At 35.9% G+C, this 45157-nt stretch carries 37 protein-coding genes, 2 pseudogenes and 1 riboswitch; of the genes and pseudogenes, 2 read left to right on the top strand and 37 right to left on the bottom strand.

Annotation, left to right across the window (positions count from 1 at the left end; translation table 11 throughout):
- Positions 1 to 68: 68 nt before the first annotated feature.
- The 4 genes and pseudogenes from licT to CQ058_RS26845 all read right to left on the bottom strand — a co-directional run bounded on the left by licT (position 69) and on the right by CQ058_RS26845 (position 3286).
- Complete coding sequence (licT, locus tag CQ058_RS26860; RefSeq protein WP_105590066.1) at positions 69 to 911, bottom strand: BglG family transcription antiterminator LicT; 843 nt, start codon at positions 909 to 911, stop codon at positions 69 to 71.
- A 420-nt stretch (positions 912 to 1331) separates the two neighbouring features.
- A pseudogene (locus tag CQ058_RS26855) lies at positions 1332 to 1834 on the bottom strand (DUF3902 family protein).
- Positions 1835 to 1871: 37 nt separating this feature from the next.
- Positions 1872 to 2192, bottom strand: a complete 321-nt coding sequence (locus CQ058_RS26850; RefSeq protein ID WP_002190479.1) for an ArsR/SmtB family transcription factor — start codon at positions 2190 to 2192, stop codon at positions 1872 to 1874.
- Positions 2193 to 2377: 185 nt separating this feature from the next.
- Positions 2378 to 3286, bottom strand: coding sequence for a DMT family transporter (locus CQ058_RS26845; RefSeq protein WP_002192704.1), 909 nt, complete (start codon positions 3284 to 3286; stop codon positions 2378 to 2380).
- A 394-nt stretch (positions 3287 to 3680) separates the two neighbouring features.
- Here CQ058_RS26845 and CQ058_RS26840 point away from each other — a divergent pair, with 394 nt between their 5' ends.
- A complete protein-coding gene (locus CQ058_RS26840) occupies positions 3681 to 5069 on the top strand; it encodes an aminotransferase-like domain-containing protein (protein WP_002190481.1) in 1389 nt (462 codons plus the stop codon).
- Positions 5070 to 5110: 41 nt separating this feature from the next.
- Here the strand turns inward: CQ058_RS26840 and mutL are convergent, their stop codons facing one another.
- The 33 genes and pseudogenes from mutL to spoVFB all read right to left on the bottom strand — a co-directional run.
- Positions 5111 to 7054 (bottom strand): DNA mismatch repair endonuclease MutL, encoded by a 1944-nt coding sequence (mutL, locus tag CQ058_RS26835; RefSeq protein WP_002033700.1) that lies wholly within the window; start codon positions 7052 to 7054, stop codon positions 5111 to 5113.
- 8 nt (positions 7055 to 7062) lie between these two features.
- On the bottom strand, positions 7063 to 9735 hold the full coding sequence (gene mutS, locus CQ058_RS26830) for a DNA mismatch repair protein MutS (RefSeq protein ID WP_105590065.1): 2673 nt from the start codon (positions 9733 to 9735) through the stop codon (positions 7063 to 7065).
- Between the two features lie 180 nt (positions 9736 to 9915).
- Complete coding sequence (gene cotE, locus CQ058_RS26825; protein WP_002014610.1) at positions 9916 to 10458, bottom strand: outer spore coat protein CotE; 543 nt, start codon at positions 10456 to 10458, stop codon at positions 9916 to 9918.
- 128 nt (positions 10459 to 10586) lie between these two features.
- Entirely contained in the window at positions 10587 to 11018 is a 432-nt protein-coding gene (locus tag CQ058_RS26820) for a YlbF/YmcA family competence regulator (RefSeq protein ID WP_002033698.1), read from the bottom strand.
- 3 nt (positions 11019 to 11021) lie between these two features.
- The gene (gene miaB / locus CQ058_RS26815; protein ID WP_002190483.1) at positions 11022 to 12551 is read right to left on the bottom strand and encodes a tRNA (N6-isopentenyl adenosine(37)-C2)-methylthiotransferase MiaB; all 1530 of its coding nucleotides are present in this window, start codon (positions 12549 to 12551) and stop codon (positions 11022 to 11024) included.
- Positions 12552 to 12984: 433 nt separating this feature from the next.
- Positions 12985 to 13851, bottom strand: coding sequence for a 2-oxoacid:ferredoxin oxidoreductase subunit beta (locus tag CQ058_RS26810; protein ID WP_002088040.1), 867 nt, complete (start codon positions 13849 to 13851; stop codon positions 12985 to 12987).
- Complete coding sequence (locus tag CQ058_RS26805) at positions 13838 to 15595, bottom strand: 2-oxoacid:acceptor oxidoreductase subunit alpha (RefSeq protein ID WP_002014603.1); 1758 nt, start codon at positions 15593 to 15595, stop codon at positions 13838 to 13840. The genes CQ058_RS26810 and CQ058_RS26805 overlap by 14 nt, the downstream gene beginning before the upstream one ends.
- 227 nt (positions 15596 to 15822) lie before the next feature.
- Positions 15823 to 16746: a dipeptidase gene (locus tag CQ058_RS26800; protein WP_002190484.1), complete on the bottom strand. Its 924-nt coding sequence runs from the start codon at positions 16744 to 16746 to the stop codon at positions 15823 to 15825.
- 59 nt (positions 16747 to 16805) lie between these two features.
- Positions 16806 to 17066, bottom strand: a complete 261-nt coding sequence (gene spoVS / locus CQ058_RS26795; protein ID WP_000404341.1) for a stage V sporulation protein SpoVS — start codon at positions 17064 to 17066, stop codon at positions 16806 to 16808.
- A 149-nt stretch (positions 17067 to 17215) separates the two neighbouring features.
- Entirely contained in the window at positions 17216 to 18010 is a 795-nt protein-coding gene (locus CQ058_RS26790) for a TIGR00282 family metallophosphoesterase (protein WP_002014601.1), read from the bottom strand.
- A 179-nt stretch (positions 18011 to 18189) separates the two neighbouring features.
- The gene (gene rny / locus CQ058_RS26785; RefSeq protein WP_002111330.1) at positions 18190 to 19752 is read right to left on the bottom strand and encodes a ribonuclease Y; all 1563 of its coding nucleotides are present in this window, start codon (positions 19750 to 19752) and stop codon (positions 18190 to 18192) included.
- Positions 19753 to 20235: 483 nt separating this feature from the next.
- Positions 20236 to 21267 carry a recombinase RecA gene (gene recA / locus CQ058_RS26780; protein ID WP_002014599.1) on the bottom strand — a complete coding sequence of 344 codons (1032 nt, stop codon included), beginning with the start codon at positions 21265 to 21267 and terminating at the stop codon, positions 20236 to 20238.
- A gap of 142 nt (positions 21268 to 21409) precedes the next feature.
- Positions 21410 to 22648, bottom strand: a complete 1239-nt coding sequence (locus CQ058_RS26775) for a competence/damage-inducible protein A (RefSeq protein WP_002190485.1) — start codon at positions 22646 to 22648, stop codon at positions 21410 to 21412.
- A gap of 20 nt (positions 22649 to 22668) precedes the next feature.
- Positions 22669 to 23247, bottom strand: a complete 579-nt coding sequence (gene pgsA, locus CQ058_RS26770; RefSeq protein ID WP_002014596.1) for a CDP-diacylglycerol--glycerol-3-phosphate 3-phosphatidyltransferase — start codon at positions 23245 to 23247, stop codon at positions 22669 to 22671.
- 63 nt (positions 23248 to 23310) lie between these two features.
- A complete protein-coding gene (locus tag CQ058_RS26765) occupies positions 23311 to 24234 on the bottom strand; it encodes a helix-turn-helix domain-containing protein (protein WP_105590064.1) in 924 nt (307 codons plus the stop codon).
- 21 nt (positions 24235 to 24255) lie between these two features.
- Positions 24256 to 25041, bottom strand: a complete 786-nt coding sequence (locus CQ058_RS26760; RefSeq protein WP_000574107.1) for a DUF3388 domain-containing protein — start codon at positions 25039 to 25041, stop codon at positions 24256 to 24258.
- A 139-nt stretch (positions 25042 to 25180) separates the two neighbouring features.
- Positions 25181 to 25429: a DUF3243 domain-containing protein gene (locus tag CQ058_RS26755; RefSeq protein ID WP_000114449.1), complete on the bottom strand. Its 249-nt coding sequence runs from the start codon at positions 25427 to 25429 to the stop codon at positions 25181 to 25183.
- Between the two features lie 76 nt (positions 25430 to 25505).
- Positions 25506 to 26219, bottom strand: coding sequence for an elongation factor P 5-aminopentanone reductase (gene ymfI / locus CQ058_RS26750; protein WP_002190487.1), 714 nt, complete (start codon positions 26217 to 26219; stop codon positions 25506 to 25508).
- A gap of 117 nt (positions 26220 to 26336) precedes the next feature.
- The gene (gene yfmH / locus CQ058_RS26745; RefSeq protein ID WP_002190488.1) at positions 26337 to 27623 is read right to left on the bottom strand and encodes an EF-P 5-aminopentanol modification-associated protein YfmH; all 1287 of its coding nucleotides are present in this window, start codon (positions 27621 to 27623) and stop codon (positions 26337 to 26339) included.
- On the bottom strand, positions 27624 to 28898 hold the full coding sequence (gene yfmF, locus CQ058_RS26740; RefSeq protein WP_002190489.1) for an EF-P 5-aminopentanol modification-associated protein YfmF: 1275 nt from the start codon (positions 28896 to 28898) through the stop codon (positions 27624 to 27626).
- Between the two features lie 210 nt (positions 28899 to 29108).
- Positions 29109 to 30068 (bottom strand): ABC transporter permease, encoded by a 960-nt coding sequence (locus tag CQ058_RS26735; RefSeq protein WP_002190490.1) that lies wholly within the window; start codon positions 30066 to 30068, stop codon positions 29109 to 29111.
- On the bottom strand, positions 30069 to 31127 hold the full coding sequence (locus CQ058_RS26730) for an ABC transporter permease (RefSeq protein WP_002190491.1): 1059 nt from the start codon (positions 31125 to 31127) through the stop codon (positions 30069 to 30071). It abuts the gene before it with no gap.
- Positions 31120 to 32652 carry an ABC transporter ATP-binding protein gene (locus CQ058_RS26725; protein ID WP_002142848.1) on the bottom strand — a complete coding sequence of 511 codons (1533 nt, stop codon included), beginning with the start codon at positions 32650 to 32652 and terminating at the stop codon, positions 31120 to 31122. Before CQ058_RS26725 ends, CQ058_RS26730 begins: the two co-directional genes overlap by 8 nt.
- 120 nt (positions 32653 to 32772) lie before the next feature.
- Positions 32773 to 33849, bottom strand: a complete 1077-nt coding sequence (locus CQ058_RS26720; protein WP_002190493.1) for a BMP family lipoprotein — start codon at positions 33847 to 33849, stop codon at positions 32773 to 32775.
- 90 nt (positions 33850 to 33939) lie between these two features.
- A complete protein-coding gene (locus CQ058_RS26715) occupies positions 33940 to 34665 on the bottom strand; it encodes a GntR family transcriptional regulator (RefSeq protein WP_002088063.1) in 726 nt (241 codons plus the stop codon).
- A gap of 233 nt (positions 34666 to 34898) precedes the next feature.
- Positions 34899 to 35000: riboswitch (purine riboswitch) on the bottom strand.
- A 203-nt stretch (positions 35001 to 35203) separates the two neighbouring features.
- A complete protein-coding gene (locus CQ058_RS26710) occupies positions 35204 to 37588 on the bottom strand; it encodes a DNA translocase FtsK (RefSeq protein ID WP_002014584.1) in 2385 nt (794 codons plus the stop codon).
- Between the two features lie 214 nt (positions 37589 to 37802).
- A complete protein-coding gene (locus CQ058_RS26705) occupies positions 37803 to 38006 on the bottom strand; it encodes a YlzJ-like family protein (RefSeq protein WP_002088064.1) in 204 nt (67 codons plus the stop codon).
- Entirely contained in the window at positions 38003 to 38752 is a 750-nt protein-coding gene (tepA, locus tag CQ058_RS26700; protein ID WP_002014582.1) for a translocation-enhancing protein TepA, read from the bottom strand. The genes CQ058_RS26705 and tepA overlap by 4 nt, the downstream gene beginning before the upstream one ends.
- 102 nt (positions 38753 to 38854) lie before the next feature.
- Positions 38855 to 40525 carry a ribonuclease J gene (locus CQ058_RS26695; RefSeq protein WP_002190494.1) on the bottom strand — a complete coding sequence of 557 codons (1671 nt, stop codon included), beginning with the start codon at positions 40523 to 40525 and terminating at the stop codon, positions 38855 to 38857.
- A 608-nt stretch (positions 40526 to 41133) separates the two neighbouring features.
- Entirely contained in the window at positions 41134 to 42012 is an 879-nt protein-coding gene (gene dapA, locus CQ058_RS26690) for a 4-hydroxy-tetrahydrodipicolinate synthase (protein ID WP_002014579.1), read from the bottom strand.
- Positions 42013 to 42023: 11 nt separating this feature from the next.
- On the bottom strand, positions 42024 to 43256 hold the full coding sequence (gene dapG / locus CQ058_RS26685) for an aspartate kinase (protein ID WP_105590063.1): 1233 nt from the start codon (positions 43254 to 43256) through the stop codon (positions 42024 to 42026).
- A 23-nt stretch (positions 43257 to 43279) separates the two neighbouring features.
- Complete coding sequence (gene asd, locus CQ058_RS26680; protein WP_002014577.1) at positions 43280 to 44326, bottom strand: aspartate-semialdehyde dehydrogenase; 1047 nt, start codon at positions 44324 to 44326, stop codon at positions 43280 to 43282.
- A 149-nt stretch (positions 44327 to 44475) separates the two neighbouring features.
- Positions 44476 to 44664: pseudogene (spoVFB, locus tag CQ058_RS26675) on the bottom strand (dipicolinate synthase subunit B); the annotation flags it as partial.
- A 363-nt stretch (positions 44665 to 45027) separates the two neighbouring features.
- Between spoVFB and CQ058_RS26670 the strand changes: the two are divergent.
- Positions 45028 to 45157: TIGR04197 family type VII secretion effector (locus CQ058_RS26670; protein WP_142396413.1), on the top strand; the 130-nt coding region annotated here is incomplete at its 3' end.

The raw sequence follows: 45157 nt of genomic DNA, 5'->3' as shown, positions 1-45157 counted from the left end.
TAAACACTCTTCATTTATATTGTATTTCACGCTTGACATTTCATAGTTGGTCTTTAATGTTCTTTTACCTATCTACTCGACTCCCGAACTACCTTTGCTACATGAATAGTCAAATAAATCATTTCATTTGAAGTTAAATAATGTCCGTATTTCTTTTGGATAAATAGTTGAATCTTTGAAACACATTCAAACTCCTTCACATACTTATTTTTAATAATCTCAAATAACTCTTCATCAGATTCATCACTGTATGTGCTATTCTTAATTAGCCGGGAAGCGAAAAACTTTAAATAGCTAATAAAACGATAAAAGGAAACCGATTCTTCTATAATCTCAATACCAAAATGAACCCTTACAATTGTCAGCACTTCTTGAATCAACTGTGTGATCTCATGTACGATTGGCTGTTCTTTATGCAACTGAGCGTTTACAATATGAAAAGCAATAAAACCCGCCTCATCATCAGGTAAACGAATGTGCGTCTCTTTTTCAATAATATCCAGTGCTTTCATTCCAATATTAAATTCATCTTTATAAAATCGTTTTATTTCCCATAGCAGTGCATTTTTAATCTGAATTCCTTCTTTAATCCTTTGAATTGCATTATGCGTGTGATCACTCAATGAAATATAAATACCTTCATTGAGTTTTTTACCTAATTTTCTTTGAGCATATCCAATAATTTCATCTGAGAGTTTCATATGCTCAATGGGTATGTTATTTAGCAGTTCTTGTAATTTATTAGATATATCTTGATTGGCTATGCGAAAAATTTTGTTTACCTTACTTTCATCAATCACATCACCTTTTGATTTTTGATAGCCTATTCCTTTTCCCATAACAATTATCTCTTTTCCATTTTTATCCTCCGTAATAACGACATTGTTATTTAGATTCCTTTTAACTTCCATATATTTCACTCCAATCAAGGATATTTTAGTATGGATTCATCATATATTATTCCGATATAACATAAAAAAGCCCATCCATTAAAATGCATAGAAGTACCTAAAAACTTCTCTGCACACTAATGAATAGGCTTAGCTTGTATTAAAACAATTACTACCCAATTCCATTGATATACGTACATAATAGCCTAAATTTAAAATTTCGTCAACGCCGTTAATAGCACAAATCTACAAAAGGAATACTACCGACAAATCGTCTTAATCTGTACGCCTAAGTTTCTGAAAACCTAAATAACCCCGAAATTTTGATGTTGTTGTTTGAAGTGTTGTATTTTCTCCCTATAATGATTTAAAACCTTTGATACTTGTTATATCGAATTTTAGAATTGAGTCTGAATAAGTATGGAAAGGTTTAGGCGAAGATTAATTCCCTGTACTACTGTTTATGCAATTTCCAATAATAGTTAAAACTACTGGATATAATACTGGTCCTAAAGTAAGACAAATGTTTAAAAGCATAATAATTTTATATAATGGTTTATAATTTTGATTACTACGATTCACAAATATTAAAGTCGCTAATGTTACTATTGTAATTACATGTAATAACAAAATTATTAACCAATAAATATCATTATAGTAAGATTCCATTTTCCTAGTAGTTGGTATGCTATACCCACTATTATTCCTAATACAGCAGCATTAAAGGAAATAAACAAAGTTCTTTTTAGTATTTTAGGAAATATTGTGTAATATACTTTTTTATTATATAAATCTATTAAAATTGCCAAAGATAGATATGCCAGTAATACTCCTATCCAACTTAAGACCCAATCTTGATTTCCTTTTAAATTAAATAGAAGAAAAATTATCCCTCCTACCGCAAAAATTAAGGAGATGATTATGTTATTTAATGCTGATTTCATGATGCTTTCACTTCCTTAAACAATTTTTTATCTTGTATTACAGGATTTTACGAATAAAGCAGTCTAACTGTTTAATTACTTTTTCATTTCTGCGATAATAAGACCACTTGCCCACACTTTTATTCTCTAGAAGGCCACACCTTTGCAGCAATGACAAATTACGAGAGGTCGTTGATTGAACTAAACCTATTTTATTTTGTATATCCCCTGCACAAACTCCTCCTGGAAAGTCTTCTCCTCTTTGATTAGGAAATTGAGGAGGAAAGTTTTTTTCTGGATCTTTCAGTAATTGTACTATCCTCAATCGAGTTGTATTTGATAATGCCTTAAATAAATCTGTAAGTTGTTCATCACTCATTACTTGTTAATCCTCCGTAAATTTCAATTTTCTTTTCATTTATAACTAAATACGTTTAAAAACTCATGTATTAATGGCATAGTAAATATTCAATATTTGATTTGTTTAAATTTCATTTTCAACAATTGAATTTTTGATTCTGCTTCTCACTGAAATTATTAATTAGCTTTCAAAAAATTGTTATCTTATTTATGAAGTATATGCTTTTCGTATTGTACTTCTTTCTTAACTAAAGGATCACTTTTACCAATAATTACACAGATGACAACAATAAAAGCTAAGAAAATTGTTAACCATGTAATAGATTCACCTAAGAATAAAACAGAAAAACCAATCATTAAAAATGGCTGTAAATATTGCAACTGACCAACTTTTGCAATACCACCTAAAGACATGCCGCCATACCAAGCAATATAAGCTAAAAATTGACTTACGATGGCTAAGTAGAATAAACTAATCCAGGCTTCTATAGGTGCTTGGAGCATATCACTGGATATACTTAGTTCAACAGGAATTATAAAGAATGGGGCACCAATTAAATTCGCCCATGCGATTACTTTCCAACTTCCAAACTCCTTTGAAAGTTTTCCACCTTCTGCATAGCTTAATCCGAGAATTAATACAGCTGCTATTAGTGCTATATCAGCCATTTGTAATTGGCCTAAGCCTAAGTAAAAGGCATAAAGAATAACTGTTATCGTACTAATACTACTCGAAATCCAATAACGCTTAGAAAGTCTCTCACCTCCACGCCACATTGCAAATCCAGCTGTCGCAAGTGGTAGTAATGCCACTTCAATCGCTCCATGTGATACAGGTAACGATTTCATAGCGAAGGTTGATAATAACGGAAAGGCTAGTACAGTACCGATAGCTACAATCCATAGGCTTTTTAGTTGGTTTTTAGTTGGTAATTTTTCTTGTTTTTTAATAAAAATAATACCAACAATTATTGCTGCTATAACCGCTCTGCTTAACCCAACAATTGTCGCACCAAAGTAAGGTACGGCGGTTCTTGTTGCAGGTAGTGTTAGACTAAAACAAATGACACCAATAAATCCTAGAAGCATTCCTTTTCTTATATTATTTTTCATTCGATCCTCCCTTTAAAGGTACATAAATACAACCTTCTAGTCATAGTTAAAATAAGTAAACTAATTTAATATGATTGTAATTGAAATCGAATATTTTCTATATAATAGAATTTAACATCTGTCATGGTACAGATTCCAAGGAAAATGTATGACGATACAATATAGAATAATTGAAGCAATAAATAATATGACACTTAAATATATCGATGTTTAAAAAATAGAAACATATAATTTTAGTTTCTGTTCAATTCCCCCTTCACAAGTACATAAATGTACTTCATAATCATTATTAAACTGTTTAAGCTGATTAAATTATGATTGTAATTGTTATCAGATTTTTTCTGTACAGTAGAATTTCTTATCTATCATGGTACAGATTGCAAGGAGAATTTATATGATTTCAAAATATAGAGGTATTTTAGTATGGTTGAAACAACAAATAGAAGGTAAGCAATTTAAAGCAGGAGATAAATTACCTTCTATCCGAACACTGGCTGACCAATTTCAATGTAGTAAAAATACGGTGGTAAAAGCATTATTTGAATTAGAAAAACAACATATTGTTTATCCCAAACCTAAAAGTGGTTATTACGTAGTAGATACACACTTAATACCTGATGAAAATGAAAATATTGATTTTTTATCTGTAGGTCCAGATGAACGAACCATGCCGTATGAAGATTTCCAGCATTGTATCAATAAAGCAATTGAGCATTATAAAACACAAATCTTTGCTTATAGTGAGCCGCAAGGGTTATTATCGTTAAGAAAAGAGTTAGTAAATTACTTACAAGATTCACAAGTATTTACGAAGCCTGAGCGACTTGTTATTACTTCCGGATCACAACAAGCGTTAAATATACTATCAATAATGCCATTCTTAAACGGAAAGAAAAAAGTATTAATTGAGCAACCTACCTATTATGGTATGATAAATACCTTACTGCTAAATCAAAATGAGATACTTGGAATTGATTTAACAATGGAGGGTATTGATTTCGGTAAACTAGAGTCTTTATTCCGTGACGAAGATATTAAATTCTTTTATACTATGCCAAGATTCCATAATCCACTTGGCCATCATTATACAAATGAAGACAAGAAAAAAATCGTTGCTCTTGCCGAAAAATATGATGTTTACATTGTAGAAGATGATTATTTGGCAGAATTTGATGTGGATTCCAAGGCAGATCCATTATTTGCATACGAACCTAACGGAAGAGTTATTTATGTTAAAAGTTTTTCAAAAGTATTTGTACCAGGATTACGCATCGCAACAGTTATACTCCCTGAAGCGATGGTTGATCAATTTGTACAATATAAATTTATTGCTGATTTCAATACGTCGACACTATCACAAGGCGCTTTAGAAATATATATAAAAGGTGGAATGTTACATTATCATATTGATAATGTAAAAAAATTGTACATTAATAAAATGACTATCTTATTAAATGCTTGTTCATCTTATTTACCAAGCTATATAAAATTTACTAAGCCAAAAGGTGGTTTGTATCTTACTATTTTCTTACCTTCACATATAAACATTGACAAGCTGATTCATTCGTTAAAAGAAAAACATATTTATGTAGATAATGCATCTAGAATGTATTTAGAAGGAAACAAACACAAGGTAATCCGGATAAGTATCTCTCAAGTAAATAAAGATAAAATAGAATATGGTATTCGGGAATTGGCAGCTTGTATAGTAGACATGGTGGAAAAGAAAAAGACAATAGAATATGGTATTAATCTTAATGTGAAACTCAAAAAGACACCTTAAAATAAGGTGTCTTTTAATGTTTCACATTAAAGAGTTTAACCCTACATAACCCTCTTAAACATCTTCTCCAACTCATAAGTAGAATGATGCACCAGAATCGGTCTTCCATGCGGACATGTATATGGATTTGTTGTTGTACGAAGTTCTTCAAGTAAAGCGAATATTTGATCGTTCGTTAAATATTGATTTGCTTTAATCGATGCTTTACAGCTCATCATAATAGCTGCTTCTTCACGTAATTTTTTAATATCAACTTTTTTTAGTTTGACGACTTGCTCCATCATCTCATCAATGATTTCTGTTTCTTGTCCTTTCGGGAACCACGTTGGATGCGAACGAACGATAAAGGATTGATGGCCAAACTGCTCTAAAAATAGTCCGACTTTTTTTAGTTCTTCTAACTGCTCTTCGACACGTAAAAATTCGGTAAGAGATAAATCTATGCGGTACGGTACAAGTAATTCTTGTACTTCTTGCGTAACTCGTCCCACTTTATCACGGAAATATTCATAATTGATGCGCTCCTGCGCAGCATGCTGATCAATCATATATAGCCCGTTATCATTTTGAGCGAAAATATATGTTCCGTGCATCTGTCCAATTGGATAAAGCGGCGGTAAGTCATTACCGTTCATTTCAATCTCTTCTATCTCCCCGACTTCTTCTTCCAATTCCTCTAATTCAAAATCGTCATCGTTGCTAGTCCATTCCTTTTCCTCTCGAACCGTTTCTTCTATTACCGGCTTAGAGGATGGCTGCCAGCTTTGCTCTTCTCTTACGAGTGACTGTGGTGGTTGCCATTCTTGCTTCGGCGGTTGCCACAGTTGTGCTGGTTGTTTTACAGTCGTTGTTTCTTCTTGTTTCTCATCCATTCCTGTTGGTAAAACGATGTTAGGCATAGATGATTCTCTCGGTTTTGTATGCTCAAACTTGAACTGTTCTTGCACACTTTCATCTTTTTCTTTTTTCTTCGTTGTTACACCAGCATCTGGAATGAGTTGTATTTTTTTGAATGCAGCTTGCAATGTTTCTTCGATAAGCTTTAGCAATTCTTGTTCTTTACTAAAGCGTACTTCTAATTTTGCTGGATGTACGTTGACATCAACAAGCATTGGATCCATTTCAATTGATAAGAAGCCGATTGGGTATCTTCCGATTGGCAATAACGTATGATATCCTTGCTGAATTGCTTTCATTAATACGAAATTTCGAACGTAACGACCATTTACAATCGTTGACATATAGTTACGCGATGCTCTCGTTACTTCTGGTAATGTTACATATCCTTTAATTGTAAAGTCTAGAGACTCAGCTTCAATCGGAATAAGCTTCTTCGCAACTTGAATGCTGTAAATCGATGCAAGTACTTGTCTTACATCACCGTTTCCTGATGTATGAAGCAATTTCTTTTCATTATGAAACAGTTTTAACGATACTTCTGGATGTGACATTGCAATACGATACACGATATCTGTAATGTTCCCAAGCTCTGTATGAATCGTTTTCATATATTTAAGGCGCGCTGGTGTATTAAAAAATAAGTTTTGTACAGTAATATCTGTTCCTTTTCGGCTTGCCGTTTTCTCTTGTTTTATAATGTCTCCACCTTTAATACTAAGGTGTGTACCAGGCGCATCACCTGTGCTCGTAATTAACTCTAATTCACTCACTGAGGCAATACTCGGCAGGGCCTCTCCGCGGAAACCGAGCGTTCTTATACGAAATAAATCATTTTCATCTTTAATTTTACTCGTTGCGTGTCGTTCAAATGCAACGATACAATCTTCTTCAGCAATACCATCTCCATTATCGATGATGCGAATCTTCGATAATCCAGCTTCTTCTAAGTGGATTTCAATAGATGTACTATTCGCATCGATGGAATTTTCCACGAGTTCTTTTACAACTGAGGCAGGGCGCTCTACTACTTCCCCTGCCGCAATTAAGTTAGAGAGTTGATCATCGAGTTTGCGAATTTTCCCCATCTACTTACTCATCCTTTCTTTAACTTTTTCTGTAAACGATACAGTTCATTCATCGCTTCTAAAGGCGTCATATCGAGTAAATCAATCTTTTTAATTTGTGCAAGTACTGCCGTTTCTTTTGCATCTAGAACTGACTTGTCTTGTTTTTTCGAAGACTGTTCTCCACCAAAGAATGATAATTGCGATTCTTCCTCAGTCTCTACTTTCGTCTCTTGTATTTCTGCTGGTTCTTCTTTTACAACAACTGGTTCTGGAGCGACTTCTGGCACTTTCACTTCTACTCGTTTCGGAATAACAATTTCTTCCTGTCCTTCTAGTTGTGCTAACACTTCTTTCGCGCGAGCGATTAAGCTCTCTGGAAGCTCGGCAAGTTGAGCAACGTGAATTCCGTAACTTTTATCAGCCGCTCCATCTTGAATTTTATGAAGGAAAACTACTTTTCCATTCTCTTCAATTGCTGAAACATGTACATTCTTTAGTTGGTCTAAACTTTCTTCTAACACTGTTAATTCATGATAATGTGTAGAGAATAATGTTTTCGCACCAATTTGGTCATGAATATGTTCAATGATTGCTTGCGCAAGTGCCATACCATCATACGTAGATGTACCGCGTCCAATTTCATCGAATAAAATTAAACTTCTCTCTGATGCATTTGCAATTGCATTTTTCGCTTCTAACATTTCAACCATAAATGTACTTTGACCTGAGATTAAATCATCCGCTGCACCAATTCTCGTAAAGATTTGATCGAAGACAGGTAATACTGCTTCTGTCGCTGGTACAAAACAACCAATTTGTGACATAACAGTAACAAGTGCTAATTGTCTCATATACGTACTTTTACCAGACATGTTCGGTCCTGTAATTAAAAAGACATCCATCTTCTCCGGCATAATACAATCATTCGGTACATACAATTTCCCGTTCAATACTTTTTCAACGACAGGATGACGACCATCTTTAATAAAGATTTCGCGCTTATTTGTTAAAACAGGTTTTACAAACTGCTCTTCTTCACTAACTGTCGCAAAGCTTTGCAGTACGTCTAGTTCACTAATTACTTTCGCTAAATGCTGTAATTTCGGAATGAATACTTTGACTTCTTCGCGAAGCGCTGTAAATAAATCGTATTCTAATTGTACAATTTTCTCTTCTGCTTCTAAGATTAATGTTTCTTTTTCTTTTAATTCATCTGTTATGAAACGTTCAGCATTTGCAAGCGTTTGTTTACGCTCATAGCGCCCTTCTGGAAGTGCTGCAAGATTAGCCTTCGTCACTTCAATATAGTAGCCGAAAATACGGTTGTACCCAATTTTTAATGATTTAACCCCTGTAATATCACGCTCTCGTTTTTCAAGCTCAGCAATCCACGTTTTTCCGTTTTTACTAACGTAACGATATTGATCAAGCTTATCATTATAACCATCTTTAATAATATCTCCATCTTTAATAGAAAGCGGTGGGTTTTCTTGAATACTTCTTCCCAGTAATTCAGTTAAGCTCTCACATGGATCTGCACCTTGAATTAACCTTGCTGCATAAGCATTATCTAACAGACTAATCGCTTCTAAAATAGCTGGTACTTGCAGTAAAGAACGTCTTAATTGTAATAAGTCCCGTGCATTTACATTACCAAATGCAACTTTCCCTGCTAAACGCTCTAAATCATATACTTCTTTTAACTTTTCTTTTAAATCTTCACGTAAGAAGTAATCATTTACAAACGTTTCAACCATTTCTAAACGCTCTTCAACTTTTTCTTTCTGGATAAGTGGACGTTCCATCCACTGTTTTAACATACGCCCACCCATAGCCGTTTTTGTTTTGTCTAATAGCCATAATAATGAGCCTGTCTTTTCCTTCGTGCGAAGAGTCTCTGTTAACTCTAAATTGCGTTTTGAATGCACATCAATTTTCATAAATTGATTCGTGTAATAAATTTCTACTGGTTGCAAGTGATCTAACGAACGTTTTTGTGTTCTTATCACATAGTTAAATAAGCGTCCAATTGCTTTAATTAATTTTGCTTGGGAAACACTTTTCACAAGATGTTCTAATCCTTCTGGAATAGTTGTTGTATCTTCATACGAAATCGTCATTTTTAATGTTTCAGTTAACTTATTTAATTCATCTTTTGAAAATGTAGAATCTACAACAATTTCTTTTGAACCAGTCGCATACACTTCTAATAAAATATCTTCTACTGAACCAGTTAATAATGTCACTGTATTTTGTCCAGTCGTTAAGTCATTACAAGCTAGCGCATAAGATCCATCTTCGAAATGTGTTAATGCTGCTAAGAAGTTATTCTCCTTCTCGTCTATTGTACGCCCTTCCATCATCGTTCCTGGCGTAATTAGTTGTACTACTTCACGACGTACTACACCTTTAGCTGTTTTTGGGTCTTCCACTTGCTCACAAACAGCTACTTTATATCCTTTTTCAACAAGTTGTTCAATATAATTTTTAGCTGCATGATGCGGTACACCACACATCGGTATACGTTCACTACTACCACCATCTCGGCTCGTTAATGTAATTTCAAGTTCATGAGCTGCTTTAACCGCATCTTCAAAGAACATTTCATAAAAATCACCTAATCGGAAAAATAAAAAGGCATCTTGATAGTCTCCCTTAACCTTTAAGTATTGCTGTATCATAGGCGTATATTGCGTCATGTCTTTCCTCCATAATTCTTACATAATAATCTATATTCATATATGTCACACTTCACGGACATCCATATCTCCTATTCCAGGAGTCTTTCCTCATTATAGCACATTTCATAAGGAATCATGTTGATGCAGAACCACTTATGTACTGTAAAAAGCTAGGAAGAACTTCTCCCTAGCTTTCTCTTACTCTTCTTCTGCATCGACGATAAAGTTCGGATCTAATTCTTCAAACTCATCATCATCGACTTGGAAATCCTCGTCTGATTCTACGCAACCTTCAGGATTTACACTTACACAAATTTTCGTTTCCCCAACTACTTCTGTTACAAATTCACGTTCTACCGTCACAACAATTTTATTACCATTTGGCGATACAAGAGCTTCTAAACAATTTGGCGGCTGAATTACACGAGCGATAATTTCTAAATCGTCACCAGAGAAGTTTTTATCACGATACCCAATACTTACTTCATCATTGTAGTTAACACGTTCTGTTACAACTTCAGTCTTTGTGTTTCCATCAAATGAATACCAAGTGTTTACATCATAGAAACCTTCAATTTCCACATGTTTTCCATTCTTTCTCGCTTCGTACGAATGGTTAATTACCCAGCACCCTAAAATACTTGTTGGCTCATTATTCGATTCACATGTATGCGTTGACTTTGTATACTTACGTCCTTTTCCAACCACTGCTTTTGTAATAATCTCTCTAAATTCGGACATTCGTAACCCTCCTCAATCACTATTCACTTAATCATATGCGTGACAATAGCGGAATGTGTCATTCTTTTTTTTGAGAAGAATTTCCGATATAACCCACTAAAAAAAAGAGATGTCAATAAGACATCTCTTTAACAACCACAATTTCCTTTTTTACTTTCTACTGCTGCACCAGTTTCACCCTTCAACACATCGCCGCCAGTTGAAACTAATATTTCATCTGTTACATTGTTAGAAATGGTACTAGCAACTAGCTGTAGTAAGTCATTTACATACGTTTGTGAAGATTTAAACTCCTGTACAACTGGGATATTATCTAACTTATCTTGAAGTGCATCAATTTCAGCTTCTACTTTTTTCAAAGCTTCCCATTTCCCATAATGTTGCAAGTTTACTGCTTGTTTTTGCAAAGCTTTTATTTCATCAATTGCTCGCTTTACATTTTCATTTTTATGAATTTGTGCTTCTGCTCGCTTAAAGAAATCGACTTCTTCTGTTTCAGAGATCATTTTCGCTAATTCTTTCGCTTGCTCAACAATTTCATCTTTCGTATATACTTTCATCTATTATTTCACCTCAATCGGCTCCTTAACCAATTCCCCGTTAAGAGACCAAGTTTTTGCTTCCGTTATTTTTACTTTCACAAGCTGACCAATTAAAGATTTTGAAGCAACAAAGTTTACAAGTTTATTCGTACGTGTATATCCCGCAAGTACTTCAGGATTATTCTTACTTTCTCCCTCAACTAATACTTCTACAATTTGACCTATATAACGCTTATTCTTATTAACTCCATATTCATTCACTAGTGTATTTAAGCGTTGCAATCGCTCTTTCTTCACTTCCATCGGAACATTATCTTGCATTTTTGCAGCTGGTGTACCTTCACGCGGAGAATAAATAAATGTAAATGCCGTATCAAATCCTACTTCACGATATAACGACATCGTCTCTTCAAACTGCTCATCCGTTTCATTTGGGAAACCAACGATAATATCAGTCGTTAGCACTGCATTCGGAATGGTTTCTTTAATTTTTCGTACAAGCTCTAAATAGTGTTCTCGCGAATATTTACGCGCCATAATTTTAAGCATATCTGTACTACCAGATTGAACCGGTAAGTGGATATGTTCTACTAGGTTACCACCTTTTCCAAGAACATCAATTAAATGATCATCAAAATCACGTGGATGACTCGTTGTAAAACGAATACGCGCGATATCGATTTTACGAAGTTCATCCATTAAATCGCCAAGACCATATTGTATATCTTCAAAGTCTTTACCGTATGCGTTTACGTTTTGTCCAAGTAACGTAATTTCTCTATAACCGTTCGCAGCTAAATGGCGAATTTCTTTAATAATATCTTCTGGACGTCTGCTACGCTCTTTTCCGCGTGTATACGGTACAATACAATATGTACAAAACTTATCACAGCCATACATAATATTTACCCAAGCTTTAATATCACCACGACGTACTTTCGGAAGGTTTTCAATTACATCCCCTTCTTTTGACCAAACTTCAACTACCGTCTCTTTTGAGAACATTGCGTCCTTTAAGATATACGGTAATCTATGAATATTGTGTGTACCAAACACCATATCTACATGCTGATTTTTTTGCATAATTTTATTTACAACAGATTCCTCTTGAGACATACAACCACATACACCAATTATAAGATCCGGATTTCTTCGCTTTAATGATTTTAAATGACCAAGTTCACCGAACACTTTATTTTCAGCATTTTCACGAATTGCACAAGTATTTAATAAAATTACATCTGCCTCTTCAGTTGAAAAGGTTGGCTCATATCCAAGTGTTGTAAAAATCCCAGCCATTACTTCTGTATCATGCTCATTCATTTGACAGCCATATGTACGGATGTAAAACTTTCTTCCTGCGCCAAAATCGCGAAACTCTTCAGGTAGGCCAAAATCTCTTTCAATTTTAACTTCTTCTTTCCCACGCTTTTTCGCCAATTTCAAGGAAGGTGGTTGGTATACACTTTCAAAGTATTTACTATAATCTTTCTCTTCTTTTTTCGTAGAGGAATTTGCTTGTCGACTTGCTAATCGTTGTTGCTCGTTCATCGGTAATCTCCTTTCACCCTTAACTATACACACACTCTGTAGTCCATTTTAATGCGCTTAGACCCATCTCAATGATGTTAGATAGTATGAGAGATAACTTGCCCTTTGAAACTTGAGTAATCGATCTAATCATCCGTAAGAATGAAGTCTTCCCCACACAAATAGACATTCCCTTTTTATTATTTCATCTTGTCCTACCCAAAAGTATATTGCTTTATCCCTATACACATTATCATAGTATAGAGCCTTTAGCCAACTTTAACGAAGAAGGCTTCTTATCCTATATTTCATTTCACAGTTATTGAACATGCTATTTTTATACAACGATTTATATATTATTTTATCATTCTGAATTTTCTAAGTAAACAAATCTATTAATTATTTTTATTCACTCAAAAAGAAGGTTACCAAGCGGCAACCTTCTCTCCGATCATTACATAAATTCAGCAACAAGCTCATCAAACATTTTCTGATCCATATTCAAATCAGCTTGCACTAAAGGTTTTTCACTATAGTCTTTTACAAGCTCTTGGTAAGAAGGCTGCTTTGTGTTTTGATAAATTAAACCTGTTACTAACCCGTTCTTTTCCATTAATGTTTGCATAGCCATCATGCGGTTAGATGGATCATATCCTTCTACTGTACTTAGTTTCGTTAAATTCTCTTTAAACCAATCATAAGTATTTACTTTATTGTAAGTAACACATGGACTAAATACATTAATTAATGAAAAGCCTTTATGGTTAATACCAGCTTCAATAATTTGCGTTAATTCTTTTAAATCACTTGAAAAGCTTTGCGCCACAAATGTCGCACCAGCTGTTAAAGCCATTTCCATAACATTTAGTGATGGTTCAATTGAACCTTGTGGTGTACTTTTCGTTTTAAATCCAGCTTCACTACGTGGTGAAGTTTGACCTTTTGTTAATCCGTAAATTTGGTTATCCATTACGATGTACGTAATATCAATGTTACGACGAATAGAATGGATTGTATGTCCCATACCAATCGCAAAACCATCACCGTCACCACCGGATGCAATAACTGTTAAATCACGATTTGCCATTTTCACACCTTGTGCAATTGGAAGAGCACGTCCGTGAATACTATGCAAACCATATGAATTAATATACCCTGAAATACGACCGGAACAGCCGATACCAGAAATAACAGCTAGCTCATCTGGATTTAAACCAACGTTAGCTGCCGCACGCTGAATCGCAGCCTGCACCGAGAAGTCTCCGCAACCTGGGCACCAGTTTGGTTTTACACTGTTACGAAAGTCCTTAAATGTTGCCATTTAATACAACCCCTTTTTTACATTCGTTGTAAATCTCTTTCGGCAAGAATGGATTTCCATCGTATTTTAAAAGACTAGAAATTTTCTCACCATTGCCAAGATTCATTTTCATAATGTTAGCAAGCTGACCAGTTGCATTGTTTTCTACTACTACAACACGCTTCGCTTTTTTCACAAGTGGATCGATTTCAGCTGTTGGGAACGGATGAATTAAACGTACATGGGCATGGTTTACTTTCATTCCTTCTTGTTCTAAACGCTGCATTGCCTCTTCGATCGCACCACGAGTTGAGTTAAAGCCTACTAACAATACGTCTGCGTCATCATGCTTAGCATTTTTGTAAATAGGGGTATTAAACTGTAAATTCGCCATTTTACGGAAACGTTTGTCCATTTGATCTTTACGATTTAACGCTGATTCAGATGGTTTACCCGTTTCATCATGTTCTACACCTGTAACATGGTGAATACCATTTTTCATACCAGGTAAAACACGTGGTGAAATTCCATCTTCTGTTACTTCATAACGCTTGAAGTATGCTTTATTTTCACGTTCTGGTAATTCTACTTCTAAATCAAGCTTACCACGACGAATTTCCACTTTATCTAACTTAAGTGGTTCTACTGTTTGCTTTCCTAAAGAAAGCTGTAAATCTGTTAAGAAAATAACAGGCACTTGATATTCTTCTGCTAAGTTAAACGCTTCTACAATATCATAGAAAGCTTCTTCAACTGTACTTGGCGCCATTACGATCTTCGGAATTTCACCATGTGTTCCGTAAATCATAGCCATTAAGTCAGACTGCTCTTGTTTTGTTGGTAAGCCCGTACTTGGACCACCGCGTTGTGTATCAATGATAACTAGCGGTGTTTCAGTAATACCTGCTAAACCAATTGCTTCCATCATTAAAGAAAGACCAGGGCCAGCAGATGCTGTTAATGTACGAACACCAGCGTAGTTTGCACCGATCGCCATTGTACAAGCTGCGATTTCATCCTCAGTTTGGATTACTGTTCCGCCGACTTTCGGTAACTTTTTAATTAAATATTCCATAATTTCAGATGCAGGTGTGATTGGATATGCAGACATAAAGCGAGCGCCACCAGTTACCGCACCAAATGCGATTGCGTCGTTTCCAATCATAAACATGCGTTTCTTACCGTCAGCTTTTTCAAGTTGCATCATGTTTACTTTCTCACCAAGCAATTCTTTCATGTATTGAGAGCCGCGTTTAATTGCTTCCATATTCTTTTGAACGACTTGCTCTCCTTTACGACCAAAGATTTCTTCAACAACCTCTAAATAAGCTGTTTCGTCTAATCCTAATACCGCACTAGATGCCCCAACAGCAACCATATTTTTCATTAAAGATGTGCCTAATTCTGAAGCGATATCTGTAAACGGTATCACATATAGATTTACATCTGTATTATCAGGTATTGTCGGATTAAATTTCGCATCCGCAACTACAATTCCGCCCGGACGTAGTTCGTGGAAGTTAAAATCAATTGTTTCTTGATCAAAAGCAATTAAAATATCTAAATCATCTGAGATCGCGCGTACTTCTGTTGTACTTACACGAATTTTATTATTTGTATGGCCGCCTTTAATACGTGATGAGAAGTGGCGGTAACCGTATAGGTAATATCCTAATCGGTTTAATGCAATACAGAAGATTTCCCCTGTACTTTCAATTCCTTCACCTTGTTGGCCTCCAACTTTCCATGAAAGTTGACTAATCATCTCCTACACCCCTTTTGGCTGCATTCATTGTAGTGTATTTTTTTACAGTATTAGTTTAGCATTTTTTATGCAAATAAACTACAATGGACGCAAATTATGCCTCTTCTGTTTTCCCTGAATCTTTAGTATAATGCTATTTCGTTTACCATTCTAGTATTAGGTCTTAAAAAAATCAATAAATTCAAGTGAATTTATTTTAATTTTTCTGAATCTTTAAAACATATTCTTTAGAACGTTATACAGTCAACAAAATTTTTATACAAAAATCGCTCTACAGTTGATTCATTATACTTTTTATACAGTTGATTCATTATATTTTCATAATCCCTATATACTTCTACACCTACAACAGTTTCTAAAATCCCATCAAAATCAGAACCGAATCCTATATTTTTTTCTCCACCTAATGAACAAATATATTCCACATGCCTTAATATATCTGCTATATTCGCTTGTCTTTCATTCGTTAAAAACTGCGGTACGAAAGTAATACCAATAATGCTATTTTTCTTTATAAGGGCTCTTATTTGTTCATCGGTTAAATTGCGTGGATGCCCACAAAGTTGATAACAGTTTGAATGAGATGCAATTGGGTTTTTAGCAATTTCAATAACATCCCAAAAGCTTCTTTCATTTAAGTGAGACACATCGGTCCATAAATGTAACGTATTAAGTTCTTGTACAACTTGTCTACCAAATGTAGTTAAACCTGCTCCACGTGCCTCTAGCGCTCCATCAGCTAACAGATTGGCATAGTTCCATGTCAATCCAAAGGAACGTACACCTAAGCGATAAAACAAACGTAATTTCATCGCTTCTTTTCCAATTGCTTCGCATCCTTCTAATGTTAATAATGCTCCAATCTCGTCCTGTTTTAGCATGTTAATATCGTTTTTTGTCTGAATAAACTTCATTCCTGGTAGCGATAGAATTTCATTATGAAAAATATCTATCATTTGCAGCGCAACTTCAAAACGCTTTTCATACGCTACTGTTTCTGGTATATATATAGCAAAGCATTGTATACTTCCTTTTCTTTTCATTAATTGTTCAAATGTAATATGTAATTGTGAATCGTTTTGAAAGTCTTTTTTTCCCTTTGCACTCCATAACTGAAAGAGTACATCGCAATGTGCATCAAAAATTTTCATTTTCATTCCTCCATTACAAAAACAACCTGTTTGCATACATGCAAACAGGTTGTTTCAACTTAACGAGGTTCTACAATTAATTTTATCGCTGTACGCTCTTCACCATCAATCATAATATCTGTAAACGCTGGGATACAAATCAAGTCCAAACCGCTAGGCGCTACAAATCCTCTTGCAATTGCTACTGCCTTTACCGCTTGGTTCAATGCACCTGCACCAATAGCTTGAATTTCCGCTGTTCCGCGTTCGCGAATAACACCTGCAAGTGCACCAGCTACAGAATTAGGGACCGAAGTTGCTTTAACTTTTAATATTTCCATTCCGCGTTTCCTCCTCGTTTCTATAAAAAGTAATAGCAATTATTTCACTTTAACTTATATTCACGAGGAATGGCACGTATTCCTGCTAAATTTCTGTAATTTTTCTAAAAAATTAAAATATAACGAATTCTCTAACTTTCTGTTAAAAATCAGTCAAAAAATGGCTGGTCATCATTAATTAAAATGCGCTCAATTTTCTTTGCTTTCCCTGTATTAGGATCCACATCAATTAACACTGCACTTAATTGTGTTCTACCATTCGTCACTTCAAAACGCACTGGTAAGTTCGTTAAAAACTTCTTCAATACCGCTTCGCGATCCATACCTAAAATCCCATCATATGGGCCTGTCATACCAACATCTGTAATATAAGCTGTTCCGCTTGGTAAAATACGATTATCAGCTGTAGGAACGTGTGTATGTGTACCTACTACCGCTGTAGCACGACCGTCTACATACCAACCTAACGCCTGCTTCTCACTTGTTGTTTCAGCATGAAAATCAACAAAGATAATGTTTGTACGTTTTTTTGCAATACTGATTAACTCATCCACTTTACGGAATGGACAATCAATTGGAGGAAGGAAAGTACGTCCTTGTAAGTTAATAACTGCAACTTCTGTTCCATTACAATTTACAAAGATAAGCCCTTTTCCCGGCGTTCCTTCTGGGAAGTTAGCTGGTCTTGCAAGATATTTTGCATCATCGATAAATTCAAATACTTCACGGTTATCCCAAGCGTGGTTTCCAAGCGTAACCGCTTGTGCCCCGCACTCTAAAAAGTTTCGATATATTTTTTCCGTAATTCCACGTCCACCCGCAGCATTTTCTCCATTAATAATTGTTACTGTCGGTGTATATTTCTTCTTTAATGCCGGTACGTACTGTTGAATCATGTCTCTACCAGGAGATCCTACTACATCCCCAACAAATAATATTCTCATATGTCTTACCCTTTCTATGTACTACATTTTTTATTACCATACTATAACCTTAAAGCTATTTCCTTACAACAGTTACAATTTATCTATTATAAGTTTCTTTCACTTGCATACTGCTCATAAATAATTTTCTTTATTTTACCCAATTCCAACACAAAAAAATAAAGTGGTGTTTCACCACTTTATTTTGCGTATTCCACTGCACGTGTTTCACGAATAACAGTTACTTTAATATGTCCTGGATAATCCAGTTCATTTTCAATACGTTTTCGAATATCACGAGCTAAACGATGAGCTTCTAAATCATCAATTGTATCTGGTTTTACCAGAATACGAACTTCACGTCCTGCTTGAATTGCGAAAGATTTTTCTACGCCTTCATAAGACTCTGAAATTTCTTCTAACTTTTCAAGACGACGAATGTAATTCTCAAGCGTTTCACTACGAGCTCCCGGTCTTGCAGCTGATAATGCATCTGCTGCAGCAACTAGAACTGCAATGATAGAAGTTGGTTCTGTGTCACCATGGTGAGATGCGATACTGTTTATTACAACAGGATGCTCTTTATATTTCGTTGCGAGTTCAACACCAATTTCAACGTGGCTACCTTCTACTTCATGATCGATTGCTTTTCCGATATCATGTAATAGACCAGCACGTCTTGCTAGTTTTTCATCCTCACCAAGCTCCGCTGCCATAAGTCCAGTTAAGTATGCAACTTCCATAGAGTGTTTTAAGACGTTTTGTCCGTAACTTGTACGGTATTTTAAACGACCTAAAATTTTAATTAAATCTGGATGTAAGCCATGAACACCCACTTCAAACGTTGTTTGCTCTCCGACTTCACGAATATACTCGTCCACTTCACGTCTTGATTTTTCGACCATCTCTTCAATACGCGCTGGGTGAATACGTCCGTCCTGTACTAGTTTATCAAGAGCGATACGAGCTGTTTCACGACGAATCGGGTCAAATCCAGATAGAATTACAGCTTCTGGTGTATCATCGATAATAAGGTCAATACCTGTTAACGTTTCTAACGTACGAATGTTACGACCTTCACGTCCGATAATACGTCCCTTCATTTCGTCATTTGGAAGATTTACAACCGAAACGGTTGTTTCAGCAACATGATCAGCTGCACATCTTTGCATTGCAAGAGATAAAATCTCTTTTGCCTTCTTATCCGCTTCTTCTTTCGCGCGAACTTCACTTTCTTTTACCATAACGGCAATTTCATGAGAAACTTCACTTTCCACTTTACCAAGAATAATTGCTTTCGCTTGTTCGCGGGTCAGATTGGAAATGCGCTCTAATTCTGTTTGTTGCTTTTGAACTAACTCTCCCACTTTGCTTTCCAACTCTTCAATCTGTTGTTGTTTCGCTACAAGAGATTCCTCTTTCTTTTCTAACTGTTGCTCGCGCTTATCGAGCGTTTCGTCTTTACGATCAAGGTTCTCTTCTTTTTGCATTAAACGATTTTCTTGTTTTTGTAATTCGCTTCTACGGTCACGAATTTCTAATTCAGCTTCTGTACGAAGTGTATGAATTTCATCCTTTGCTTCTAAAAGCGCTTCTTTCTTAAGTGCTTCAGCATCACGATTCGCTTCGTCTAGAATACGTTTTGCTTCATTAGCTGCACCATTAATCTTCGCTTCAGCAATAGACTTTCGAACAAAAAAGCCAACAACTGCACCGACTGTTGCAAGCAAAATGGAGATGAGTATCCAAACTGTACTACTCATGATTTCACCTCCCCTTGCTATGAATGAAAAAAGACTGTCGGCATGTACATTGAATTACAACGTACAGCAAAGACCGTCGTCCCGCTTTTTTAAGGGACTTTCTTCATTTCACAATTAAAATGTCATATTATTATTTCGGCAAGATTTAAGTCTTACTCCGAATATTACTTCTCTTCTTGAGAAGAGTATATCGTATATAAGAAAAAATATACATTCTCATTGTATCTATCGCAATTTTCATTGTCAAGCGTTGTCTACTTTTACTTTCTTTACCTTCAGCCCTGAATCTTATATGGATTTAAAAAACAGACGGCATATTATCCTGGAAAACCTTAGAAAATCCCAATTCATTCACTTAAAATATATGAATATTCCCCTTTACACATAGCCTTTTGGATAGAATAAATATTTTATCTCCAGCTATATATAACGCTTTCATAGTGGATTAAAAAATAAAAGACACGGGACCGTGTCTTTTATTTTTTAATCTTGACGAGTTGAGTCTTCCGTGTCTTCAACACCAGAGTTTTCACCAATTCCGTGATGTTCACGAACAAAGAAGGCAATTTCCTCTCTTAAATCCGTATTCTCTTTTAAGAATTGCTTCGAATTTTCACGACCTTGTCCTAAGCGTTCTTCATTATAAGAGTACCAAGCACCGCTCTTTTGAACGATATCAAGTTCAGAAGCCATATCTAAGATTTCACCTTCTCTTGAAATACCTTCTCCGTACATAATATCAACTTCAGCAACACGGAATGGCGGTGCTACTTTATTTTTAACTACTTTTACTTTCGTTTTATTACCAACAATATCGTTACCTTGCTTTAACTGCTCAGCACGACGTACTTCAAGACGGACAGTTGAATAGAATTTCAACGCACGACCACCTGGAGTTGTTTCTGGGTTCCCGAACATAACCCCAACTTTTTCACGAATTTGGTTGATAAAGATTGCGATTGTTTTTGATTTGTTGATTGCACCTGAAAGTTTACGAAGTGCTTGTGACATTAAACGTGCTTGTAAACCAACGTGAGAGTCACCCATGTCCCCTTCGATCTCAGCTTTCGGTACAAGAGCTGCCACAGAGTCAATTACGATAATATCAACCGCTCCACTTCGTACAAGTGCTTCTGCGATTTCTAGTCCTTGCTCCCCTGTATCAGGCTGTGATAATAGTAATTCATCTATGTTAACACCTAATTTTTGTGCATATACAGGATCCATTGCATGCTCCGCATCAATGAACGCTGCTTGTCCACCCTGACGCTGTACTTCCGCGATTGCGTGTAATGAAACTGTTGTTTTACCTGAACTTTCAGGTCCATAAATTTCAATAACACGGCCACGTGGGTATCCGCCTACCCCTAGTGCCACATCAAGTGCTAAAGAACCACTTGAAATTGTAGAAATTCTACGCTCCGCTTGTTCTCCTAATTTCATAATTGAACCTTTACCGAATTGCTTCTCTATTTGTTTTAACGCCATATCTAATGCCGCTTGACGATCGCTCATTCAAAATTCCTCCTTAACTAAATTGCTAATCTTATTATACCTATTTTCAATTCAATTTGCCAACAAAAATCGAACATTTATTCGTTTTTTTATTTTATATCGAATAAAACTAGGTTTTCCAACAAAAAAAACTAGAAGAAATTTATATCTCTTCTAGCTTTTTAAATAAATGATAAAATCCATATTTTGTAGAGCGTTCTCTAATTTGTTGACGACTTCCACTTAAATTAAGCGAGAAGACTACAGCTGGTTCATCTTTAATCACCAATCCAATAAATACTGTTCCTGGTTCTTTATGCTCTGAAGCATCCGGTCCTGCCACCCCAGTGAAACTAATTCCGATATCTGCTTTTAACAGTTCCTTTACATTTTCAGCAAGATAGCGAGCACACTGTTTACTAACCGCGCCATCAGTACGTAACACTTCTTCAGGTACATGTAAAATTTGTTGCTTCACATCATTTTGATAACAAATGACACCGCCTTTAAATACAGACGAAACACCAGCATTTTCTGTTACTTGATTTCCAAAAAGACCACCTGTTAAACTTTCTGCACACGCTAAAGTTAACCCTTTTTCCTTCAATAGCCTTATTGCCTTGTAATGAAGGAAATCTTGGTCATATCCGTAGAAAAATTCTCCTACTCTTTCTAAAATCAAATCTTCCACATGCTGAATCAGTTTCTCCGCCTCATCAGCATCATGATGTTTGGCAGTTAAACGTAATGTCACTTCTCCATCATTTGCAAGTGGTGCAATGGTTGGGTTCGTTTGTCCATCAATTAAATCTTGAACTTTCACCTCTAATTGAGATTCCCCAATACCAAAAAAACGAAGAACACGAGAATAAATATTTTCCCCCGTTGTAAACTTACATAAAAAAGGCTCTACGTAACTTATATACATCGGCTTCATTTCTTTTGGTGGTCCTGGTAATAAAATATAAACTTTTCCGTTCTTATTTAACCCCATACCAGGCGCCATACCGTGATCATTCGCAAATACAGTCGATCCATTTAAAACGAGCGCCTGCTTTTTATTATTCTCCGTAAATTCACGGCCTGTACGCTTAAAATAATCGCTTATCGATGTTAATGCCTTTTCATCATACACAAGCTCTTCATCTAAACTAGACGCTATTGTTTCTTTCGTTAAATCATCTTTTGTCGGTCCTAATCCACCTGTGAAAATGAGCATATCAGCTCGTTCTTCAGCCAATTCAATTGCCTTCTGTAATCGCTTGTTATTATCCCCAACAACAGTATGGTAGTACACGTTAATTCCGATTGAAGCTAACTTTTCAGATAAAAACTGGGCATTTGTATTTGCAATTTGTCCAAGTAATAATTCCGTTCCAACCGCAATAATTTCAGCATTCATCCCAATTCCCCCATAAACTTCTATTTTGAGTTTACAAAAGCATCTTTATTTTTCCAGAAATAATCCCATCCTGAAATAACGGTAAAGAATAACGCAATCCATATGAAAATATCTGCAACTGGAATATGAAGTAGATTTAACGGTACATCATGTAATAAGTATGCTGCAATCGCAATAATTTGTGTCCATGTCTTAATTTTCCCTAGCTGATTTGCTGCAACTACTTCTCCTGTCCCAGCAAGTACAAGGCGTAAACCTGTTACTGCAAACTCACGGCTTATAATTACAATAACGATCCAAGCAGGTACATATTGCATTTCTACCAATGTGATAAGTGCTGCCGAAACAAGTAATTTATCTGCTAACGGGTCAAGGAATTTCCCTAAATTCGTTACAAGATTATACTTTCTTGCATAATGTCCATCAATCCAATCTGTAGCCGAAGCAATAATAAAGATAAGTGCCCCTACTAAATGTTGAATTGGTAACTCTACATCACCAATTATAAATGAGCCCCACTCAAAGGGCGCTAACATAATTACCATAAAAATTGGAATTAAGAAGATTCTAGATATTGTAATTTTATTTGGTAAATTCACAGCTATTCCTCCATCATGTCAAAAACATTTGTTCATTGAAAAAAGTCATCGAAGCGATGACTGTTATTGCGCAGCTTGCCCTATCCCTTGGTTTTTTATCACCAATCTTTGGTGATATTCTTTTGCTGGATCTAATGGGAAAGTAACCACTTGGCCATTCAGTTTAATTTCAACATTCGGTGCACTTCCAATATTAAGCCGCACTTCTTTTACTGTTGATAAATCACGTTTTTCTGTTTGACCACTTTGTACTGTAGTGTTTAGAATTTCGTTACCCGCATCATCTTTAACATCTACATAGCTTGCACCCTTCGCTGAAATTTCCAGTTCTAATGTTTTATTATTATGAATTTCCAAAGTAGATACCTTACCACTCGTTCCAACTACCTTCACTTCTTGTTGTCCAGTTGGTTGCGCTGGTTGCGCTGGTTGCGCTGGTTGCGCTGGTTGCTCTTCTTTCTTTGGTTCTTCTTTTTTTGGTTCTTCCGCTTTCGCTTCATCTTTCTTCGTATCTAACGGAGAATTTTTTGCTTTTTGAACCTCAATTTTCTCACTTTGAGCATTTTGAACTTGCCTATCATCTTTTCCAGTTAACGCTTGAATAACAAACCAGACTACCACTCCAAATGCGATTACTAACAACGCAATCAAAATTTTGGGCATATGATCCGCAATTGGCCATGATGAAGATTTTTGCATTGTTTCTTGTGTTTTTTGTCCAGTTGATACTTGTGGAACTTCACGTTTTTCAGACTGTGGTATCGTACTCTGATATTCCACAAGCAGTTCCTCTCCATTTAATCCAACAGCATCTGCATATTGTTTAATGAATGCACGCGCATAAAAAGCTCCTGGCAACACATCATAATTGCCTTCTTCAATCGCTACTAAATGGCGTTTTTGAATTTTTGTAATCTCATGCAGCTGATCAATAGATAAGCCTTTCGCTTCTCTTGCTTCTGTCAGCTTTTGTCCTAATTCCGTCACTACTAACACCTCAATATTTCTTTAAAAGTCGAACATAGAGAAATTGTTTTGCGTACCTTGCTCAATTTCATCTACTAAATTATATTGAATTTCTTCATCATAATCGTTACGCAATTCGATAATATAATCAAAATCATCCAATGTGTATTCTGACTGACTCACAAACACATCCGGATGTTCCACAACTTTCGTTGCAGGCAATCTCATGATTTCACGAACGAGCTGCCAGTGTCTTTCATTTGCACGCTTTGTCGACACAATTCCATCTAGTATGAAAATATTATCGTCGCTATACTCATCTTCAATCAATTGGCTACGAACAGTTTGCTTAATGAGAGTAGATGATACGAATAACCATCTCTTATTTGCACAAACACTTGCGGCAACAATAGATTCTGTTTTTCCGACACGAGGCATTCCTCGTATCCCAATTAATTTATGACCTTCTTTTTTCATTATCTCCGCCATAAAGTCTACAAGCAATCCTAATTCATCACGCACAAATCGAAATGTTTTCTTATCATCTGCATCTCGTTGTATGTACCTACCATGTCTAACTGCTAGCTTATCTCTAAGCTTTGGCGGACGATATTTCGTTACCGTTATATTATCCATCGTATTTAAAATTGATTCAAGTCTAGAGATTTGTTCTTGATTATCACACATAAGCAAAAGTCCACGTCGTGCATTATCTACACCATTAATTGTGACAATATTGATGCCAAGCATACCGATTAACGAAGAAACGTCACCAAGTAAGCCAGGTCGGTTTTTATGTATTTCATATTCAAAATACCATTCAATCATCCAAGATCACTCCCCTACGCTTACTTTACACCTACGTACTATATTATATGATTTCACCTTAATAGGGAAGCTAAATGTATAATCTATTCCTCCTAATTACTATACAAAAAAAGTAGAGAGGAGAAGCTCCTCTCTACTTTTACTTATGTTGTACAAACTTCACCATTAAATTTGCAATTGTATGTTGCTCTTGTTCATCAGCAACTTTCCAAAGCTCAGACAATAATTTTTCTTGATCGTTGCGCGCTTCTACTTCATTTGCTAAATAATCACCAACACGAAATGCCATATCTGATACGGCACCACCATCAAGCCCTTTTCCCCCCGCTTGTTCTAAACGTTCTCCTAAAAAGCTCTTCCACTGATCAAAATTATCTAACACTGACATGTTTAAGCACCTCACTATTTTAGTAATAGAATCATGCTTAATTTGTACAATTTCTTGTTTTTTATGTAAGAATTTTTTAGCAATGCCAACCGCCATTCACTCCGATAATTTGCCCCGTAATATAAGAAGCTCCTGGCGAAACGAGGAAGGAGACTGTTTTTGCTACCTCTTCGGGTAGTCCTATTCTACCTAATGGAATATCTTCAGCAATTTCATTTTTATCATCTTCTGAAAATACATTTAACATTTCTGTTTCGATCGCACCTGGCGCTACCGCATTAACGCGCAATCCACTTAGAGAAACTTCTTTCGCTAAAGCCTTCACATATGAATTTTGTGCACCTTTCACCATTGAGTACAGCACCTCACAAGACGCTCCTATTTGCCCCCAAATGGATGAAATAACAACAACATTACCACTTCTCCGCCCGATCATCGGTGGAAGCGCCATCGATAAAAGTCTATATACACTCTTCACTTGAAGCTCCACCATATAATCTAATTCTTCATTCGTAACATCCGTTACTAATCCAAATATACTCTTTCCAGCTGCGTATACAATAACATCAATAGGATGTTCGATTTGTCCCCACAATTTCTCTGCTCCATCGATAGAAGCTAAATTTGCTTGCACAGGAATCACTGCATCAAACTCCTTTTGTAACCCCCTTATCTTCTCTTCGTTTTTATTGTAATGAATATAGACTGTATAACCATCCTCCATTAACTGCTTCGAAATAGCAGAGCCAATCCCTCCGCTTCCTCCAGTTACTAATGCATACTTTTTCATAAATTCCCTCTCTTATCTTTTTATGTATAAATAAATAATACCCTCATCTTACCATTTGGCAATAACCAAACGTTAGATGAGGGATATAGATACTGCGTTTTTTATTCACATATTACTTCATTTTTTTGGTAACACTTGGCAGACACTCATTTTCTCTTCAACTAATAATGTTTTTGCTGCTTGTTGTAGGTCTTGAACAGTTAATCCTTCTAACACTGTAAGAGCATCAAATAAACTAGATTCATTAAACGCATATCGTGTAAACTGATTTGCAATATATTCAGGTGAATTCAACGATCGTAAAAATCCACCAATTTTCTTTTTCTTCACCCGTTCCAGCGCAGTCTCATCTAACTGATCATAATTCGTTTGTAGTAAAATACCTTTTAATCGCTCTGCCAATTCATCAGGGTGCTTCGTATCTCCACCAACCATTGCAAAACCGAAGTTATTTTCTTCTGTATAGTCATACGAGAACGAATCATCAATAAGACCTTCATTATATAAAGATTCGTAATGAACTGACCCTTTTCCAAATAAATAATCTAAAAGTAATGTAAGCGCAATTTCTTGTTTTAACAGAGCTTGCCCTTTTTCTTTTAAATTCGTTGCCTTAATACCAACTAAACATTTTGGAGTTTGAACAGGCATTGAAATAATCTTTTTCTTTTCATTTACTTCTTCTGGTTCCTCTTCAAAAGAGCGAACGATTTCTGGTTGATTTTCGTAATCTTTTTTCGCTTGATTTTCACGAACTAAATCCATTGTTTTTTCAGGATCAATCGCTCCAACAACAAATAATAACATGTTGCTCGGATGGTAAAAAGTCTCATAACATTCATACAGTAGGTCTTTTGTAATCTTACTAATAGACTCAATCGTCCCTGCAATATCAATTTTAATTGGATGTTTCACAAACAAACTATCGATTAATCCAAAGTATAAACGCCAGTCTGGGTTATCTTGGTACATTTGAATTTCTTGACCGATAATACCTTTTTCTTTTTCAACCGTTTTTTCAGAGAAATACGGTTCTTGTACAAAGTCTAACAGTGTATTTAAATTTCTCTCTACATTTGATGTACAGGAAAAGAGATAAGCGGTTCTTGTAAAAGATGTAAAAGCGTTCGCTGAAGCACCTTGTTTACTAAACAATTGAAACGCGTCATGGTCCTCTTTTTCAAACAATTTATGCTCAAGGAAATGAGCAATTCCATCTGGTACACGAGTCATGTCTTCTTTTCCAAGCGGTACAAATGTATTATCAACAGAACCGTACTTCGTCGTAAATGTTGCAAATGTTTTATTGAAGCCTTGTTTCGGTAAGATATATACGTCTAATCCATTCGGAAGTTTTTCATAATATAGCGTCTCTTTTAATTGCTCATACACAATTTTCTCCATTTATTCTCCCTCCGTTCCATGTAAAAAGTAAATTGTATCTAGTTCAATATTATTAGCAACTTTCACAATCTCTTCTTTCGTCACGCTTTCTATGCCCGTTAGCCATTCTTCAACTGGACGCGTACGCTCTGAAATCACCCCGTGATAAAGCATTTCAACAAAACCACGTGGTGTATCAATTGCCTCTAAGATTTGATTTTGAATTACACTTTTCGTTTGCTGAATCTCTTCCTCTGAAAAATCACCGCTTTGCATTGCTTTCATCTGTTCTTTAATAATTTCAACAGCTTTTTCAAAGTTCTTCGCTTCAATTCCAGACATAACGAAGAGCAAACCTTTATGACTTTCAAATCTCGATGCTGCATAGTACGCTAAACTATTTTTTTCACGGACATTTACGAATAACTTCGAATGAGAAAACCCTCCAAATAATCCGTTAAACAATTGTAATGCAAAATAATCTTCATCTTTATACGTAATGAATGTGCGATAGCCGATATTTAATTTACTTTGCTTTAGTTCTTGTTTTTCAACAATTTCTTTTTCTTCATTATTTCGTTTATGAAGAAGTACATTTCTCTCTTTCATAGCGCGAGGTGAAATCGAAAAATACTTATTTACAAGCCCCACAGCATCTTCTGAAATATCACCAATGATATATAAATCCATTTCATCTTCAGCTAACACTTTTTGATAATATTGATACAAACTTTCATTTGTAATAGAAGCAACACTTTCTTTTTTTCCATTTGCACTTAAGCGATATGGTTCTACTTTGCACATTTCTGCAATTAAACGCTCGTTTGCATAACGCATTTTATCATCATAAGTAGCTTCAATTCGTTGCAAGAGTGCTCGTTTCTCACTTTCTACAATAGAAGATAGAAAACCGTCCCCTTCTGTCGCTGGATGTAAAACAATATCAGATAACATAGAAAGCGCTTTTTCAAATAACGGTGGTGCATCGCGTAAATATGTTTCATTTGCAATGTCTACATAAATAGAGATGATATGGTCTTCCCCTTTTTTACTTACATCTACCGCTAAAGAAGATCCATATAATTCTTCTAAATATTGACGAAGACGAATTACAGAAGGCAGTTTTTCTGTCGCACTTTGCAATACGTACGGCAATAGGGCACGCTCTGTCACCGTCTCCTCATTTAAAGGTGCTTTAAAACGAAATACAAAGGTATTTGTTTTAAATTTATCAGTCGGAATAATATGTACTCGCAAGCCACCTAATTCATGCAGTTGCTGTTCCATTAGTTTCATTAATAGCCCTCCTTTACGTATGTAGGAATATTCCTCTTCAATATACAGTTTTTAGAAATAAAAAATCAACTTTTCTTCCTTATTATGCTTACATTCGAGTCTTTCTAAAAACTTTAATATGTAAGGAACATAGTAAAATTCCGTATTAAATATATTCTATGTAAAAAAGCCCGCACTAATGTGCGAGCTTTTCTTATACTTTCTAAATACTCATCGTTTTCCTTTTTCATAAGGCGTTCCGAGTGCTTTTGGAGCTTCAGATCGGCCTACAAAACCAACAAGTGCTAATATTGTAAATACATACGGTAATATCGTTAAGAATACACTTGGAATTTCTTTCAATACAGGAATTGTACCACCTGTTATCCCAAGTGATTGAGCAAATCCGAAGAACAGTGCTGCTCCAAGAGCACCAAGTGGATTCCATTTACCAAAGATCATAGCTGCTAGTGCTAAGAAACCTTGTCCAGTAATTGTAGCACCTGAGAAGTTACCAGAAATCGACATTGCGAAGACCGCACCACCCACTCCTGCAAACATTCCAGATATACAAACTGCAATATAACGCATTTTATATACATTAATCCCCATCGTATCTGCTGCCATTGGATGTTCACCAACAGCACGTAGACGAAGACCGAACGGTGTTTTATAAATAATGTACCAAACAACAAATGCTAAAATAATGGCAATATACGATGTTAACGGTACGTTTGAGAAAAATATTTTTCCGATAACTGGAATATCTGATAGACCTGGGACATCGATTTTTTCAATACGGTATTGAATAAAATCTGTCTGCCCTTTATCAAAAATCTTCTTAATCGCAAATACTGTTAAACCAAGAGATAAGAAGTTAATCGCTACACCACTTACAACCTGATCAGCACGGAACGTAATAGATGCTACCGCGTGAAGTAATGCAAATAATCCACCACCAATTGCCGCAAATAGTAATGCAATCCATGGAGTCATCGTTCCCCAAGTATCACCCATTAATAAGGTTGTAACAATTCCAACAAATGCACCAAATAGCATTAGTCCTTCTAACGCAATATTTACAACACCTGATCGTTCACTAAATACACCACCTAATGCTGTAAAAATTAAAGGTGCTGATGTATATAACGTACCTGTCACAAGAATGGCTAATATATCTAAAAAGCTCATTTATTTCCCCTCCTTGCTCATGCGTGTAAGCGCCCATCTTAAAACATAACTACATGCAACAAAGAAGATAATACATGCAATAATTACGTTAATAAGTTCTGATGGTACATCTGCCTCAAAGTTCATTTGAGGGGAAGCACTTTTCAAACCACCAAATAACAATGCTGAAAGGATAATACCAAATGGATTATTTCCTCCAAGAAGCGCTACGGCAATTCCGTCAAATCCAATCCCTGTAAATGAAGACATTGCTGTCATGCTTTGGAATGTTCCTAACCCTTCCATTGCTCCACCAATCCCAGCAAATGCACCAGCAATTGTCATGGAGAATACTACATTACGAGAAACCTTCATACCTGCATATTGAGAAGCATGTTGATTAAATCCTACTGACTTTAATTCATAACCTAGAGTTGTTCGATCTAATAAGAACCACATTAAGATTGCTACTAAAATTGCAACAATAATTCCCCAGTGAAGACGTGAACCATCAGTTATTGCAGCTAACCAATCTGAAGATAAAGATGCACTCGCTTTAATATCGTATGTTTTATCATTGCCCTCATGTAAAAAGCGTTTAATTATGTCATACGTTACATATAACGCGATATAGTTCATCATTATTGTTACAATAACTTCATTAACCTTAAACTTCCCTTTTAAATAACCAGGAATAAAGCCCCATATTCCACCCACCATTGCTGCAAATAAAATAGATAATGGAATATGAAGAAACGCTGGTAGTGAGACCGCATAACCGAACCAAACTGCCGCAAGCCAACCAACTAATAGTTGACCCTCTACCCCGATATTAAATAAACCTGTACGAAATGCAAACGCCACCGATAATCCAGCAAGAATAAGTGGTATCATAGTGCGAAGTGTCTCACCAATCGCACTAGCACTGCCGAACATACCTGTCCAAAGCGCACTATAACCAACAATTGGATCATAGCCACTAACCAGCATTACAATCGCTCCAACAATTAAACCAAAAATAACGGATAGTACTGGGACTAAAATATTTATCGTTCGCTCTGTTAAAAGTTTTTTAGCCATTTGTACCCACCTGCTCTTTCTCTGTTCCTCCAGCCATTAGCAAACCAAGCTGTTGTTCATTTGTGCCTTTCGCATTCACAATTGCTACAATTTTCCCTTCATAGATAACCGCAACCCGATCACTCACATTTAAAATTTCTTCTAATTCTAAAGATAAAAGAAGAACCGCTTTCCCATTATCTCTCTGCTCGATTAATTTTTTATGAATAAATTCAATTGCACCTACATCTAAACCACGTGTTGGCTGTGCTGCAATTAATAAATCCGGATTACGATCTACTTCACGTGCAATAATAGCTTTCTGCTGATTCCCACCAGATAGAGCACGCGCTAATGTTTGTTCGCTAGGTGTACGTACATCGAACTGTTCAATAAGTGCCTTCGCTTTCCCTGTGATTTTGCTAAAGTTTAAAATCCCCTTCTTTGAAAATGGATTTTTATAGTACGTTTGCAAAACTATATTGTCTCTAACAGAAAAATCAAGAACTAGTCCGTGCTTATGACGATCTTCTGGAATATGACCAATTCCTTCTTCTGTAATTCTTCGAACAGGCCAATTCGTTATTTCTTTCCCTTTAATTGCAATAGAACCTGACTCAACTTTTCGTAAACCAGTAATTGCTTCTATTAATTCGCTTTGTCCATTTCCATCGATTCCTGCAATACCAACAATTTCCCCCGCACGAACAGTTAAGTCAAGGCCTTTTACAGCAGGCAGTTGGCGTGCATCGTGAACAACAAGATTTGCAATAGAAAGTACCTCTTCTTTGGGCGTAGCGTCTATTTTTTCTGTTTTAAAATTCACTTGACGTCCGACCATTAATTCTGCAAGTTTATGTTCATCCGTATTTGCAACGTCAACAGTTCCAATCCCTTTTCCTTTGCGAATAATTGTACAACGATCGCAAACTTCCATAATTTCTTTCAATTTATGAGTAATAAGAATGATAGATTTTCCTTCTTGCACAAGCTTTTTCATAATTTGAATCAATTCATGAATTTCTTGTGGTGTTAACACTGCAGTCGGTTCATCAAATATTAAAATTTCCGCTCCACGGTAAAGTGTTTTTAAAATTTCAACACGCTGTTGCATACCAACAGAAATATCCTGTATTTTCGCGTATGGATCTACAGCTAAACCATATTGTTCAGACAACTTTTGAATCTCTTTAGCAGCTTCTTCAACAGCTATTTTCCCTTTTTTCTTCGGTTCATTACCGAGAATGATATTCTCTGTAACTGTAAAATTATGAACAAGCATAAAATGTTGATGGACCATCCCAATACCAAGATCATTCGCAATATTCGGATTTGTAATTTTTACAGGTGTTCCTTTAATTTTAATTTCACCCTGTTCTGGCTGATACAAACCGAATAGTACATTCATCAATGTGGATTTCCCTGCACCATTTTCTCCAAGTAAAGCATGTATTTCTCCCTGTTTTACTTGCAGCGTAATATCATCATTCGCTACAATGCCTGGGAATACTTTCGTAATATTATTCATCTCAATTACGTATTCCATTTCGTTCCTCCTTTTAACAGGGAACATTCCCCTATTACACTATTAACTTATTAAGCAATTTGGAAGTTTTATACATACAAAGGTTAGTTCTAAGAACTAACCTTTGCTATTTCTCTATCTTTATTTTTTTAGAGAAGCTTCATATTCTTTATATTCTTTATCTGTAGCTGGTACTTTAATTTCTCCAGCTGTAATTTTCTTTTCAAATTCTTCTACTTTTGTTAAAATCTCAGGGTTAACTTTTTTCACGTTATCAGTTGTTTTTGCAATACCAACACCGTCATCTTTTAAGCCAAACGCTTCAATTTTACCACCTTTTAATTTTCCATCTTTCGCTTCTTTTGCTACTTTTTGTACAGCGATATCAACACGTTTTACCATTGAAGTTAATGTTACGTTTTCAGGCATACCTTCTTGATTTTGGTCACGGTCAACACCGATTACCCAAACGTTTTCACCTTTTTTCTTACGGTTTTTCGCTTCAGTGAATACACCATTACCTGTACCACCAGCAGCATGATAAATAACATCTACGCCTTGACCATACATTGCTGACGCAAGAACTGTACCTTTTTCAGGCTTATCGAATGCTTCAGCATATTCAGATACGATTTCAATATTTGGATTCACTGCCTTAGCACCAGCTTTAAATCCATTCTCGAATTTACTAATTAAATCACTCTTCATTCCACCAACAAATCCTACTTTATTCGATTTTGTTGACATAGCTGCCACGGCACCTACAAGGAATGACCCTTCATGATCTTTAAATGTAATACTTGTTACGTTTGGTGCATCTACAACAGTATCAACAATTGCAAATTGTTGTTTTGGAGATTCTTTTGCTACTTCTTTAATTGCTCCCTCTAATTTATACCCAATACCGAAAGCTAAATCATACTTATCTTTTGAAAATTTCTTTAAGTTCGGAATATAATCCGCTTCTTTTTCAGATTGAAGATAACGATAATTTGTCTTCTCTTTTAATCCATTATCTTTACCAAACTGTTGTAATCCTTCCCAAGAAGATTGGTTAAATGATTTGTCATCAACGCCCCCAACATCTGTAACCATACCAACCTTAAACTCTTTATCCCCTTTTTTGTCACTATCCGCTTTATCCGAGTTACCACATGCACCTAACACTGTACTTGCTGCTAACGTTAACGATAATAAAAGACCTGTTTTTTTCTTCATACTAGAAACCCCTCCTGAAATGTTTTGTCTAATGATTCATACGCTGCTGTCCCTTACTTCTTGCTGTCACCTCCCTAAAAAGGAACTTCCCTACATACGTTTTCTTAATACGTGGAAGCTAAACTTATCAGCTCTAAAGTAATTAATAGAATATAAGATTGGCTCATCATTTTGATCATAGTGCATTTGTTTTAAAACTAGCAGTGCCGTTTCAGGTTCACATTCTAAAATCGGTGAAATTTTCGGGTGATAACCAATCGGTTCAATGTGAGCAACTGCGTATGTGATACGCTTGTGCGTATTATTATGTATTACTGTAAGCAGCGATTCCTCATTGTATCCCGATAAATCTGGTAATATCTCTTTTGCCAGTTTATCAATGCAATATACAACTGGTTCCCCATCCGCTGTACGAACACGTTCAATCATTACTGCGCTAAAAGCATCTTCACAATTAAATTTCTCTTTTTCTTCTTCTGTTAAAGTTGTTGTAGATGATGATAAAAAGATTGTTCCTGGTGTTTTCCCCACACTAGAAATCATATCTGTAATACTAGAAAGTTGCTCTATTCCGGAAGAAAATAACGGCTTCGCATTTACAAATGTCCCTACACCATGTCTACGAATAACAACATTTTCTTCTTCTAAAATACGTAGTGCTTCCCTTAAAGTTGCCCTACTTACACCAAGTTCTTTCGCTAGATCAAACTCTGAAGGTAACTTTTGTTTTTCTTTGTAAGCCCCATCTTTAATTTTTCCTTTGATGTGATCAATCACCCGCAAATATAGGTGACGACTATCGGATTTCACTGACATAAGACTCCCCCGCATTTCAATTATTCGACCTCTGATGTAAGACTTCTTTTCTCTTTTTTCAACTTACAACATAGTATAAATTACTAAATACTAAAAATAAGCGTAATTATCGAATAAATATTAATAATTTTTCAAGATGAAATTTTCACACTTTATTCCATAAAAAAAACTTTGTACCATAAACATTTCTCATATAGAGAAAAAGTTCGGCACAAAGATTCCTTACATCCTTTGTTACACACTTTTCCCCTCATAGTCTAGCAATTCATGGTTGCCAGGTAGAAACTTATGGACCTTATCTCCAAGATTATATGAGGCAGTGATTCTTTTCGAAGTAATCTTACCACTTGCTCCCATATGTGTCAACAGATTTCAACATTTTTCTACATTAAATATCGAACGTTTTGAAAACCAAAACGATAAGCATTCGTATTCTAAAGGACCCTTAAAAATGTAAGCCCTTTCTTATTCGATGACTATAGTATATAACAAAAACAGCATATAAAAAAGCCTAATTGTAAAAACAATTAGGCTTTTTTTAAGAACTTTTTTCTTGCACATCTTTAATGAGTACTCCCCTTGGTTTACTACCTTCATAAGGACCTACTACACCATTCATTTCCATGGCATCAATTAAACGAGCTGCTCGCGTATATCCTACTCTAAATCTACGTTGTAACATAGAAACAGATGCTGTTTGCATTTCTACTACAAGCTGAACCGCTTCATCGTATAATTCATCTTCTACTTCCTGCTTTGTTTCAGGAACATCTTGTGGAATCATATCCTCTTGATATTGCGCTTTTTGCTGCGCAATAACAGATTCTACGACTCTCTCAACTTCATCATCTGATAAAAATGCCCCTTGTACACGAACAGGTTTCGATGCACCAATTGGTATGAATAACATATCTCCACGACCTAGCAACTTTTCTGCACCACCACCGTCAAGAATCGTTCGAGAATCTATTTGGGAAGATACAGCAAATGCAATACGCGATGGAATATTCGCTTTAATAACACCTGTGATAACATCAACTGACGGGCGCTGAGTCGCAATAATTAAATGAATACCAGCAGCACGTGCCATTTGCGCTAAACGCATAATCGCATCTTCTACATCCGAAGAAGCAACCATCATTAAATCAGCTAACTCGTCCACAATTACTACAATATATGGTAATTCAGGTTGTTTCGCTTCCGATTGGCTATTATGTTCTTTAATATAATCATTATATCCTTCAATGTTACGCGTACCGCTATGCGCGAATAATTCATAACGACGCTCCATTTCACTCACAACTTTCTTCAAAGCCTGTGATGCTTTTTTCGGATCAGTTACGACTGGTGTTAATAAGTGCGGAACACCGTTATATACATTTAACTCTACCATTTTCGGATCAATCATCATTAATTTTACTTCATGCGGTTTTGCACGCATTAAAATACTTACAATAATTCCATTAATACATACACTCTTTCCACTACCAGTCGCACCAGCTACTAATAAATGGGGCATTTTATTTAAACGTGCCAATACAGCCTCTCCTGTAACATCACGTCCAAGACCGATTAATAACTTCTCTTCTGGGTGGTTATTCGCCTTTGAATCAAGAACTTCTCTCAGCGTTACCATAGAAACTTCTGAATTCGGAACCTCAATCCCTACAGCTGATTTCCCGGGAATAGGTGCTTCAATACGAATGTCTTTCGCTGCTAAAGCAAGCGCTAAATCATCACTTAAACTAACAATTTTACTTACCTTTACTCCCATATCAGGATACACTTCATATTTCGTAACTGCAGGACCTCTATGTACTTTTGTTACTTTCGCTTTCACACCAAAACTTTGGAATGTACGTTCCAATTTACGAGCATTTTCATAAATTTCCGCATTTTCATTTGTAACTTGCTTATTTTGGGGAAACTTTAATATATCAAGCGAAGGAAGCTTATAATCTTTATTTTCCACATTAGAAAATTGCATAGGAGGTGCTTTCGTTTCACCTTCTAGCGATTCAACGATTTTTTCTCCTCGTTTCTTGTGAGGTTGTTCTTCTGGCGCAGGCGGAACTGCCTCTTCAATAAACGGAGGAGTGATTAAATCATTTTCTTCTATCTGCTTTTCCGTCTCTTCACGTACTGGATAATTCTCAGTAAAATTCGAAATAATTGGTGGACCAATTTCTATTTCTTCTACTGGCTCAATAGCTTCTTCTTGTTCAGCAACACGTTCACGCCTCTTGCTTCTTGTTGTTTTTTTCTTTTCAGTTTGCTCGGCGACCCTTTGAGATTTCCAATCTTTATAATCCCCTTGCATTACTTGAAACTGACTTCTAAGAATTCTCCCTACCGGAGCAAGTACTTCTCCAATATGTTTATTTGTTATACAAAGTATTCCAAGAATAACTAAAATAATTCCAATGATATATGCCCCTACTTCGTCAAATAAGAAGTAGCACGTTGCGAACATCAATGCACCGAACATACCACCACCTAAATGAACACTATCCGGGCCCTTTTTCATTTCAAGGAAGAAGTAATCTTTTGTACTAACAATTACAGAAGTATTTTGTACAGCTCCATCTTTCGTAAGCAGGTTAAATAATGTAATATGACTAAACATTAATATTGCTAGTACAATTAAATAAACACCTATTAGCCGTTTATTTAAAAGGTTGGGCCATCCCCGCTTTATTACAAACGCAACAGATAAAGCTATTACACCTAACACACCAATTATGTACCACTCACCAAAGAAGAAGCGAAAAAATAACACAAACGATTTCCCTACAACACCTAGCTGTAAAATCGTAATAATCGAAAGTGCAAAAAGAGTCAACCCGACGATTTCATAATACAAAGTTGGCTTTATCGTACGTCTTGCCTTAGCCTTCGTCCCTCTTTGCTTTTGTTTTGCCATTTCTTCACCTCGTGTTCTAGAAATTAAGTACAACTTTCTTATAAAAAAGATCTACTTACATGTCTTTCTCTCTATTTTTCAGGTCTTTATATCTTCTATTTTTACACTTCTTGTAAAATGTTAAATAAACAGAAGAAAGCAGCCTACTCATGGCTGCTCAACCGTCTTGTTTTTTATATTATACCATAGCTCCTAAACAAAATCCTTCTTTTTGCTAAAAGGTAATTTTCTGTCCAGGCTCAAACTCTAGGTAGTGAGACGGATTCGTACTTAATACACGTACAATAGAGTAACATTGATTATCCTCCTCAGAAACCACTAATTCCACGCCATTTATATTCACAACTTTTTGGCTTTCGCATTGTGAATAATCGGCCGGATACACAAGTTGCTCTGGCATAATTGTATATAAAATCATTGTAGCATTGTCCCTTCTGTACTATTATCCTTGCGTTCATCAATTAATTCGTTTAATTTTCGAAGTGCGCTACCAATACCACCGACACCATCTATAAGACCATACTTCACTGCATCTCCACCTATTACATTCGTCCCAATATCTCGCGTCAAATTCCCTTTTGCAAACATAAGCTCTTTAAAACGATCTTCCGTTACTTTCGAATGCTTTGTCACAAATCGAATGACTCTTTCTTGCATTTTATCCAAATACTCAAATGTTTGTGGCACACCTATAACAAGACCTGTTAAACGAATCGGATGAATTGTCATCGTCGCTGTTTCGGCAATAAATGAATAATCAGTTGAGACCGCAATCGGTACACCGATTGAATGCCCTCCTCCTAAAACAAGAGATACAGTTGGTTTTGAAAGCGAAGCCACCATTTCAGAAATCGCTAATCCAGCTTCAACGTCACCCCCAACTGTATTTAATATTAACAGTAAACCTTCAATTTTTGGATTTTGTTCAATCGCGACAATTTGCGGAATGATGTGTTCATATTTTGTTGTTTTATTTTGTGGTGGCAACTGAATATGACCTTCCACCTGCCCAACAATTGTTAAGCAATGAATACGCGATTCATTCATTTGTGGTACATTTGTCTGTCCAAGTTGCTGAATTTTCTCCACTATAGAAGCCTCTTTTGGAACTTCTTTCGGCTCAGCTTCTTTTTCTTCATTTGTATAACGATCACGTTCTGTCATATCGTATCCCCTTTCACTCGTATATAACTATTATTTCTTAAGTTATGAATTTCATTCGATAGGGTTAAAAAAGAAAAAGATCACCTGTAAAGGTGACCTTCTTTATACTTCCATAATAATCGGTAAAATCATTGGCTTTCTCTTCGTTTCTTCGTACAAGAACTGCCCTAATAATTCACGAATATTTTGTTTCAACATAGACCATTCAATTGTATATTCTTTAATTGATTGTTCAACAATCATACGTACAATATCTGTGGATCGTTCGATTAATGCTTCCGATTCACGAACATATACAAAGCCGCGTGAAATAATTTCTGGACCAGAGATTATTTTCTTTTCATCCTTACCAAGTGTTACAACAACAACTAAAATTCCATCTTGAGATAACATCTTTCTATCTCGAAGAACGATGTTACCGACGTCACCTACACCTAATCCATCAATTAAAACATTACCAGCTTGCACTTTACCAGCTAATTTTGCTTCATCGTCACCAAAAGCAATTACATCGCCTTTTTCTACGATAAAGATATTTTCTCTCTTAATACCTACATCTTCCGCTAAATACGCATGTGCTTTTTGCATACGGAACTCACCATGTACGGGTACAAAATACTTCGGCTTCATTAAATTTATCATCAGCTTTAATTCTTCTTGGCTACCATGACCTGAAACGTGAACTTTTCTTTCACCGTAATAAATAACCTCAGCACCAGATCTAAATAACAAGTCAATAATTTTTGATACAGATACTTCATTTCCTGGAATTGGAGAAGCTGCAATAATAACAGTATCACCTTTACGAATTGAAATTTGTTTATGAGCTTGTTTCGCCATTCTAGAAAGGGCTGCCATCGGTTCCCCTTGACTACCAGTCGTTAAGATAGCTACCTTTTTTTCCGGGAAATTGTCTATTTCTTGTAATGAAATAACCATACCTTCTGGAACATCTAAATAACCAAGACGTCTTGCAATATCTACCACTTTCACCATGCTACGTCCTACTACCGCTACTTTCCTTCCAGTTTCAGCAGCTGCATCAAACACTTGTTGAATACGGTGTACATTCGATGCAAATGAAGCAACAATAATACGTCCTTCTGAACTATAGAATACTTTAGAAATCTCTATACCAACTTCTTTTTCCGAACCTGTATAACCAGGACGTTCAGCGTTTGTACTATCAGATAACAAGCAAAGTACGCCTTCATTTCCAATTTGTGCCATTTTCCCGAGATCTGCTCCACTATTTCCGATTGGAGTTTGATCAAATTTAAAGTCTCCTGTATATACTACAGCACCTTTTGATGTATGGAAACAAACACCCACAGAATCCGGAATACTATGTGTCGTTCCGAAGAATGACACATTTGTTGAATTAAACTCTACTGTTGAATTCGAGTCAATTGTTTTTAAGTCTACACGGCCTAACATTCCTGCTTCGCCAAGCTTTTCTTGTATAAGTCCTACCGTTAATTTCGTCGCATATACTGGAATAGATAATTTACGAAGCACATAAACAATTCCACCAATATGATCTTCATGACCATGGGTAATAAATAGTCCTTTTACTCGCTCTTGATTTTCTACTAAATATGTAATGTCAGGAATAACAATATCAATCCCAAACATTTCATCTCCCGGGAACATCAATCCGGCATCTACAATAAAGATTTCAGAATCAATTTCAACACAGTACATGTTTTTTCCGATTTCACCTACTCCGCCAAGAGCAAATACTTTAACAGACTCATTCTCTTTTCTCTTCATGTTGTTGCCTGGTTTAAAAATCTTGCAAACACTGATTTCACTAAAATTGCAGAGACACCAGGGGAAACTCTACAACCACCATATATTCACCGTCCAAGACGAATGTCCTTACCGTTATGCGATATCATGTCCTTGTTAATTTTTTAAACCAGGTTTCACCTCTCTTTCATTATATAAATCAAATATCTTATTCGATATGATATGAAAATTTCATTAAATCTTAATTTTTACCAATTTTGCTAAGCATACCCGTACTAAGCTACTTAGCCATATTATAACTGATACAAGAAATAGAACACAAGTTAAATTATGCGAAAGACAAGAGAAGACACTAAAATGAGATTATAATTTAAGAGGGCAAAATTCATATCAGTTTTACTATTTTCCCTACGTAATAAGAGTTTGATGGAAAAATATTCATGTAAATTCTTTACATAAACATGAAACGATATTCACTAAAAAAATCTTATCTCTGTAATCAGTTTCTTACTAATTCTCCCCCCTGCCACCCCCTTCTTATTACAGCCTATTAACTATAGCTAATTTTCATCACTTACATATAGTTAGTCAAAATAAAAATGACCTAGTTTCACACTAGGTCATTTTTATTAACGAGGAATAGATTGCATTACGGATTGTAACGTTATTCTTTCTTCTTCCGTTAATGGAAGAAGTGGCAAACGTACAGAACCTACATCTAATCCCACCATTTGTAATGCTGTTTTTACTGGTGTTGGGCTCGGCGCCATAAATAGTGCATCCGTTACTTTTACTAGTAATTGATGTAATTTCTGCGCTTTTTTGAACTCTCCAGCTTGGAATGCAGCAATCATTTCTTGCATTTCATTCCCGATAACATGAGATGCTACAGAAACAATACCTTTTGCTCCAATTGCCATAGCTGGTAATGTTAAACCATCATCACCGCTGTATACTGCAAAGTCGTCCGCTGTTTTTTCAATGATTTCTGTCATTGTTAATACATCGCCGCCTGCATCTTTAATCGCAACAATGTTTTCTATTTCTGATAAACGAACAACTGTATCAACGGAGATTTGTACAATAGATCGTCCTGGAACATTATATAGCATTACCGGAAGCGGAGTGCTTTCAGCGATTGTTTTAAAGTGCTGGTACATCCCTTCTTGACTCGGTTTATTATAATACGGTGCCACTAGCATAACTGCATCAACACCAACTTCAGTTGCCTTTTTTGTTAAATCGACAGAAGCATGCGTATTATTGCTACCTGTTCCAGCGATGACGGGCACCCTTTTATCGACAACAGATACGACATGGCGATATAACGCTACTTTTTCTTCTGATGTTAATGTAGGAGATTCTCCAGTCGTCCCTCCTACCACGATTGCTGTTGTACCGTTATCAATTAAATAATTTACCAATTTCGTTGTCTTTGCAAAATCGATATTACCATTTTTATCAAACGGTGTTACCATCGCGGTTGCAATTGTCCCAAAATCTATCATGATCTCACTCCTTATTGTTCCAGTTGCTTTTCTTTTGAAAGCTCAAATGCACTATGTAATGCATTCACAGCCTCCACTAAATCGGCTTCTTTTACAAGAACCCAAATTGTCGTATGACTATCTGCTGATTGCAGAATTTGAATACCTTTTTCCGCTAAAGCTGTGACAATTTTCGCTGTAACCCCTGGAATACCTGCCATTCCAGCACCAACGATAGAAACCTTCGCACAATGCTCTGTCACCACTGGATCATATCCAAGTTGCTTTAAAACCTCAACTGCACGCGCTGATACACTATCCTTTACTGTGTAAGCTACACCAGTAGGAGAAATGTTAATTAAGTCCACACTAATCCCTTCATTAGCCATTTCTTTAAACACGTGTTGTTGTAAATCATATGCAGTTTCTTTTGCAAGCACTTTAATTTGCGTTACGTTTGACACATGGGCAATCCCTGTAACAGGACGTTCTTCTACATCCTGCCCTTTTGTAGCACCATCATATGCCGCAATAAGCGTACCTTCACTATCAGAATACGTAGAACGTACACGAAGTGGTACTTTTGCATGCATCGCAATTTCAACCGCACGCGGATGAACAACTTTCGCACCCTGATAAGCCATGTTACAAATCTCGTTATATGTTACAGTTTGAAGATGACGTGCATCTTTTACGATACGAGGATCCGCAGTCATAACACCTTCAACATCTGTGAAGATATCGATATATTCAGCATGAAGCGCAACACCTAATGCTGAAGCTGAGGTATCACTACCTCCGCGTCCAAGTGTTGTCGTATCTCCATTTTTCGTTTGACCTTGGAATCCAGTCACGACGATAACATCTACATTTTGTAACTCTTCATGTATACGATCGCAATTCATTTCAATAATCTTAGCATTCGTAAAGTCATTATTCGTTACAAAACCAGCTTGCGCACCATTTAATGCTGCTGCTTTTATACCATTCTCATTCAACATGTTAGAGAAAACAATTGCTGAGATTAATTCTCCGCATGATAATAATAAATCTTGCTCACGTTTAGAAATATTAGGTTCCTCTTGATTTACAAGACTTAATAACGTATCAGTTGCATACGGTTCACCTTTACGGCCCATTGCTGATACAACATTAACTACTTTATAACCAGCAGCTAACGATTTTTTTATATGGTGAAGCGCATGCTTGCGCCCATTGTCATCACGTACTGATGTACCACCAAATTTTTGAACAATAATTTTCATATTTTGCACCTTCTCTTAGCCGTTTACACTAATTGTAATTTTACTAAGCGCTCTGCAATTTGAACAGAATTCCATGCAGCGCCTTTTAATAAGTTATCAGATACGACCCAAAGGTGGAATCCTTTATCATTATTTAAATCTTTACGGATTCTTCCAACGAATACTTCATTTTTACCTACTGCAGTAGCTGGCATTGGATATAACTGCTCTGCTGGATTATCTTGCAGTACAATACCTTCTGCATTTGCAAGTAAGTTTTTCATTTCTTCTACTGTTACGCCTTCTTTATCTACTTCAATGTACACAGACTCGGAATGACCCGATACAACTGGTAAACGTACACATGTCGCAGCTACTTCTAATTCAGGCATATGCATAATTTTTTTCGTTTCATTAATCATTTTCATTTCTTCGAATGTAAATCCATTATCTTGGAATTTATCAATCTGTGGAATAGCATTAAAAGCGATTTGGAAATGCTTTTCGTCACCTGATACAGGTAAAACATTCGCCTTTACTTCTTCGCCATTTAAGATTGCTTGTGATTGTTCATGAAGTTCTTCAATAGCTGCCGCACCAGCACCTGATACAGCTTGATATGTGGAAACGATTACTCGTTTTAAACCATATTGCTGGCGAACTGGCTCAAGAGCTACTACCATTTGAATTGTAGAACAGTTTGGATTTGCAATAATACCATTATGTTCTTTTAAATCATTTTCATTTACTTCAGGTACAACAAGTGGCACGTTTTCTGTCATACGGAATGCACTTGTATTATCAACAACAATTGCACCGCGCTTTGCTGCTTCTGGCGCTAATTGTTTCGATACAGATCCACCTGCACTAAATAGTGCAATATCTACTCCTTCAAAACTTTCAGGAGTTGCCTCTTGAACTGTAAATTCTTCGCCTTTAAATACAAGTTTCTTACCTGCAGATCGTTTAGATGAAAGTAACGTTAACTTCCCAATTGGAAATTCTCGTTTCTCTAAAGTATTTAACATTTGTTCACCAACTGCGCCGGTTGCTCCAACTACAGCGACATGAAAAGTTTTTTGCTTTTCCATCACTATGCCCCTTTCTAGATACCAATCCTTCTATAACTTAGAATTAGAAGGAGCTTACAATGCCCCCTCTAATCTTAATAACGTTAATTTTATCATATTCTACAGTAAGAATGATGGTTTCAACAAAAATTGTACGTTTTTTTCGTTTTTTAATTCATATATCTGAATTTTTCTACAACAACAGGTTGTAATTGTTTTCCTTGTAGCGCTTCCAATACTGTATCTTCAAGTAACTCCATACGAGCTACCATTGAGTTCGGTTTTTTCTCTGGTGCATCTTGGCCAAATGGTACAAAGTAGATGTCTTTTGTAGCCATTAGGCGCATTAGGTTTACACCAACATGATGACACCAATGAAAATATGCAGTTTTTTTATTATCTTCTATTATATATGTAAACAACATGAGAAATTAAATTTGTTTAATTCTCTAAATTGTATACATAAATCATTAGCATCAATTTATTACTTTCCCATTCGTATTTTACCTCTATGTTATACTACATTACCTTTTGAGAACTATAACAAACACATATGTTGTAAAATATATTTTTTTGAGGAAACTTTAACCATTTATTGTTATAATTATATCCGCAATATTTTTTCAGGAGAGTTCCTATAAGGAACAATAGGATAATGGACATACATACTAGGCACTCCCCTTCTTTAATACGTTCATAGAAATATAGAAAGGGTTTATACAATGGGACAATTCCAAAGTAATTTACAAACAGCAACACAAATTGCTACGAAAATGGGATCAGCTTCTGACAGGATTCAAAGTGCAACAAGTCGTTCTATAACAAAGGCGACGCGTACAACACTATCTGTTA

Source organism: Bacillus sp. MYb56 (assembly GCF_002976445.1).
GTDB lineage: Bacteria > Bacillota > Bacilli > Bacillales > Bacillaceae_G > Bacillus_A > Bacillus_A mycoides.
This window is presented reverse-complemented; position numbering and strand designations above follow the sequence as displayed.

What these genes read in the sequence shown, in the direction of transcription:
- licT (WP_105590066.1), bottom strand. Translation starts at nt 911, where the DNA reads ATGGAAGTTAAAAGGAATCTAAATAACAATGTCGTTATTACGGAGGAT.
- CQ058_RS26850 (WP_002190479.1), bottom strand. Translation starts at nt 2,192, where the DNA reads ATGAGTGATGAACAACTTACAGATTTATTTAAGGCATTATCAAATACA.
- CQ058_RS26845 (WP_002192704.1), bottom strand. Translation starts at nt 3,286, where the DNA reads ATGAAAAATAATATAAGAAAAGGAATGCTTCTAGGATTTATTGGTGTC.
- CQ058_RS26840 (WP_002190481.1), top strand. Translation starts at nt 3,681, where the DNA reads ATGATTTCAAAATATAGAGGTATTTTAGTATGGTTGAAACAACAAATA.
- mutL (WP_002033700.1), bottom strand. Translation starts at nt 7,054, where the DNA reads ATGGGGAAAATTCGCAAACTCGATGATCAACTCTCTAACTTAATTGCG.
- mutS (WP_105590065.1), bottom strand. Translation starts at nt 9,735, where the DNA reads ATGACGCAATATACGCCTATGATACAGCAATACTTAAAGGTTAAGGGA.
- cotE (WP_002014610.1), bottom strand. Translation starts at nt 10,458, where the DNA reads ATGTCCGAATTTAGAGAGATTATTACAAAAGCAGTGGTTGGAAAAGGA.
- CQ058_RS26820 (WP_002033698.1), bottom strand. Translation starts at nt 11,018, where the DNA reads ATGAAAGTATATACGAAAGATGAAATTGTTGAGCAAGCGAAAGAATTA.
- miaB (WP_002190483.1), bottom strand. Translation starts at nt 12,551, where the DNA reads ATGAACGAGCAACAACGATTAGCAAGTCGACAAGCAAATTCCTCTACG.
- CQ058_RS26810 (WP_002088040.1), bottom strand. Translation starts at nt 13,851, where the DNA reads ATGGCAACATTTAAGGACTTTCGTAACAGTGTAAAACCAAACTGGTGC.
- CQ058_RS26805 (WP_002014603.1), bottom strand. Translation starts at nt 15,595, where the DNA reads ATGATTAGTCAACTTTCATGGAAAGTTGGAGGCCAACAAGGTGAAGGA.
- CQ058_RS26800 (WP_002190484.1), bottom strand. Translation starts at nt 16,746, where the DNA reads ATGAAAATTTTTGATGCACATTGCGATGTACTCTTTCAGTTATGGAGT.
- spoVS (WP_000404341.1), bottom strand. Translation starts at nt 17,066, where the DNA reads ATGGAAATATTAAAAGTTAAAGCAACTTCGGTCCCTAATTCTGTAGCT.
- CQ058_RS26790 (WP_002014601.1), bottom strand. Translation starts at nt 18,010, where the DNA reads ATGAGAATATTATTTGTTGGGGATGTAGTAGGATCTCCTGGTAGAGAC.
- rny (WP_002111330.1), bottom strand. Translation starts at nt 19,752, where the DNA reads ATGAGTAGTACAGTTTGGATACTCATCTCCATTTTGCTTGCAACAGTC.
- recA (WP_002014599.1), bottom strand. Translation starts at nt 21,267, where the DNA reads ATGAGCGATCGTCAAGCGGCATTAGATATGGCGTTAAAACAAATAGAG.
- CQ058_RS26775 (WP_002190485.1), bottom strand. Translation starts at nt 22,648, where the DNA reads ATGAATGCTGAAATTATTGCGGTTGGAACGGAATTATTACTTGGACAA.
- CQ058_RS26760 (WP_000574107.1), bottom strand. Translation starts at nt 25,041, where the DNA reads ATGATTGAATGGTATTTTGAATATGAAATACATAAAAACCGACCTGGC.
- CQ058_RS26755 (WP_000114449.1), bottom strand. Translation starts at nt 25,429, where the DNA reads ATGTCAGTGTTAGATAATTTTGATCAGTGGAAGAGCTTTTTAGGAGAA.
- ymfI (WP_002190487.1), bottom strand. Translation starts at nt 26,219, where the DNA reads ATGAAAAAGTATGCATTAGTAACTGGAGGAAGCGGAGGGATTGGCTCT.
- yfmH (WP_002190488.1), bottom strand. Translation starts at nt 27,623, where the DNA reads ATGGAGAAAATTGTGTATGAGCAATTAAAAGAGACGCTATATTATGAA.
- yfmF (WP_002190489.1), bottom strand. Translation starts at nt 28,898, where the DNA reads ATGAAACTAATGGAACAGCAACTGCATGAATTAGGTGGCTTGCGAGTA.
- CQ058_RS26735 (WP_002190490.1), bottom strand. Translation starts at nt 30,068, where the DNA reads ATGAGCTTTTTAGATATATTAGCCATTCTTGTGACAGGTACGTTATAT.
- CQ058_RS26730 (WP_002190491.1), bottom strand. Translation starts at nt 31,127, where the DNA reads ATGGCTAAAAAACTTTTAACAGAGCGAACGATAAATATTTTAGTCCCA.
- CQ058_RS26725 (WP_002142848.1), bottom strand. Translation starts at nt 32,652, where the DNA reads ATGGAATACGTAATTGAGATGAATAATATTACGAAAGTATTCCCAGGC.
- CQ058_RS26720 (WP_002190493.1), bottom strand. Translation starts at nt 33,849, where the DNA reads ATGAAGAAAAAAACAGGTCTTTTATTATCGTTAACGTTAGCAGCAAGT.
- CQ058_RS26715 (WP_002088063.1), bottom strand. Translation starts at nt 34,665, where the DNA reads ATGTCAGTGAAATCCGATAGTCGTCACCTATATTTGCGGGTGATTGAT.
- CQ058_RS26710 (WP_002014584.1), bottom strand. Translation starts at nt 37,588, where the DNA reads ATGGCAAAACAAAAGCAAAGAGGGACGAAGGCTAAGGCAAGACGTACG.
- CQ058_RS26705 (WP_002088064.1), bottom strand. Translation starts at nt 38,006, where the DNA reads ATGATTTTATATACAATTATGCCAGAGCAACTTGTGTATCCGGCCGAT.
- tepA (WP_002014582.1), bottom strand. Translation starts at nt 38,752, where the DNA reads ATGACAGAACGTGATCGTTATACAAATGAAGAAAAAGAAGCTGAGCCG.
- CQ058_RS26695 (WP_002190494.1), bottom strand. Translation starts at nt 40,525, where the DNA reads ATGAAGAGAAAAGAGAATGAGTCTGTTAAAGTATTTGCTCTTGGCGGA.
- dapA (WP_002014579.1), bottom strand. Translation starts at nt 42,012, where the DNA reads ATGATAGATTTTGGGACAATTGCAACCGCGATGGTAACACCGTTTGAT.
- dapG (WP_105590063.1), bottom strand. Translation starts at nt 43,256, where the DNA reads ATGAAAATTATTGTTCAAAAATTTGGTGGTACATCAGTACGTGATGAC.
- asd (WP_002014577.1), bottom strand. Translation starts at nt 44,326, where the DNA reads ATGGAAAAGCAAAAAACTTTTCATGTCGCTGTAGTTGGAGCAACCGGC.